The organism is Cupriavidus sp. UME77 (assembly GCF_014170355.1).
In the GTDB taxonomy this organism is placed as follows: Bacteria; Pseudomonadota; Gammaproteobacteria; order Burkholderiales; family Burkholderiaceae; genus Cupriavidus; species Cupriavidus basilensis.
In genome coordinates, this window is sequence record NZ_LZZU01000086.1 from 1 (window position 1) to 54807 (window position 54807).

The 54807-nt window shown below is 66.9% G+C and carries 57 protein-coding genes and 1 tRNA gene; 22 read left to right on the plus strand and 36 right to left on the minus strand.

Going from position 1 to position 54807, the window contains the following annotated elements; all coding sequences use genetic code 11:
* From tolA to A9975_RS31740, 7 genes are all read left to right on the plus strand, one after another.
* Positions 1-979, plus strand: a 979-nt coding sequence (tolA, locus tag A9975_RS31710) for a cell envelope integrity protein TolA (protein WP_183036206.1), incomplete at its 5' end; no start/stop codon positions are given.
* A 229-nt stretch (positions 980-1208) separates the two neighbouring features.
* Entirely contained in the window at positions 1209-2537 is a 1329-nt protein-coding gene (gene tolB, locus A9975_RS31715; RefSeq protein ID WP_183036207.1) for a Tol-Pal system beta propeller repeat protein TolB, read from the plus strand.
* A 17-nt stretch (positions 2538-2554) separates the two neighbouring features.
* The gene (pal, locus tag A9975_RS31720) at positions 2555-3070 is read left to right on the plus strand and encodes a peptidoglycan-associated lipoprotein Pal (protein ID WP_183036208.1); all 516 of its coding nucleotides are present in this window, start codon (positions 2555-2557) and stop codon (positions 3068-3070) included.
* A gap of 18 nt (positions 3071-3088) precedes the next feature.
* Positions 3089-3847, plus strand: coding sequence for a tol-pal system protein YbgF (gene ybgF, locus A9975_RS31725; RefSeq protein WP_183036209.1), 759 nt, complete (start codon positions 3089-3091; stop codon positions 3845-3847).
* Positions 3848-3997: 150 nt separating this feature from the next.
* Positions 3998-4681, plus strand: a complete 684-nt coding sequence (queC, locus tag A9975_RS31730; RefSeq protein ID WP_043348516.1) for a 7-cyano-7-deazaguanine synthase QueC — start codon at positions 3998-4000, stop codon at positions 4679-4681.
* 65 nt (positions 4682-4746) lie between these two features.
* Entirely contained in the window at positions 4747-5862 is a 1116-nt protein-coding gene (locus A9975_RS31735) for a YeeE/YedE family protein (RefSeq protein ID WP_183036210.1), read from the plus strand.
* 71 nt (positions 5863-5933) lie between these two features.
* Positions 5934-6009: transfer RNA gene (locus A9975_RS31740), tRNA-Lys, on the plus strand.
* 88 nt (positions 6010-6097) lie between these two features.
* On the opposite strand, the gene A9975_RS31745 is transcribed toward A9975_RS31740, so the two are convergent.
* The 5 genes from A9975_RS31745 to A9975_RS31765 form a co-directional block, all read right to left on the minus strand.
* Complete coding sequence (locus tag A9975_RS31745; protein WP_183036211.1) at positions 6098-7993, minus strand: S9 family peptidase; 1896 nt, start codon at positions 7991-7993, stop codon at positions 6098-6100.
* Between the two features lie 45 nt (positions 7994-8038).
* On the minus strand, positions 8039-9205 hold the full coding sequence (locus A9975_RS31750) for an AI-2E family transporter (RefSeq protein WP_255504140.1): 1167 nt from the start codon (positions 9203-9205) through the stop codon (positions 8039-8041).
* A 163-nt stretch (positions 9206-9368) separates the two neighbouring features.
* Positions 9369-9875 carry a DUF3318 domain-containing protein gene (locus tag A9975_RS31755; RefSeq protein ID WP_183036212.1) on the minus strand — a complete coding sequence of 169 codons (507 nt, stop codon included), beginning with the start codon at positions 9873-9875 and terminating at the stop codon, positions 9369-9371.
* Complete coding sequence (locus A9975_RS31760; RefSeq protein WP_150984121.1) at positions 9872-10252, minus strand: phage holin family protein; 381 nt, start codon at positions 10250-10252, stop codon at positions 9872-9874. Before A9975_RS31760 ends, A9975_RS31755 begins: the two co-directional genes overlap by 4 nt.
* A gap of 170 nt (positions 10253-10422) precedes the next feature.
* Positions 10423-10698: a YqjD family protein gene (locus tag A9975_RS31765; protein WP_006162945.1), complete on the minus strand. Its 276-nt coding sequence runs from the start codon at positions 10696-10698 to the stop codon at positions 10423-10425.
* Between the two features lie 281 nt (positions 10699-10979).
* On the opposite strand from A9975_RS31765, the gene A9975_RS31770 reads away from it, so the two are divergent.
* Positions 10980-11618, plus strand: coding sequence for a peroxiredoxin (locus A9975_RS31770; protein ID WP_183036213.1), 639 nt, complete (start codon positions 10980-10982; stop codon positions 11616-11618).
* Between the two features lie 165 nt (positions 11619-11783).
* Here A9975_RS31770 and A9975_RS31775 read toward each other — a convergent pair whose 3' ends face one another.
* Positions 11784-12977 carry an acyl-CoA dehydrogenase gene (locus A9975_RS31775; RefSeq protein ID WP_183036214.1) on the minus strand — a complete coding sequence of 398 codons (1194 nt, stop codon included), beginning with the start codon at positions 12975-12977 and terminating at the stop codon, positions 11784-11786.
* A gap of 215 nt (positions 12978-13192) precedes the next feature.
* Between A9975_RS31775 and A9975_RS31780 the strand changes: the two genes are divergently transcribed.
* Complete coding sequence (locus A9975_RS31780; protein ID WP_043348497.1) at positions 13193-14008, plus strand: IclR family transcriptional regulator; 816 nt, start codon at positions 13193-13195, stop codon at positions 14006-14008.
* A 63-nt stretch (positions 14009-14071) separates the two neighbouring features.
* Here the strand turns inward: A9975_RS31780 and kynA are convergent, their stop codons facing one another.
* Genes kynA through kynB form a run of 3 tightly spaced genes read right to left on the minus strand, consistent with a single transcriptional unit; the run spans position 14072 to position 16935 of the window.
* Positions 14072-14947 carry a tryptophan 2,3-dioxygenase gene (gene kynA, locus A9975_RS31785; protein WP_150984125.1) on the minus strand — a complete coding sequence of 292 codons (876 nt, stop codon included), beginning with the start codon at positions 14945-14947 and terminating at the stop codon, positions 14072-14074.
* 13 nt (positions 14948-14960) lie between these two features.
* On the minus strand, positions 14961-16217 hold the full coding sequence (gene kynU / locus A9975_RS31790) for a kynureninase (RefSeq protein WP_183036215.1): 1257 nt from the start codon (positions 16215-16217) through the stop codon (positions 14961-14963).
* Between the two features lie 52 nt (positions 16218-16269).
* Positions 16270-16935, minus strand: a complete 666-nt coding sequence (gene kynB, locus A9975_RS31795) for an arylformamidase (RefSeq protein ID WP_183036216.1) — start codon at positions 16933-16935, stop codon at positions 16270-16272.
* A gap of 162 nt (positions 16936-17097) precedes the next feature.
* On the opposite strand from kynB, the gene A9975_RS31800 reads away from it, so the two are divergent.
* Positions 17098-17580 (plus strand): Lrp/AsnC family transcriptional regulator, encoded by a 483-nt coding sequence (locus A9975_RS31800; protein WP_183036217.1) that lies wholly within the window; start codon positions 17098-17100, stop codon positions 17578-17580.
* A 13-nt stretch (positions 17581-17593) separates the two neighbouring features.
* On the opposite strand, the gene A9975_RS31805 is transcribed toward A9975_RS31800, so the two are convergent.
* Positions 17594-18058 (minus strand): MarR family winged helix-turn-helix transcriptional regulator, encoded by a 465-nt coding sequence (locus A9975_RS31805; protein WP_183036218.1) that lies wholly within the window; start codon positions 18056-18058, stop codon positions 17594-17596.
* Between the two features lie 18 nt (positions 18059-18076).
* The gene (locus A9975_RS31810) at positions 18077-18631 is read right to left on the minus strand and encodes a flavin reductase family protein (protein WP_006162962.1); all 555 of its coding nucleotides are present in this window, start codon (positions 18629-18631) and stop codon (positions 18077-18079) included.
* Between the two features lie 171 nt (positions 18632-18802).
* On the opposite strand from A9975_RS31810, the gene A9975_RS31815 reads away from it, so the two are divergent.
* From A9975_RS31815 to A9975_RS31830, 4 genes are read left to right on the plus strand one after another with little or no spacing between them, the layout of a single operon-like run.
* Entirely contained in the window at positions 18803-19909 is a 1107-nt protein-coding gene (locus A9975_RS31815; protein ID WP_183036219.1) for a peptidase M29, read from the plus strand.
* Positions 19906-20790, plus strand: coding sequence for an alpha/beta fold hydrolase (locus A9975_RS31820; RefSeq protein ID WP_255504141.1), 885 nt, complete (start codon positions 19906-19908; stop codon positions 20788-20790). Before A9975_RS31815 ends, A9975_RS31820 begins: the two co-directional genes overlap by 4 nt.
* 59 nt (positions 20791-20849) lie before the next feature.
* Entirely contained in the window at positions 20850-22094 is a 1245-nt protein-coding gene (locus A9975_RS31825) for an acyl-CoA dehydrogenase family protein (protein ID WP_183036220.1), read from the plus strand.
* Positions 22091-23644 (plus strand): class I adenylate-forming enzyme family protein, encoded by a 1554-nt coding sequence (locus tag A9975_RS31830; protein WP_183036221.1) that lies wholly within the window; start codon positions 22091-22093, stop codon positions 23642-23644. The genes A9975_RS31825 and A9975_RS31830 overlap by 4 nt, the downstream gene beginning before the upstream one ends.
* Here A9975_RS31830 and A9975_RS31835 read toward each other — a convergent pair.
* A complete protein-coding gene (locus A9975_RS31835) occupies positions 23601-24539 on the minus strand; it encodes a LysR family transcriptional regulator (RefSeq protein ID WP_183036222.1) in 939 nt (312 codons plus the stop codon). The two genes, A9975_RS31830 and A9975_RS31835, sit on opposite strands and share 44 nt — an antisense overlap.
* A 125-nt stretch (positions 24540-24664) precedes the next feature.
* On the opposite strand from A9975_RS31835, the gene A9975_RS31840 reads away from it, so the two are divergent.
* Positions 24665-25675 carry a cyclase family protein gene (locus A9975_RS31840; protein ID WP_183036223.1) on the plus strand — a complete coding sequence of 337 codons (1011 nt, stop codon included), beginning with the start codon at positions 24665-24667 and terminating at the stop codon, positions 25673-25675.
* A gap of 93 nt (positions 25676-25768) precedes the next feature.
* Positions 25769-26311, plus strand: a complete 543-nt coding sequence (gene msrA, locus A9975_RS31845) for a peptide-methionine (S)-S-oxide reductase MsrA (RefSeq protein WP_150984133.1) — start codon at positions 25769-25771, stop codon at positions 26309-26311.
* 16 nt (positions 26312-26327) lie between these two features.
* On the opposite strand, the gene A9975_RS31850 is transcribed toward msrA, so the two are convergent.
* The 5 genes from A9975_RS31850 to A9975_RS31870 all read right to left on the minus strand — a co-directional run bounded on the left by A9975_RS31850 (position 26328) and on the right by A9975_RS31870 (position 33364).
* The gene (locus A9975_RS31850; protein WP_183036224.1) at positions 26328-27413 is read right to left on the minus strand and encodes a DUF72 domain-containing protein; all 1086 of its coding nucleotides are present in this window, start codon (positions 27411-27413) and stop codon (positions 26328-26330) included.
* An 8-nt stretch (positions 27414-27421) separates the two neighbouring features.
* On the minus strand, positions 27422-28654 hold the full coding sequence (locus A9975_RS31855; protein WP_183036225.1) for a cyclopropane-fatty-acyl-phospholipid synthase family protein: 1233 nt from the start codon (positions 28652-28654) through the stop codon (positions 27422-27424).
* A gap of 179 nt (positions 28655-28833) precedes the next feature.
* Entirely contained in the window at positions 28834-29472 is a 639-nt protein-coding gene (pdxH, locus tag A9975_RS31860) for a pyridoxamine 5'-phosphate oxidase (protein WP_183036226.1), read from the minus strand.
* A gap of 139 nt (positions 29473-29611) precedes the next feature.
* Positions 29612-30805, minus strand: a complete 1194-nt coding sequence (locus tag A9975_RS31865; RefSeq protein ID WP_183036227.1) for an MFS transporter — start codon at positions 30803-30805, stop codon at positions 29612-29614.
* A 291-nt stretch (positions 30806-31096) separates the two neighbouring features.
* The gene (locus tag A9975_RS31870) at positions 31097-33364 is read right to left on the minus strand and encodes an AsmA family protein (protein WP_183036228.1); all 2268 of its coding nucleotides are present in this window, start codon (positions 33362-33364) and stop codon (positions 31097-31099) included.
* A 188-nt stretch (positions 33365-33552) separates the two neighbouring features.
* Here A9975_RS31870 and tcdA point away from each other — a divergent pair, with 188 nt between their 5' ends.
* A complete protein-coding gene (tcdA, locus tag A9975_RS31875) occupies positions 33553-34464 on the plus strand; it encodes a tRNA cyclic N6-threonylcarbamoyladenosine(37) synthase TcdA (RefSeq protein WP_183036229.1) in 912 nt (303 codons plus the stop codon).
* A gap of 16 nt (positions 34465-34480) precedes the next feature.
* Here the strand turns inward: tcdA and A9975_RS31880 are convergent, their stop codons facing one another.
* Positions 34481-35059 carry an ATP-binding protein gene (locus tag A9975_RS31880; protein WP_183036230.1) on the minus strand — a complete coding sequence of 193 codons (579 nt, stop codon included), beginning with the start codon at positions 35057-35059 and terminating at the stop codon, positions 34481-34483.
* A 157-nt stretch (positions 35060-35216) separates the two neighbouring features.
* Here A9975_RS31880 and A9975_RS31885 point away from each other — a divergent pair, with 157 nt between their 5' ends.
* Complete coding sequence (locus A9975_RS31885) at positions 35217-35657, plus strand: bacteriohemerythrin (protein ID WP_183036231.1); 441 nt, start codon at positions 35217-35219, stop codon at positions 35655-35657.
* A 34-nt stretch (positions 35658-35691) separates the two neighbouring features.
* Here A9975_RS31885 and A9975_RS31890 read toward each other — a convergent pair whose 3' ends face one another.
* Both A9975_RS31890 and trxA read right to left on the minus strand, forming a co-directional pair.
* The gene (locus A9975_RS31890) at positions 35692-36081 is read right to left on the minus strand and encodes a cupin domain-containing protein (RefSeq protein ID WP_183036232.1); all 390 of its coding nucleotides are present in this window, start codon (positions 36079-36081) and stop codon (positions 35692-35694) included.
* Between the two features lie 65 nt (positions 36082-36146).
* Entirely contained in the window at positions 36147-36992 is an 846-nt protein-coding gene (gene trxA / locus A9975_RS31895; RefSeq protein ID WP_183036233.1) for a thioredoxin, read from the minus strand.
* A gap of 259 nt (positions 36993-37251) precedes the next feature.
* Here trxA and A9975_RS31900 point away from each other — a divergent pair, with 259 nt between their 5' ends.
* Positions 37252-38967, plus strand: coding sequence for a long-chain fatty acid--CoA ligase (locus A9975_RS31900; protein WP_183036234.1), 1716 nt, complete (start codon positions 37252-37254; stop codon positions 38965-38967).
* Between the two features lie 75 nt (positions 38968-39042).
* Here the strand turns inward: A9975_RS31900 and A9975_RS31905 are convergent, their stop codons facing one another.
* Positions 39043-39846 (minus strand): ankyrin repeat domain-containing protein, encoded by an 804-nt coding sequence (locus A9975_RS31905; RefSeq protein WP_183036235.1) that lies wholly within the window; start codon positions 39844-39846, stop codon positions 39043-39045.
* Positions 39847-39862: 16 nt separating this feature from the next.
* Complete coding sequence (locus A9975_RS31910; protein ID WP_183036236.1) at positions 39863-40567, minus strand: gamma-glutamylcyclotransferase; 705 nt, start codon at positions 40565-40567, stop codon at positions 39863-39865.
* Positions 40568-40692: 125 nt separating this feature from the next.
* On the opposite strand from A9975_RS31910, the gene A9975_RS31915 reads away from it, so the two are divergent.
* Both A9975_RS31915 and A9975_RS31920 read left to right on the plus strand, forming a co-directional pair.
* Positions 40693-41583, plus strand: a complete 891-nt coding sequence (locus A9975_RS31915) for a DUF1223 domain-containing protein (RefSeq protein WP_183036237.1) — start codon at positions 40693-40695, stop codon at positions 41581-41583.
* A gap of 99 nt (positions 41584-41682) precedes the next feature.
* Entirely contained in the window at positions 41683-42003 is a 321-nt protein-coding gene (locus A9975_RS31920) for a hypothetical protein (protein WP_043348426.1), read from the plus strand.
* A gap of 129 nt (positions 42004-42132) precedes the next feature.
* On the opposite strand, the gene A9975_RS31925 is transcribed toward A9975_RS31920, so the two are convergent.
* The 8 genes from A9975_RS31925 to A9975_RS31960 form a co-directional block, all read right to left on the minus strand.
* Positions 42133-42480, minus strand: a complete 348-nt coding sequence (locus A9975_RS31925) for an FKBP-type peptidyl-prolyl cis-trans isomerase (RefSeq protein ID WP_006162999.1) — start codon at positions 42478-42480, stop codon at positions 42133-42135.
* Between the two features lie 96 nt (positions 42481-42576).
* Positions 42577-43125 (minus strand): YaeQ family protein, encoded by a 549-nt coding sequence (locus A9975_RS31930; RefSeq protein WP_183036238.1) that lies wholly within the window; start codon positions 43123-43125, stop codon positions 42577-42579.
* A gap of 96 nt (positions 43126-43221) precedes the next feature.
* Complete coding sequence (locus A9975_RS31935) at positions 43222-43926, minus strand: alpha/beta hydrolase (RefSeq protein WP_183036239.1); 705 nt, start codon at positions 43924-43926, stop codon at positions 43222-43224.
* Positions 43927-43944: 18 nt separating this feature from the next.
* Complete coding sequence (locus tag A9975_RS31940; RefSeq protein WP_183036240.1) at positions 43945-44256, minus strand: hypothetical protein; 312 nt, start codon at positions 44254-44256, stop codon at positions 43945-43947.
* A gap of 145 nt (positions 44257-44401) precedes the next feature.
* Positions 44402-44944: a YceI family protein gene (locus tag A9975_RS31945; protein ID WP_183036455.1), complete on the minus strand. Its 543-nt coding sequence runs from the start codon at positions 44942-44944 to the stop codon at positions 44402-44404.
* A 71-nt stretch (positions 44945-45015) separates the two neighbouring features.
* A complete protein-coding gene (locus A9975_RS31950; protein ID WP_150984151.1) occupies positions 45016-45399 on the minus strand; it encodes an MAPEG family protein in 384 nt (127 codons plus the stop codon).
* 79 nt (positions 45400-45478) lie between these two features.
* Positions 45479-45697 (minus strand): RNA-binding S4 domain-containing protein, encoded by a 219-nt coding sequence (locus tag A9975_RS31955; RefSeq protein WP_043348411.1) that lies wholly within the window; start codon positions 45695-45697, stop codon positions 45479-45481.
* Positions 45698-45701: 4 nt separating this feature from the next.
* The gene (locus A9975_RS31960; RefSeq protein ID WP_183036241.1) at positions 45702-47480 is read right to left on the minus strand and encodes a glutamine--tRNA ligase/YqeY domain fusion protein; all 1779 of its coding nucleotides are present in this window, start codon (positions 47478-47480) and stop codon (positions 45702-45704) included.
* 214 nt (positions 47481-47694) lie between these two features.
* Between A9975_RS31960 and A9975_RS31965 the strand changes: the two genes are divergently transcribed.
* Positions 47695-49134, plus strand: coding sequence for a CoA transferase (locus A9975_RS31965; protein WP_183036242.1), 1440 nt, complete (start codon positions 47695-47697; stop codon positions 49132-49134).
* A 77-nt stretch (positions 49135-49211) separates the two neighbouring features.
* Here the strand turns inward: A9975_RS31965 and A9975_RS31970 are convergent, their stop codons facing one another.
* From A9975_RS31970 to A9975_RS31995, 6 genes are all read right to left on the minus strand, one after another.
* Positions 49212-49829 carry an FMN-binding negative transcriptional regulator gene (locus A9975_RS31970; protein ID WP_183036243.1) on the minus strand — a complete coding sequence of 206 codons (618 nt, stop codon included), beginning with the start codon at positions 49827-49829 and terminating at the stop codon, positions 49212-49214.
* Positions 49830-49833: 4 nt separating this feature from the next.
* Complete coding sequence (locus tag A9975_RS31975) at positions 49834-50481, minus strand: pyridoxamine 5'-phosphate oxidase family protein (protein ID WP_255504145.1); 648 nt, start codon at positions 50479-50481, stop codon at positions 49834-49836.
* Between the two features lie 96 nt (positions 50482-50577).
* A complete protein-coding gene (locus tag A9975_RS31980) occupies positions 50578-51438 on the minus strand; it encodes a PhzF family phenazine biosynthesis protein (protein WP_183036244.1) in 861 nt (286 codons plus the stop codon).
* Between the two features lie 120 nt (positions 51439-51558).
* Positions 51559-51957, minus strand: a complete 399-nt coding sequence (locus A9975_RS31985; protein ID WP_183036245.1) for a thiol-disulfide oxidoreductase DCC family protein — start codon at positions 51955-51957, stop codon at positions 51559-51561.
* Between the two features lie 170 nt (positions 51958-52127).
* Entirely contained in the window at positions 52128-53753 is a 1626-nt protein-coding gene (gene ggt, locus A9975_RS31990; RefSeq protein WP_150984156.1) for a gamma-glutamyltransferase, read from the minus strand.
* 70 nt (positions 53754-53823) lie between these two features.
* On the minus strand, positions 53824-54801 hold the full coding sequence (locus A9975_RS31995) for a tripartite tricarboxylate transporter substrate binding protein (protein WP_183036246.1): 978 nt from the start codon (positions 54799-54801) through the stop codon (positions 53824-53826).
* Between the last annotated feature and the right edge of the window lie 6 nt (positions 54802-54807).

Sequence of the window (54807 nt, forward strand, 5' to 3'; positions counted from 1 at the left end):
GCCCCCGCCGCCTCCCGAACCCCAGCCTATCGTACAAGCCCGTCCCGCGCCTCCTGCGCCAGCGGTAAGGTCTCGTGCCGAAGAGGACGCAGAGATTGCCCTGCAGCAGCAAAAGCGCCGCCAGGCCGAGGCCGCCGCCCGTGAGGAGGCGCGCCAGCAAGCCGACCTGCGCGCGCGCCAGGAAGCCGATCGGCAGGAAGCGGCCCGCAAGGAGGCTGCCCGCAAGGATGCCCAGCACAAGGACGACCTGCGCCGCGAAGAGCAACGCCGTGAAGAGCAACGCCGCGAAGAACAGAAGAAGGACGAGCTGAAGAAGGAAGCCCAGCGCAAGGAAGACGCTCGCAGGCAGGCCGCGCTGCAGGAGCAGCGCAAGGAGCAGGTTGAGCGCGAGCGCAAGGAAGCCGACGCCAAGGCCCGCGCCGAGGCCAAGAGCCGTGCCGAGGCGGATGCCAAGGCGCGCGCGGAGGCTGACGCCAAGGCAAAGGCAGCCGCCGACGCCAAGGCCAAGGCTAACGCCGAAGCCAAGGCCGCCGCCAACGCGAAAGCCAAGGCTGATGCGGATGCCAAGGCCAAGCGCGACGCCGCCGCCAATGCCCAGCGCCACAGTGAACTGGCGCGGCTGCAGGCCATGGCCGGGGGCGGGGCGGCAGTCGGCGGCGCCGGCGGTGTCGGCAGCAGCGCCGGCAGCGGTGCTGGTTCTGGCGGCAAGGCCTCGCCTGGCTACCCGGATCGCGTGCGTCGCCGCGTCAAGCCGAATATCGTGTTTACCGAAGACGTGCCTGGCAATCCGGCCGCGGTGGTGTCGGTTCAACTGGCGCCGGACGGCTCCTTGATGTCCGCGCGGCTGTCCAAGTCCAGCGGCAATTCGGGCTGGGACAACGCCGTGCTGCGTGCCGTGGAGCGCTCGGATCCGCTGCCCCGCGACGAAAACGGCAAGGCGCCAGCCAGCTTCACGATCACCTTCAAGCCTAAGGATTAAGAGGTACGGCGATGGCGATGGCACGGGAACATTCGAATTGCAACATATTGCAACCTACGTCGATGCACCGCAGTCCCAACGCTAGGATGACAGGTTGCCTGACGCAGCCGGCAAATGTGCCCGGGGCACGCGATACGGGCATGCGACAAGCCTTCAGCATGCTTGCCCGTTCCACGGCTCCCGTTTGCCGGCCGCGCTCGATGAATATTGATCTCGATTGAGGAGCAGCATGCGAAAGCTTTGGGCCCCCCTTTGGCTGGCCGCGCAGCGGCGCGGCACCCGCGCGCAGGCCCTGTTTGCCGGGCTGGCGGTGGTGCTGGCGTGTTCGGCCGGCAGCGCACAGGCGCAATTGAACGTTGAAATCACCGGCGTTGGCGCCAGCCAGTTCCCCATCGCCACGGCCAACTTCCAGGGCGAAGCTCAGGCCCCGCAAAATCTCACCGCCATCATCCGCAGTGACCTGCAGCGCAGCGGCCGCTTCCGCAATGTCGACCCGGGTGGCGCCACGGTGGCAGAGTCCGCCAATGCCGACCTTGGCAGCTGGAAGGCGCGCGGCGCCGATGCCTTCGTGGCCGGCAGCGTCACACCTACCGGCAACGGCCAGTATGACGTGCGCTTTCGCCTCTACGACACCGTCAAGGGCACCAGCCTGGGTGGCTTGGCCTTCACTGTCAGCGCAAACCAGCTGCGCGTGACCGGCCACAAGATTGCCGACTACATCTACGAAAAGCTGCTGGGCGAGCGCGGCGTGTTTGCCACGCGGCTGTCCTATGTCTCGCGGGTGGGCGGGCGTTTCCAGCTACTGATCTCGGACTCCGACGGCCAGAACTCTCAGGTGGCGCTGACCAGCAACGAGCCGATCATCTCGCCGTCGTGGTCGCCGGATGGCAGCAAGGTCGCTTACGTGTCCTTTGAGGCCAAGAAGCCGGTGGTCTACGTGCACGACCTGGCGACCGGCAAGCGCACGCTGGTGTCGAACCAAAAGGGCAACAACAGCGCGCCTTCGTGGTCGCCTGACGGCCAGCGCCTGGCGGTGGCGCTGTCGCGCGACGGCAATACCCAGATTTACCAGGTTGGCGCCGATGGCTCCGGGCTCAAGCGCCTTTCCCGCAGCAGCGCCATCGATACCGAGCCGCAATACGCGCCGGATGGCCGCAGCATCTACTTCACCAGCGATCGCGGCGGTGCGCCGCAGATCTACCGCATGCCGGCCGGCGGCGAAGAGGGTGGCGCGGCCCAGCGCGTGACCTTCAAGGGTAGCTACAACGTGAGCCCGCGCATTTCCCCCGATGGCAAGCAGCTGGCCTATATCACCCGCAGCGGCGGCTTCAAGCTGCAGCTGATGGATCTCGGCAACGGCGACGTGACCTCGCTGACCGACACCGCCAACGACGAGGCTCCGAGCTTCGCCGCCAACGGTAAGTACATTCTTTATGCCACCCGGGCGGGAGGTCGCTCGGTGCTGGCGGCAGTGTCCACTGACGGGCGTACCCGGCAGGTTTTGTCGCTCCAGTCCGGCGAGGTTCGCGAGCCGTCCTGGGGACCATTCATGCAATAAACGAGGAGTTCCTAGCTATGACCAATATGTTGACCAAAACCCTTGCCGTCGCCGCTCTGCTGGCCCTCGGCGCTTGCAGCTCCGGCGTCAAGCTGGACGACACCGCCAACGCCGGTGCCGGCAACAAGGGTACGCCTTCGACCGACGCCCGCGCCGTGGCGCCGGTGGACGTGTCGCGTGATCCGCTGAACGATCCGAACAGCCCGCTGGCCAAGCGCAGCGTGTACTTCGACTTCGACAGCTACAGCGTCAAGTCCGACTACCAGGGCATGCTGTCGGAGCACGCCAAGTACCTGGCCGCCAACAAGGGTCGCCGCATCCTGATTCAGGGCAACACCGACGAGCGCGGCACCAGCGAATACAACCTGGCACTGGGCCAGAAGCGCGCCGAAGCCGTGCGCCGCTCGCTGTCCTCGCTGGGCGTGCCGGAAACCCAGATGGAAGCCGTCAGCCTGGGCAAGGAAAAGCCCAAGGCAACCGGTCACGACGAAGCCGCCTGGGCAGAAAACCGCCGCGCGGACATCACGTACTAATCTGCGGACAGCCATCTCATGAAAGCACGCGTCTCCAAGTTGGTATTGCTTACTGCGATGTCCTGCGCCAGCCTGCTGCCGTTGGCGCAGGCGCGGGCCGGCGTGTTCGACGATGACGAGGCGCGCAAAGCCATCGTCAACATGCGGGACCAGTTCAACGGTTTCCAGGCGACGGCTTCGCAGCGCATCGACCAGAACAGCCGCGCCCAGCTCGACATGCAGAACCAGCTCGAAGGTCTGCGCCAGGAAGTAGCGCGGCTGCGCGGCCAGAACGAGATGCTGCAGAACGAGGTGACGACGCTGCAAAAGCAGCAGAAGGACTACTACGCGGACCTGGATGCACGCCTGAAGAAATTCGAGCCGCAACAGGTCACCGTGGATGGCCGCGAAGGGCTGTCGCAACCTGGCGAGAAGACCGAATACGATGCCGCGCTCAAGCAGTTCCAGACCGGGGACTTCAAGGGTGCCGGCAACGTGTTCGCGGGCTTCATCAAGAAGTACCCGCAGAGCCCGTACGTGCCGCTGGCGCAATTCTGGCTCGGCAACTCGCTGTACGCGCAGCGCGACTACCGCGGCTCGACCTCGGTGCTGCAGAACATGGTGCAGGCCTATCCGGATCACCCCAAGGTGCCGGATGCGCTGATCGCCATCGCCAACAACCAGATCGAATCGGGCCAGAAGCCCGCGGCCCGCAAGACCTTGGAGCAGGTGGTAGCCAAATACCCTGGCACCGAGGGCGCGCAGGCGGCGAGCAATCGCCTCAAGACGCTGAAGTGAGTGCCTGAGAGGGCGGGGGCTGCCAAGCGGCCCAGGTAGCAGTCAATACACTAAAGGCCCGCATCCGCGGGCCTTTAGTCTTGGGCGCGCTAAAATACCCGATTCGCCTCGAATTTTGCGTGGCGCCTCCAGGCGCCGCGCCGTGCCATCATGAAAAAACGCGCTATCGTCCTGCTTTCCGGCGGCCTGGACTCCGCCACCGTCCTTGCCATGGCCAATGCGCAGGGCTTCGAGACCTATGCGTTGTCGATGCGCTACGGTCAGCGCCACTCCTCGGAACTGGAGGCCGCAAAGCGCGTGGCCGCCGCCCTGGGCGCGGTGCGCCACGAGATCATCGACCTGGACCTGCGCCGCTTCGGCGGCTCCGCGCTGACCGACGATAGCCTTGAGGTGCCTACGGACGGCGCCGTCGGCGGCATTCCGGTCACCTACGTGCCGGCCCGTAATACCATCATGCTGTCGCTGGCCCTGGGCTGGGCCGAGGCCGTTGGCGGCCGTGACCTGTTCTTCGGTGCCAACGCGGTCGACTACTCTGGCTATCCGGATTGCCGGCCCGAGTACGTGTCCGCCTACGAGGCGCTTGCCAACCTGGCCACCAAGGCCGGCGTCGAAGGCGAGCGCATCCGTGTGCACGCGCCCATCATCGACATGACCAAGGGCGAGATCATCCGCGCCGGCGTCAAGCTCGGGGTGGATTACGGCATGACGGTATCGTGCTACAAGGCCGACGACGACGGCCGGGCCTGTGGCGTGTGCGACTCTTGCCGCATCCGCCGCGCGGGCTTCGAGGCCGCTGGCGTGCCGGATCCCACCCGCTACCAGGGCGCAGCCTGACGGTTGCCATTGCCACCAGCGCGCCTGCGCGCACCCACCCGTTCCGCTTTCCCCGCCGGACACCCATGCCCGAAATCGATATTGCCGCGCTCAGCCGTACCATACTGGCGAGCACCTTCATCCTGACCTTCCTGTTTGGGGCGGTGCTCCAGCGCACGCACTTCTGCACCATGGGTGCGGTCTCCGACGTCGTCAATATGGGCGACTGGACCCGCATGCGCATGTGGGGGCTGGCCATCGGCGTGGCCATGATCGGCACCGCCGCGCTGGCTGCGGGCGGCTACATTGATCCCACCAAGACCATCTATGCCGCCAGCAAGCTCAACTGGCTCTCCGCCCTGGTGGGCGGGCTGATGTTCGGTTTCGGCATGGTGCTGGCCTCGGGCTGCGGCAGCAAGACGCTGGTGCGTATCGGCGCCGGGAACCTTAAGTCGCTGGTGGTGTTCGTCTTCCTGGGGCTGTCGGCGTATATGACGCTGCGCGGCCTGTTTGGCGTGATTCGCGTAAACACCGTCGATGCCGTGGCGCTCACGTTGCCCACCACGCAAGACCTGCCCTCCGTGCTGGCGCACGCCAGCGGCTTGGCGCGCGCCACGCTGCAAGTCGGCATCGCGCTGGTGGTGGGCGGGGCGCTGGTGATCTGGGCGATGGCGGGACGCGGCTTCCGCACCTTCGATAACCTGCTTGGTGGCCTCGCGGTGGGCCTGATCATCGTGGCCATGTGGTACGTGTCCGGGCACCTCGGCTATGTCGCTGAGGATCCCAATACGCTCGAGGAACTGTTCGTTGCCAGCAACAGCGGCCGCATGGAGAGCCTGAGCTTTGTCGCTCCCTATGCCTACACGCTCGACTGGCTGATGATGTTCAGCGACAAGAGCAAGGCGCTGACCATCGGCATCGTCAGCGTGTTCGGCGTGGTGGCCGGCGCCGCTGCGTACGCACTGGTGACCCGCACCTTTCGCTGGGAGGGCTTTGGCAACGCCGAGGACGTCGGCAATCATCTGGTGGGCGGCGTCCTGATGGGCGTGGGTGGCGTGACCGCGCTGGGCTGCACCATCGGCCAGGGGCTGTCAGGCGTATCCACGCTGGCGATTGGCTCGTTTATTGCGCTGGCCGGCATCCTGCTTGGCTCGGTGCTCGGCTTCCGCTACCAGATATGGCGCCTTGAGCGCATGATCTAGCACGAGTAGTTCGTGTTCAAAGGTTGACTTTAGGGCCAAGATATTCCTATAATCGCGGCTTCAGTTTTTCCGGGTCGTTAGCTCAGTCGGTAGAGCAGCGGACTTTTAATCCGTTGGTCGCGTGTTCGAGTCACGCACGACCCACCAGCATTGCGAAAAGGCGTAGCGGGCAACCGCTACGCCTTTTTTGTTTCATGTGCCCGCGCCTGATGTTCGGGCGCGGAGCAGCCGCAAGTCAGCCTTCCCTGGCCAGATGCCTGGCGAGAAACGCTTCCATGGCTTCGTAGAAGTCGAAGGTGTTTTCCTCGTTGTGGAAGCCGTGGCCCTCGTTTTCCTTTAACAGGTATTCCACATCCACGCCGCGCGAGCGCAGCGCCTGGACGATCTGGTCGCTCTCCGCCTGCTTGACGCGCGGATCGTTGGCGCCTTGCGCCACCAGCAGCGGCGTGCGGATCTTGTCCGCGAAGAACACCGGCGAGGCATCGTGCAGGGCTTGGCGCTCGGCTTCCACGTTGGGGTTGCCGACCATCTCGTACAGCATGTCTAGCATCGGTTTCCAGTACGCGGGAATGGTCTCCAGCAGCGTGAACAGGTTCGATACGCCGACATAGTCGATGGCCGCGGCGTAGCGCTCCGGCGTGAAGGCTACGCCCGCCAGCGTTGCATAGCCGCCATAGCTGGCGCCGTAGATCGCAATGCGCTTAGGGTCCACGATGCCTTGCGCGACCAGCCAGTCGACGCCGTCGTCGATATCGTGCTGCATGGTTTTGCCCCACTGCTTGAAGCTCGCCTCCCAGAATGCGCGACCGTAGCCGGTAGAGCCGCGGAAGTTGATCTGCAGCACGGCATAGCCGCGATTGGCCAGCAACTGCACCTCGGGGTTGAAGCCCCATACGTCGCGCGTCCACGGGCCGCCGTGCGGGTTGACCACCAGCGGCAGGCCCTGCGGCGCAGGCTCTCCCGCGCTGGCCACCGGCAGCGTCAGGTAGCCGTGGATCTGCAGGCCGTCACGCGAGGTGAAGCGGATTGGCTGCATGCCGGCCATGTCGGCTTCATCCAGCCAGGGCTGCACCTTGCCTAGCGCGACCAGCTTTTGCGTGCCGCTGTCGTACAGGAAACGCGTGCCGGTGGTCTTGTCGCTCGACGCGGAGACGATCATGCGGGTCTCAATGCGCGTGATGCTGGTAACGTGGTGCTCGTAGCCCGGCAGTTGCCGTTCCAGGTCGGCATGGATCTGCTCGGCATGGGCGTCGAAGAAATGGCGGTGCGTCTTCCAGTCGGTGTACCAGGCGGCGGTCAGCACGCGACGATGCCGCGAGTAGGACAGGCCGCCGACATCGACCTCATCGTGCTCGAAGACCAGGCGGCCTTCCCTGGCGGTCTGCGGATCGAACTCGAATATCGCCGTCTTGTCGCGGCCGCGATTCGACTGCACATACAGCTGCTTGTCGTCGAAGGTGAAGAACAGCGGCGAGACCGTCTCGCGGAAGTCGGTGGTCAGGATCGGGCGGAAAGGCTCGTCCTCGGTATCGCGGTAGAGCAGCGTGGTGTTCACGCCGTCGCTGGCGGTGGCTACCCGCAGGCGGCCTGCGTGGTCGGTGCCCCAGCTCATCACGTTGCCCGGGTTTTCCGCGATCTGCACGGACTCGCCCGTGACGACATCGACGCGCAGCACGTCGAATACCTCCGGGTCGCGCCTGTTGTGCGACAGCAGGATATGGCGGTCATCGTCCTCGAGATCGTCGATGATCTCCGCGCGCACGCCGGGGTACGGGGTCAGGTCGACTGGTTCGCCGCCGTCGATCGGCACCGACAGCACGTGGAAGTTCTCGTCGCCGCCAAAGTCCTTCGCATACAGGATGTGCGCGTTGCCTTTCCAGGTGTGGAAGGGCAGGTCGCGCTCGCTCTCGTGGGTCAGCGGCCGGGCTTCGCCCAACACGTTGCCTTCGGTGTCGATGGCCTGCACGAAGACGTTCTGGCGGCCCTGGTGCCGGGCGAGGAAGGACAGGTGGCGGCCATCCGGCGAGATCGAGAACTGGGAACGGTCCGGTTTGCGGAACAGTTCACGCACGCCGTAGTGCTTTACCTTTGCCGGCGCCTGCGCACCGGATGATGGTTTGTCTTGACGCAATGCTCACTCCTTGATGTGTTTGGGGCCGGCAAACGGCGGCGCGGCTCAGTCCGTGCGCGCCGCCTCGGGGCCCGGTGCCTTGGCGCTGGCTTGCCCGGTTGCGCCTGTGGACGGTGCGGGCGGCGTCGGGTCCTTGTCGTGCGTGGCGTCCCGGCGCTCGATTTCTTCCCGCGTGGACGTGGACAGGTCCCAGCTGGCGATAAACAGCGCGGCGATCAGCGGGCCGATGACAAAGCCGCTCAACCCGAACAGCGCCATGCCGCCCAGCGTGGAGATCAACACCACCCAGTCGGGCATGCGAGTGTCCTTGCCGACCAGGATAGGGCGCAGCACGTTGTCCACCGCGCCGATCACCACCGCGCAGAAGCCGATCAGGATGGAGCCCTTGCCCACGTCGCCGGTCAGCAGGAAGTAGATCCCCACCGGTCCCCAGATCAGTGCGGCGCCTACCGCGGGCAGCAGCGACAGGAAGCCCATCAGCACACCCCACAGCAGCGAGCCCTGGATGCCGAGGAACCAGAAGGCCAGGCCGCCCAGCGCGCCTTGCACCGCGGCCACGGCGATGTTGCCCTTGACGGTGGCGCGGGCCACGGTGGTGAACTTGCGCAGCAGGTGCTGCTTGTGCGGCTCGCTCAGCGGAATCGCCCGCATGATGATCTTGGAAAGCTGCGGGCCATCGCGCAGCAGGAAGAACAGCAGGTACAGCATCACGCCAAAGCTGACCACGAACTGGAATGTGTTCTGCCCGATGCTGAGCGCCTGCGCGGCGATGATCTGGCTGGCCTGGGCGGCCCCCGCGGTGAGCTTTTGCTGCAGGTCGCTGATATCGGTCAGGCCGAAGCGGTCCAGCACCCTTGTCACCGACGGCGGCAGGGCGTGCAAGGCTTGCTGGAAGTAGGCGCCGAAATTGAGCTGGCCGGACTTGATCTGCTGGTAGACGGTGCTGCCTTCCTGGATCAGGGCGCCGGTGACAAAGATCAGCGGCAGCACGACGATCAGCAGGCATAGCGTCAGCGTGGTCAGCGATGCCAGGTTGCGTCGGCCGCCCATGCGCCGGGTCAGCCAGTTGTTGGGCGGCGTGAAGATGATGGCCAGGATGGCGCCCCAGAACACAGCGCCGAAGAAAGGTCGCAGGACGAAGCAGAAGGCTATCGACACGACTGCCAGCAGCAGGTAGAACGCCTTTTGCTGCATTTCCGCTCGTTGGGTCATTGGGCTGTCACCTTGCGTCGAATAAGCGTTGGAGCGCGCGCCGCGATGGTGGTGTACGGCGGCTCGCCGCGGCGAGTGGCGCTGATTGCCTTCATTGCCGTATGGCAGGCCCTCGGTAGGCAAGGCCGGCGCAGGTGGCGGCCTTGCATGGCGTATCGCGGTGCTAACGCACCAGCGGGTCGCGGAACCCTGTGTCGACGGTGTCGGACGGGGTCTTGCGGGCATCCTGGGCGGAGCTTTTCTGAAAAGTCTCGTAGGCCCAGTAGCCGGCTGCGGCCAGCGCGCCGAACTTGGACAGCTTCCAGCCCCAGCGCAGCACCGGGGTCTTGCGCAGCAGCGGCAACGCCAGGGACACGGCTGAGCTGAGCAGTGGGTAGTCCTTGGCGAGTCCAAGCAGCTTGAGCCAGGAGGCGGGCCGGGTCATGCGCGGCAGCCAGGTGCTGAAGCGGCCGAGGCGGGTCGCGCTGCCACGGACGTGATGGAGCGCCTGGGCGCAGTCGTAGCGCTCAAGCGCGGCGCGCGTGATCAGCAGCTCCTTGCGAATGGCAAGGGGCAGGCGCACCTCCCGCGCGAAACGTACGGGGCGCTGGTGCGAGCGAGGCGCTTTGGCGGTGGATGCGGTGCCGGCCGCGTTGTCGGCCGGCTCGCCTGGGGTGTGTGGTGTGCTCATCGGCGCAGGATCTCCCGGTCTTTGTCGATCTCGGCCAGCGTCGCTTCGAACAGGGGCGGGGCATTGCGCACCAGATGGCGGGCAACCGCGAGGCAGATTGCGCAGGCGGCCAGGTATAGCGCAACCAGCACGCCCAGGGCCTGCCAGCGGTAGGTGTCCCAGAACACGATGGCGATCAATACGGTCAGCGTCACCATGGCCAGGCCAAAGAACACCAGGCCGAAACAGGCCAGCAAGGCCATCTTCATCAGCCGGGAGCGTTCTTCCGCGAGTTCGACGCTGGCAAGTTCAAGGCGAGTCTGCACCATTGCCACCAGTGATCCTGCCAGGCTGCGCAGGGCATCCATAAACTTGGGGGAAGAGGTGGGGTCGCTCATTCAATTCCGGCGAAGGCGTGCAGCGGCGAAGCGCTGCACCTGCTGCAGACGGGGAGCCCCGCCAGCGGTGCGGGACCGCTGGCGGGGCGTTGCCCGGCACTGCGCCGCGACATGTGGCGACCCAGGTGCAAGGCGTTCGGGTTCATGCGCGAGGCCTGCGGCCTGGCGAATTACTTGCGGTTCAGCAATAGGCCGATCAGCAGGCCGACGCCGGCGGCAACGCCGACTGCGCGCCACGGATGGTCATGGACGTAATCGTCGGTGGCACGTGCAGCCGCCTTGCTCTTGGTGACCACGGCGTCCTGGAGGTCTTGGGCCTTTTCTTTGGCTTGTTTCAGCAGGCCCATGCCGCGCTCACGCAGTTCGGCAGCTTTCTCGCCTGTGGTCGAGGCCGCTTGCTTAAGCAGTTCTTCGGCATCGGACAAAACGGTCTTGACATCGCTCATCAGTTTCTCCTGTTGCGGGCGGTGGTTTCGGATTGTGACATTTTGCCTTCCCCGCACGTTGTCGGGCAGCTTCTCGCCCTCTTTACTAGCATATGCGGGGAACCGCCGTGGTTTCAACACCACGAGTCCGACACAGCGTGCAGGACTGTGACGCAGGACAAAGGTCTTAACAAAGGTCTTACTACAAAAAGGTGATTTTGTAGTGACTTTATATTCGTTTGGGTTGGATCGCAATCGGACTAGAGTGGTTCCACCCTATTTTGCCTCTTGAGGAGACCCGCATGGCTCTACGTCTGGGTGACATCGCACCGGATTTCGAACAGGATTCCAGTGAAGGCCCGATTCGCTTTCATGAATGGCTGGGCGGCAGTTGGGGCGTGCTTTTCTCGCACCCGGCCGATTTCACACCGGTCTGCACGACCGAACTCGGCCTGACGGCGAAGCTGAAGGGTGATTTTGCCAAGCGCCATGTCAAAGTCATCGCACTGTCGGTCGACCCTGTCGAGTCCCATCGGGAGTGGATCAAGGATATCAACGAGACCCAGGGTACCACGGTCAATTTCCCGATCATCGCCGATGGCGACCGCAAGGTTTCCGAGCTGTACGACATGATTCACCCCAATGCGAACGCGACCTTGACGGTGCGCTCGCTGTTTGTGATCGACCCGGAAAAGAAGGTGCGGCTGACCATCACCTACCCGGCCAGCACCGGGCGCAACTTTAATGAGATCCTGCGGGTGATCGATTCGCTGCAGCTCACCGACAGCCATAGTGTTGCCACGCCGGGCAACTGGCAGGACGGCGAGGATGTAGTGATTGTGCCCTCGCTGAAGGACGAGGACGTGATAAAGCAGAAATTTCCGAAGGGATACAAGGCCGTGCGGCCTTACCTGCGGCTGACGCCGCAACCCAACAAGTAAGCAAGCGGCCGGCCGGGGCGCGTAGCGCCGGGCCGGCGGACGGCGTTGTACAACGATGGGCTCGCCCGTCGTCTCTCCTTGGTAGTGTGCTTGGCCCGGCGTCGCAGCCGGGCCTTTTTATTTCTTGGGAGAGAGCAGAGAGCGGGCGGGCCCGGGCGGCGTGCTTTAGAAGAACGCCTGGATGCCGGTCTGGGCGCGGCCCAGGATCAGCGCGTGGATGTCATGGGTGCCTTCGTAAGTGTTGACCACTTCGAGGTTGACCACGTGACGGATCACGCCGAATTCGTCCGAGATGCCGTTGCCGCCGAGCATGTCGCGCGCCACGCGGGCGATGTCCAGCGACTTGCCGCAGGAATTGCGCTTCATGATCGAGGTGATTTCCACCGCGGCGGTGCCTTCGTCCTTCATGCGGCCCAGGCGCAGGCAGCCTTGCAGGCCCAGCGTGATCTCGGTCTGCATGTCGGCCAGCTTCTTTTGCACCAGCTGGTTGGCGGCCAGCGGGCGGCCGAACTGCTTGCGGTCCAGCGTGTACTGGCGCGCGGTGTGCCAGCAGAACTCGGCGGCGCCCAGGGCGCCCCAGGCGATGCCGTAGCGGGCGGAGTTCAGGCAGGTGAAGGGCCCCTTCAGGCCGGACACGCCCGGCATCAGGTTTTCTTCCGGCACGAACACCTGGTCCATGACGATTTCGCCGGTGATCGAGGTGCGCAGGCCAACCTTGCCGTGGATGGCCGGTGCCGACAGGCCCTTCCAGCCCTTTTCGAGGATAAAGCCGCGGATCGCTTCCTTGCCGTCGTCGCCGAGCAGCTTGCCCCACACCACGAAGACGTCGGCGATGGGCGAGTTGGTGATCCACATCTTGGCGCCGGACAGCTCGTAGCCGCCTGCCACCTTCTTGGCGCGCGTGATCATGGAGCCCGGGTCGGAGCCGTGGTTCGGCTCGGTCAGGCCGAAGCAGCCAATCCACTCGCCGGTCGCCAGCTTAGGCAGGTATTTCTGCTTTTGCGCTTCGCTGCCGAATTCGTGGATGGGCACCATCACCAGCGACGACTGCACGCTCATCATCGAGCGATAGCCCGAATCCACCCGCTCCACTTCGCGCGCGATCAGGCCGTAGGCCACGTAGTTCAGGCCGGGGCCGCCGTATTCCTCGGGAATGGTGGGGCCGAGCAGGCCCAGCTCGCCCATCTCGCGGAAGATCTCGATGTCGGTCTTCTCATTGCGGAACGATTGCAGTACGCGCGGGGCGAGCTTGTCCTGGCAATAGGCCAGGGCGGCGTCGCGCACCATGCGCTCGTCGGCGCTCAGCTGGTCGTCCAGCAACAGCGGGTCAGCCCAGTGGAATTCGGCGTTGGCAGCCATGTAGGTCTCCTTCGGTAGTGCAGGTCTAGTGCAGATCGGGATGGGCGGCCTCGGGAGCCAACCCTGAATTCAGGAAGTATCGGCGCATTCCGCGGTCCGCCGTGGTGCCTTTGCGGTTCCGCATTGCGGAACTTTGTTCCGATGATGTAGTATATCGCAATGCGCGATCCATGCAATAGGCCGCGCTGCCTCCATTCAAACCGCGGAGATCACTTTTGGCCACTGAATCGCAAGCCACGCCTGCGGCGGATGCCGCCAGCGCCACACCGCGCGAGAGCGATCCCAATTTTGTTGCCGCGCTGGCGCGCGGCCTTGAGCTGCTGCGTTGCTTTCGCACTGGCGAGTCGATGCTGGGCAACCAGGATTTCGTGCGCCGCACGGGCTTTCCCAAAGCCACCGTGAGCCGGCTGGCCGGCACGCTGGTGCAACTGGGCTACCTGCGCTACGACGATAGCCTGGGCAAGTACGCACTCGATGCCGGCGTGCTGGCACTAGGCTATTCCTACCTGTCCGCGTCCAATGTGGTGACGCTGGCACGTCCGCACATGCTGGCGTTCGCCCAGGCTTATGGGGTGTCGGTCTCGCTGGGCAAGCGCGAGCGCATGGAGGTGATCTATCTTGAATCGATCCGCAACGATGCCGGCGTGATGCTGGGGCTGGGCGTGGGGTCGCGGCTTTCGCTGGTATCGAGCTCCATGGGCCGCGCTTACCTGGCGGCCTTGCCGGCAGCCAAGCGCGAACGGGTGCTGGCAGAGTTTGCCCTGGCCTATCCCGAACAGTGGAAAACCCAGGAGGCGGCCATGCGTGCCACGGTGGAGCAAGCGTCTACCCTGGGCTATGCGGCGTCGTTCCGTGACTGGCACCCGGCCATCCATGCATGCGCGGTGGCATTCCGTCCGGTGGGGGAGAAGGAGCTGCACATGCTGAGTTGCAGTGCGTCCTATGGCTCGGTCGAGGAAGCGGTGTTCCACGACAAGCTGGCGCCGGCCTTGCGCGCGCTGGCGGCGCGGCTGTCCGACCCGGCGCTCTGAAGCGACGCGACACCGGCCTTGGCCGGTGTCGCGTCCGCTTTTGCGTGCTTACCTTTTGCCTGCTTACAGATCCGTGCGCAGCTTCCACAATTCCGGGAACAGCACTACGTCGAGCATCTTGCGCAGGTAGCTGACGCCTTCGGTGCCGCCGGTGCCGCGCTTGAAGCCGATCACGCGTTCCACGGTGGTGACATGGCGGAAGCGCCACTGCCGGAAAGCATCTTCCAGGTCGACGAACTTCTCGCCTAGTTCATACAGTTCCCAGTGCGCCTCGGGCTTGCGATAGACCTCCAGCCATGCCGCTTCCACCGAGGCGTTTTCGCCGGCCGGCTTGGTCCAGTCCCGCTCGATGCAGGCCGCATCGATGGCAAAGCCGCGCCGCGCCATCAGGCGGATCGCTTCGTCATACAGCGACGGCGTGCGCAGGGCTTCTTCCACCAGCGCCAGGTGTTGCGGCTGGTGCGCATGCGGGCGCAGCATGGCCGCGTTCTTGTTGCCGAGGATGAACTCGATCTCGCGGTACTGGAACGATTGGAAACCAGACGACATCCCGAGGTAGGGGCGCATCGCCGAGTACTCCGGCGGCGTCATCGTCGCCAGCACGCTCCACGCCTGCACCAGTTGCTCCATGATGCGCGAGACTCGCGTGAGCATCTTGAAGGCAGGCGGCAACTGGTCCTGGCGCACGCATTCGCGCGCGGCGCGCAATTCGTGCAGCGCCAGCTTCATCCACAGCTCGCTGGTCTGGTGCTGCACGATGAACAGCATCTCGTTGTGCTCGGGCGAGAGCGGATGCTGGGCGTTGAGAATCTGGTCCAGCGCCAGGTAATCGCCGTAGCTCATGTCCTTGGCGAAATCCATCTGGGCGTCGTGCCAGCTGGCATCGCTGGTCTCGGTGGCGCCTGCGCCCGACATCGGGCATCCCTTGTGGTTGCTCATGGCGTGCTCCTGCTCAGGTCACCAGGCCGCGCGTCTGGTGACGCTCGGCCTTGTAGGTGCCGCTATCGAGCACGTCGCGCAGGATTTCCACCGCATCCCAGACTTCGGTGAAGCTGGTGTACAGCGGCGTGAAGCCAAAGCGCGCGATGCGCGGCTCGCGGTAGTCGCCGATCACGCCGCGCTCGATCAGGGCTTGCACCAGGGCAAAGCCGTCCGGATGGGCAAAGCTCACATGGCTGCCGCGGCGCGCATGGGCGCGCGGGGTCACCAGTTCGAGCGGGTGCGCGGCGCAGCGTGTTTCCACCAGCGCGATAAAGAGGTCGGTCAGCATCAGCGACTTGGCGCGTAGCGCTGCCATGTCGGTCTGGGCGTAGATTTCGAGCCCGCATTCGATCATGGCCAGCGAGGCAATGGGCTGGGTGCCGCACAGGAAGCGCGCTACGCCTTCGCGCGGGCGGTAGCCGGGTTCCATCGCGAACGGCGCGGCGTGGCCCCACCAGCCGGACAGCGGTTGCCAGAAGGCATCGCGCAGCGAGGGCGCGACCCACAGGAAGGCGGGCGAGCCGGGGCCGCCGTTGAGGTACTTGTAAGTGCAGCCGACCGCGTAGTCCGCACCCGATGCCTTGAGCGCCACGGGCACGGCGCCGGCCGAGTGGGCCAGGTCCCACACCGTGAGCGCGCCGCGGGCATGCGCCATCTCGGTCACGCTGGCCATGTCGAGCATTTCGCCGGTCTTGTAGTTGACATGGGTCAGCATCAGCACGGCGGTGTCGGCGTCCACCGCCGCATCGATCTCCTCGGGCGCATTCACCAGGCGCAGCGAATAGCCTTGCTGCAGCAGGTCGGCCAGCCCCTGTGCGATGTAGAGGTCGGTGGGGAAGTTGCTGGCTTCCGATACGATCACCTTGCGTTTCGGGTCGCGGGTTTGCTGCACGCGCAGCGCGGCCGCCAGCACCTTGAACAGGTTGGAGGAGGTGGTGTCGGTCACCACGACTTCGTCCTCGCCGGCACCGACCAGCGGTGCCAGCATATTGCCCAGGCGCTGGGGCAGTTCAAACCAGCCGGCCGTGTTCCAGCTGCGGATCAGGCCAGTGCCCCATTCCTCGCTCACCACTTCGGCGGCGCGTGCCGCGGCGCTGCGCGGGCGCGCGCCCAGCGAGTTGCCATCGAGGTAGATCACGCCTTGCGGGAGCGCGAACTGGTCGCGCAGGTGGCGCAGCGGATCTTCTTGGTCGAGGGCGAGGCATTGCTCGCGAGTCAGTGCGGTCATGTGTGAGAGGTTTCCGGGGGAAGGTTGGGTTCGGGTCGTTCAGTGCGATCGTTCAGGCCAGGCTGCGCAGCACGGCACGCACCGGGCTTGCATCGAGTCCGGCAAAGCGCAGGGGCAGGGCAATCAGTTCGTAGTCGGCCTCGGCCACGGCGTCGAGCACCAGGCCTTCGAGGATGGCCAGGCGATGCCGGCGCACCATGTTGTGCGCGGCCATGGTCTTGGATTCCTGCGGGTCCAGCGAGGGCGTGTCGATGCCGACCAGCATGACGCCGTGCTCTGCGAGCAACGCGATGGTTTCCGGTGCGACCGCGCAGAAGTCCGGGTCCCACGTTGCCAGTGGCGCCTGCTGGTATGTGCGCAGCAGCACACGCGGCGGTACGCCTGCCAGCGCATGTTCGATGTGATGGGGCTCGACCAGCGGGGCCGCACCGATGCAATGGATCACCCGGCACGGGCCGAGGTAGGGCGCCAGGTCCACCGCGCCGATGGGCGCGCCGTCGGCGGCGTAGTGCAGCGGCGCATCGGCATGGGCGCCGGTGTGGGGCGACAAGGTGATGCGCCCGACATTGACGGGGCAGTGGGCGTCGATCTGCCAGTTGCGCTCGAGCTGGAACGGCGTGTCGCCCGGCCACACCGGCGTGTCGGGCGAGAGCGCGGGGCTGATGTCCCAGAGCTGGCGCGGCCTATCGTTGGTATCGGGGGTGGGGCGGTTCGTCATCGGGGGCTGACGCCTGGGAGCGGCGTTCCAAGGCTCTTCATCGAGCGGATGACGGCATGATAGTCAATATTACGGACAAGAGGCTTGCGAAATGACCAGTGGATTGCGGTGGTTTTCGCATAGAATTTCATCTATTAAGAGAATCATGGAAGAATCTGCGAAATGAACCTGGATCCCATCGATTTGCGCATCCTGACCTGCCTCCAGGAGAACGGGCGCATCAGCAACCAGGACCTGGCCGACCGCGTGGCGCTGTCGCCTTCGGCCTGCCTGCGGCGGGTGCGTTTGCTGGAGGAGGACGGCGTGATCGGCGGCTACCGGGCGTGGTTCGACGCCGAGCGGCTCGGCCTGGAACTGGAGGCGATCGTGCAGGTGTCGATGCGCCCCGAAACCGAGGGCTGGCACGATACCTTCAACGCGGCGGTGCAATCCTGGCCCGAAGTGGTGTCGGCCTACATCATCACCGGCGACAGCAATTACATCCTGACCGTGCAGGCGCGCAACCTCAAGCACTACTCGGATTTCATCGTGAACCGGCTCTACCGCACGCCGGGCGTGATGGATATCCGCTCGAACATCGTGCTGCAAAGGATCAAGACGGATGGCTCGCCGCTGGCGGTCGTCAAGGGCGAGCCGCGGTCCTGAACGCTGCCGGCACTCAGCGCGGCGCGTGCAGCGCGATCAGGCGGCGCAAGGTGTCCTTGAGCTGGTTGCCCTGCGCGACGCCAAAGTCATCCAGCACTTGTTGCTCATGGGCGGCGGCCTGGTCGAGCAGGGCGCGGGCGCGGCTGCGGCCGCGCGCGGTGATCGATACCAGCGCATGGCGGCGGTCCAGGGCGCCGTTGCGCCGCGTGACGAGACCGTCGGCGGCCATGCGGTCGATCAGCTTGGTCAGGGTGGGTTGCTTGGTGAGCGTGATATCGGCCAGTGCGCCGATGGTGCAGTCTGGCCGGTCGGCCAGCGTGGCCAGCACGCGCCATTCGGGCACGGAGAGCCCGGCTGCCTCGACCCGCCGGTGGAACTCGCCCGACACAAGGTGGCTGGCCCGCGCCAGCAGATAGGGCAGGTAGCCGTCTACAAAAGCGTCTGGGGCCGCCGGGGCCGGCTTGGGCGAATCCTTCATGGCTGCTGCGCCCGGACTTCAGTCCGTCAGCGGATCGGTGGTGGCAAAGCGGCCGTCGTGGAACACCAGCGGGTTGCCCGCGTTGTCGTGCACGCCGCAGCGCTCCACCTCGCCCACGAAGATGACGTGGTCGCCTTCGTCGTAGCGGCTGCGGTTGTGGCATTCGAACCATGCCAGCGCGTTGGCAAGGATCGGCAGGCCGTTCTCGGACAGGCGGTAGTCGACGCCCGCGAAGCGGTCGCCCTTGAGCGTGGCGAAACGCTGGCACAGGTCCAGTTGCGAGGCCGACAGCACATTGATGATGTAGTGCGAGCCGTCGCGGAACATCGGCAGGCTGTTGGCGCGCGTGGCCATGCTCCATAGCACCAGCGGCGGATCGAGCGAGACCGAGTTGAACGAGCTCGCGGTAATGCCCACGAACGGCGCGCCCGGCGGCGAGCCGGGGCCCGCGCGGGTGGTGATCACCGTCACGCCGGTGGCGAACTGGGACAGCGTGCGCCGGAAGTGCAGCGTATCGAAATCGGGAGAAGCGGCCTTGCCGATGATGCTTGGCGTGGCCTCAGGCATGCCCATAGCGCGGGCTCCACTGGGATCCATGAAATTTCATATATTATTTGCGCCAGCGACAAGAATCACAAGCACAAAGCTAATGCGTCCGGCGGGAGGCATCGGTGGGCTGGCGCACCAAGGCCATTCCCCCGGGACCCTGCCAGGATCGCAGCAGATCGCACCAGGAGGAGACCTATGCTCATCGAGCAAATCGAGCACCGCTGGCTGGCGGCTTTTCGGCGCACCCTTGAACTGTGCGCCCTGTCCGCCCAGGAAGTGGTTGGGATTGTAACGGAGTCCCAATCCCGACGCGTCAATGTGGAGTTGGCGGAACTGGCGGTGCAAGCGCTGGGCGCCACGCCCGTACGCATCCGGGTGCCGTCCCCGGCGCTTGCCGCGCCCGCGCCCGTGCGTTCCACCGGCGCCAGCGATGCCTTGCAGCAACTCGCCCCGGTGGTGGCCGCCTTGCAGCGCTGCCACCTGGTGATCGATTGCACCGTGGAGGGCCTGCTGCATGCGCCCGAACTCCCGCTGATCCTCAAAGGCGCCGATGGCATCGTGCCGCGCCTGCTGATGGTCAGCAACGAACATCCCGAGATCCTGGAGCGCTGCCTGCCCGATCCAACGCTGGAGAGCGGCGTGCGAGCGGCCATGAAACGGTTGCGCGGCGCAGGCGAGATGCGCGTGCATTCGGCTGCCGGCACCGAGCTGTGCGTCGGGCTTGCAAGCGCGCGCGTAGGCGGCGTCTGGGGCTACTGCAACAAGCCGGGCCAGGTCGCGCATTGGCCTGGCGGCCTGTGCCTGGCCTTCCCCGCCGGCGGGCAGGTCAACGGCACGCTGGTGCTCGCACCGGGCGACGTCAACCTGACCTTCAAGACCTACCTGCGCGACACCATCGTCTGCCATATCGAGGATGACTACATGGTCGGCATCGAAGGGCAGGGCATGGACGCCGACATGATGCGCGGCTACTACGCGGCGTGGGCCGACCGCGAAGGCACGCGCGACGCCTACGCGGTTTCGCACGTGGGCTGGGGTTTGAACCCGCAGGCCCGCTGGGATGCGATGACGTTCTACGACAAGCGCGACTGCAACGGCACGGAGCTGCGCGCCTTTGCCGGCAACTTTCTCTACTCCACCGGTGCCAACGAGGTCGCCGGCCGCCACACGCTGGGCCACTTCGACCTGCCGCTGCGCAACTGCACGATCACGCTCGATGGCGTGGGCGAGGTGGACGAAGGCCGGCTCGCCGGTCCGGCTACGCCCGAAGCGGCCCATGCAAACAACAAGGCAAGCGCATGAACGAGAACGTGAATCCTGGCACGACCCAGCCCCAGACCCAGACCCAGACCCAGACCCAGACCCAGACCCAGACCCAGACCCAGACCCATGCCAATGGCATCTCCACCCTCGCGCAGGGCACCGGCCCCGTGGCTGTCGTGATGCTGCATGGCATCGGCGGCGGCAAGGCCGCGTGGCCGGCGCAGATCGCTGCGCTGGTGCAAGCAGGCTATCGCGCGGTGGCCTGGGACATGCCTGGCTACGGCGACAGCGCCATGATCGATCCTTGTGATTTCGCCGGGCTGGCGCAAGCCTTGCAGCCGGTGCTGCAGGCCGAGCGCGATGCGGGCCGGCGTGTGGTGCTGCTAGGCCACAGCATGGGCGGCATGGTTGCGCAGGAAGCTTATGCAGCCATGCCAGGACTGATCGACGCAATGGTGCTGTCCGGCACGTCGCCCGCATTCGGCAAGGCCGATGGCCAGTGGCAACGCGACTTCGTGGCCGCGCGCACGGCGCCGCTCGATGCCGGCAAGACCATGGCGGAGATGGCCAGCGGGCTGGTGCGCGCCATGGTCGCACCGCAGGCCGAGCCTCGCGCGGTGGCGTTCGCCGCCAGCGTGATGGCGGCCGTGCCGCCCGACACCTATCGCGCCGCCCTGCAGGCGCTGGTGCGCTTTGACCGGCGCGAAGTGCTGGCGCGCATCACCGTGCCGGTGCTGGTGCTGGCCGGCGAGCACGACGCCAACGCCGCGCCTGCCGTGATGGAGCGCATGGCGCAGAAGATCGCTGGCGCCGATTACCTGTGCCTGCCCGCGGTGGGCCACCTGGCTTGCATGGAGCGCCCGGCGGATTTCAATGCCGCCGTGCTCGGCTTCCTGGGGCGGCATTTCCCGCTGCACTGAATTCACAAGAACATCGAGGCATCGGCCACGCGCGTGGCCGATGCCCGGGAGACACGATCATGCCACTGGACTTCATCCCCGCCGTCGGCAGTGCCGATTTCACCGAGGCGCAGGAGCGCCTGCTGACGCTCGCCAACCGGCTCGGCCGCGAGCGCTTTGCCCCGCGCGCGGCGCAGTGGGACCGCGAGGCCAGCTTCCCCTTTGCCAACTACGACGATTTGCGCGAGGCCGGCCTGCTGGCCTTGTGCGTGCCGCGCGAGTTTGGCGGAGAGGGCGCGGACTTCGCCACGTATTGCATGGTGGGCGCAGAGATCGGCCGCTTCTGTGGCGCCACCGCGCTGACCTACAACATGCACATCTGCTCCACCATGTGGACCGGCATGCTGGCCGACGGCATCGCCATGACGCCCGAGCAGCGTGCCGAGCATGAGTCCCGGCGCGAGCTGCACTTTGCGCGCGTGGTGAGGGGCGGCGCGATCTACGCTCAGCCCTTCTCGGAGGGCTCGGCCGCCGCAGCCGGGCGCGCGCCCTTCGGCACCAGCGCACGCAAGGTCGAAGGCGGCTGGGTGCTCAATGGCCGCAAGATCTTCGCATCGCTGTCGGGCGCCGCGGACTACTACGGCATCCTCTGCACGGAGGAGTGCGCGGACCATTCGCCCGATATGCGCGACACGCTCTATATCGCGGTGCCGGGCGAGGCCGAAGGCCTCACCGTGACCGGCGAGTGGGATCCGATGGGCATGCGCGGCACGGTGTCGCGCACGCTGCTGCTCAAGGATGTGTTCGTCGCCGACCAGGAGCAGCTGATGCCGCGCGGCGTTTATTACAAAGCGGCGCAGACCTGGCCAGCCATGTTCTTCACGCTCTCGCCGACCTATCTCGGCGTGGCGCAGGCCGCATACGACTTTACCGTGCAGTACCTGCGCGGCGAAGTGCCGGGCCAGCCGCCGGTGAAGCGCCGCATGTATCCCACCAAGCAGATCGCCGTGGCGCAGATGCGCATCCAGTTGGAGAACATGCGCTCGATCTTCTGGCGCGTGATTCATGAAGCCTGCGCCAGCCCGGGGAAGGATGCGCGCATGCGGCTGTACGCTGCGCACTACAGTGTGATGGAAGGCGCCAACGACATCGCCCGGCTGGCGATCCGCACCTGCGGCGGCCAGTCCATGCTCAAGGACCTGCCGCTGGAGCGGCTCTATCGCGATTCGCGCTGCGGCGCGCTGATGCTGCCCTGGACCGCCGAGCTGATCCTGGACCGCATGGGGCGCGAGACGCTGTACGAGTCGGGCGAGCGTGACGAATGAGCGAGCGCGCCAACCGGCTGTTCGCTGGCACGCCGGAGCCGGGCGCGCTGCTGCGCACGCTGCATGCGCACGTCAGCGCCGCACCCCTGCGCCCGGCGCTGCATAGCCTGGGCCATACCATCGACTACGGCAAGCTGTGGCGCCGCGTGGAACGCGTCTGCGCGCACCTGGCTGGCACCTGGGGCGTGCAGCCGGGCGATCGCGTGGGCACGCTGTGCCTGAACCACGATCTGCAGCTCGCCATCCTGTTCGCGTGCGCAAGGCTCGGGGCCATCTTCGTGCCGCTGAACTTCCGGCTGGCCGTGCCGGAGCTGGGCGCCATCGCCGCGCATGCGGGCATTCGCGTGCTGTTCCACGATGCGCCGCACGCGCAGGCCGCGGCGGCGGTGGCTGCCGCCCTGCCGGAGCCTGCCGCGCGGGCGCCGATCGATAGCCTGATCGACCGGCCGGCGCCGCTGGACACACCCCTGCCGGGGCCATCGCAGCCGCCCGGCGAGGCACCGCTGCTGCTGGTCTACACCTCCGGCTCCACTGGCCATCCCAAGGGCGCGCTGCACACGCAGGCTGGCCTGCTGGCCAACGCGCGCGCGAGCTGGTGGGCGCACGGCATGACGCGGCACGACCATGTTTTGTCCGTGCTGCCGCTGTTCCATGTGGGCGGCCTGTGCATCCAGACGCTGCCGGCATTGCTGGCCGGGGCGCAGGTGACATTGCACCAGCGTTTCGCGCCGGATGCCTGGCTCGATGCGTGCGCGCGGGCGCAGCCCACGCTGTCGCTGATGGTGCCAGCCACGCTGCGCGCGGTGCTGGAACATCCCGCCTGGCCAGGCGCGGATCTTTCATCGCTACGCGGCGTGATGGCTGGTTCCTCGCCGATTCCCCGTGCGTATATCGATGCCTTCCATGCGCGCGGCGTCGCGCTCGGGCAGGTCTACGGCGCTACCGAGACCGGTCCCGTATCGGTCGTGCTGCGCCTGGACCAGGCCAAGGCCAGGGCCGGCTATGCCGGCTGGCCCCAGCCGGAGGTGCAGGTGCGGCTAGCCGATGCGCAAGGCATTGCGGTCGCCGACGGCGAAGTGGGCGAGCTCTGGCTCGCGGGCGCCAACCTGATGCAGGGTTACTGGCGGCAGCCTGACCATCCGGATTTCCGCGATGGCTGGTTTCGCTCGGGTGACCTTGCGCATCGCAATGCCGATGGTTGCATCGAGGTAGTTGGCCGCAGCAAGGACATGATCATCTCGGGCGGGGAGAACATCTATCCGGCCGAGATCGAGAACGCGCTGCTGGGCCTGCCCGGCGTGCTGGATTGCGCGGTGGTGGGGCTGCCGCACGCGCGCTGGGGCGAGGTGCCGGTTGCCGTCGTGGTGGCTGCCGCCGGCGCGGATCGCGCCGCGCTGGCGCCAGAGGCGCTGCGTGAAGCGCTGGCGCTGTCGATTGCGCGGTTCAAGCTGCCGCAGCGGGTGGTGCTGGTGGACAGCCTGCCCAAGAGCGCGCTTGGCAAGGTGCTCAAGCCACAGTTGCGGGCGATGGTGGCGGCGTCGTTGCGCTAGCGTCCGGCTGGCCTTGCAGAGCCTCGGCCAGGAACGCCACGAACGCGCCCACCTTCCGTTGCAGGTGCCGGTGGCTGGCATAGAGCGCATAGATGCTCCGGCCGGCCAGCGCATGCTCCGGCAGCACCCTGACCAGCTCGCCGCGCGCCAGCAAGGGCAGCGCGATGAACGAGGGCAGCGCGCCGATGCCAAGCCCGGCCAGCAGCATATCGCTGAGCAACAGGCTGTTGTTGGCCGAGAAGCGCGCGGGCACTTCGATGCTGGTGCTGCCTTGCGGACCTTCCAGGTGCCAGCTGCCGGGATAGTCGGCCAACTGGTAGGCCAGGCAGTCGTGGCTGCGCAGGTCCTCGACGGTGCGCGGCGTGCCGCGCGCTGCCAGGTAGGCGGGGGCGGCGCAGATGGTTTGCTCTACCTCGCCGAGCCGCCGCGCGATGAGGGACGAGTCCGTCAATGCCGAGCGGATGCGCAGCGAGACGTCGAAGCCCTCCGACACCACGTCCAGCAAGCGGTCGTCCAGGGTCAGCTCGACCTGTACCTGCGGATAGCGCGCCATGAACGTCACCAGCAGGGGTGAGAGCACCTTGAGCCCGAACGATAGCGGCGCGTTCACGCGCAGGCGGCCGCTGATCTCATCCGTGCCAGCGGCCGTGGCCCGCTCCAGCGCATCGAGCTCGTCGAGCAGGCGGCAGCATTCGGCAAAGTAGGCGCGGCCGGTTTCCGACAGGCGCATGCGGCGCGTGGTGCGCTGGATCAGCAGCGCGCCCAGGCGCGCCTCCAACTGGCGCACCTGCTTGCTGACTGCGGCGGTCGACTGCCCGAGATCGGCGGCAGCCTGGCTGAAGCTATCGCGTTCCACCACGCGCCGGAAGGTGCGCATCGCCGCGAGCAGATCCATATATTTTCCCGCCAGTTGAATATGTTTGTCCGAATTCGCAGATTATCTACCATCGCGCGCCTAATAGGATGGCGGCATGCCTTCCACGTTGCTGTGGAAACCGCCAATCCAGTCAGGAGTCCCCTATGTCCTTTCGTCTCACCCCTGCCGCCAGCGCTACGCGCCGCCTGGCCGCTTTTTCCCTGCCGCTGTTGTTCGCGCTACTGAGCGGCGCCGCCGGCGCGGCGCCCCAGGTGGGCGTCAGCCCCTGGGGCCCCAAGGATGAGATCGGCCGCCTCAACCTGATTACCCCGGCCTCGCGCGCGGCCATCATGGCGCGGGTTTCCGGCACGCAGGCCTACGACCTGGCGGTGGACTACTTCATCGGCATGCCGAGCTGGCAGGCCGCCGGCGATCCGCCCTACCAGATGTGGATGACCCATACCCCGCACGGCAACCTGGTGGCCGATTCCATGCAGGTGGGCGAGGCGATGAACCGGCACGTCAGCTACAGCGGCTCGGCGGTTTCCATGTATGCCCACATGGGCACGCATATCGATGCGCTCAACCACTTCGGCCTGAACGGCAAAATCTGGAATGGCTATTCCGCTGCCGAGCACCTGGGCGATCGCGGCTGGAAAGTGACGGGCGCGGAGAAGCTGCCGCCGATCGTCGCCCGTGGCGTGCTGATCGACGTGGCCGCGGCCAAGGGGGTGGACATGCTGCCCGACAACTACCGCGTGACGCGCAAGGACCTGCGCGAAGCGCTGGACAAGCAAGGCGTGGCGCTGGAGCAGGGCGATGTGGTGCTGATCCGCACCGGGCGTATGCAGCACTATGAAAATGCCCAGGCCTATATGGCCAACCCGCCGGGCCTGGGACTGGATGCGGCCAGGTTCCTGGTCGAGGAAGGGGGCGCCATGGTGGTGGGGGCCGATAACCTGAGCTTCGAGACGTTCCCGGCGGAGGTGCCCGACAACTACATCCCGGTCCATACTTATTTGCTGGCGCAGCAGGGCGCACCGATCATCGAACTGGTGAACCTGGAGGCCTTGTCGCGCGAGCGCGTCTACCAGTTCGCTTTTATCGGCGCCTCATTGAAGTTCCGCGGGGCCGACGCCGCGCCAATCCGGCCGGTTGCTTTGCCGATCCGTTAGGCGCGGCGTCCATGGCAGTCTCCGGCGGCGCGGTGAGTGGCGAACGAGTATGCTACCTATAGTCATGAATAGTCATGAGCCGGAGAGATCAAGATGGACAACGAGCATGAGATTGCCACGCTGGGCGGTGGTTGCTTCTGGTGCCTGGAAGCGGTGTACCAGCAAGTCAAGGGCGTACGGGCCGTGGAGTCGGGCTATACCGGCGGCCACGTAAACCATCCGACTTACGAACAGGTGTGCGGCGGCGACACCGGGCACGCCGAAGTGGTGCGCGTGACCTTTGATCCCACGGTGATCAAGTACCGTGAGATCCTGGAGATATTCTTCGCCATCCACGATCCCACCACCCTCAACCGGCAGGGCAACGATGTCGGCACGCAGTACCGCTCGGTGATTTTCACCAACACGGAGCCGCAGCGCGCCATGGCCGAGTATGTGATGCGGGAGGTGGCGGAGCAAAAACTCTACGATGCGCCGCTGGTGACGCAGATCGAGCCCACGCAGCCGTACTGGCGCGCGGAGGAAGGCCACCAGAATTACTTTCAGAACCACCCGAACCAGGGCTATTGCTCGTTTGTGATTTCACCCAAGCTGGCCAAATTCCGGCAGAAGTTCGCGCATCACCTGAATCGCTGATGCGCCGGGCTTGCGCTCAGCTCGCTTCCAGCCGCTCGGCAATGGCCTCGGCCAGCCGCACGCAAGTCAACGGCGCCGAGCCTTCCGCCTTGTTGCTGACGATCACATAGGCGGGCTGGCCCGCGCGCAGCGTGCGCACCACCTGCTCGGCGATCACCGCGCGGGTATGCGGGTCTTCGTCGATCAGCCGGTCAAATGGCGCGTAGCGGGATTCGGCTTGCTCGTAGGCAAAGCCCGCATGCAACATCCACCGCAGCACCAGCGGTCCTGGTGCGCCCTCGTCCATGAGTGCTTGTGCCGGCAGTTGCCGTTCGGCCGGCGGCATGCGCTCGCGCGCGGACAGGCAGAAACGCACGCCGCGTGCGCGCAGCAGCTTGATGAAGCGCGGCGTGAGCAAGGCGGCATCGCGCAGCTCCACGCCGTAGCAGGCGTGCGGTGTCGTGGCGGCGTCGAGCGCGGGCAGGGCGCCCAGGAAGGCGTCGAGCCGCGCCAGGAAGCCGGCGCTGTCGGCGGCCATCGCGCCTAGCGGGGAAAGCTGGAACAGCAGTGGCCCACACTTGGCGCCAAGGCCCGCGGCGGCCGGCGCGACGAAATCGCGCGCGGCGATCTCGGCATCGAGGAAGCTGGCGTTGGCCAGCCGGCCGGCGCCCTCGGAGGTGCGCAGCCACGGATCGCAAACGCTGGCAGGTGCCTTGACCAGGAAGCGGAAGTGCGCGGGCACCTGGGCCGCGTAGGCAACGTAGTCGGCAAGCGGGATCGGCGCGTAGAACCCGCGATCGATGCCGGCGGCACGCAGCAAGGGATGCTGCGAGTAGGCGGCCAGGCCTTTGCGCGAGAGCAGGCTGTCCGTGTACTCGCCTTGATAGACCAATCCGTTCCAGCCGTTATAGGACCATGACGACGTGCCGAGATGCAGCCCGGCCGGCAGGCGTTGCGCCAATGCCAGCAGCGCGGGGTCCGGGGGCGGCGCCAGCACGCTCTTGCCACGGGATGGCTTGGTGCCGGCGGCATCGGTCAGTGTGGGTGAGGCAAGCGGTGCGGCATTGCCGGCAGCGGCCACCCCTGGCGGCTCCAGCAGGCCGCCGAACAGGTCTTCAGTCAAGCCGATTTTCAGTCAAGCGATTTGTCGTAGATGTAGCGGCGCGACCAGGGCAAGCTCTGCGATGAGAGGCCGGCCTTGTGGCAAACCACCTGGTAGATCGACATCTGGTCGGTATCGAAGGCATGGCCGCAGCCTGCCAGGTAGACGCGCCAGATGCGGTATTTCTTCTCGCCCACCATGGCGCGGATGGTATCACCCTGCGCTTCGAAGTTGTCCGCCCAATGTTGCAGCGTGCGCCGGTAGTGGCCGCGCATCAACTCCACATCGGTGGCCTCCAGGCCGCCGCGCTGCAGGGTGTTGAGCACCATGCCGATGTGCGGCAGCTCGCCCTGCGGGAACACGTAGCGGTCCATGAACTCGGAGCCGTCCATGGGCGTGGCGCCGCTGTCGGGGTCGGGCGACGTGATGCCGTGGTTCATGGCGAAGCCATCATCGGCGAGCAACTCGCGCATGTGGCCGAAATAGGCTTGCAGGTTGTCCTTGCCGACGTGCTCGAACATGCCGACGCTGGTGATGCGGTCGAAGGTGCCGGCCGTGTCGCGGTAATCCTGCAAACGGATCTCGATGCGGTCGGAAAGGCCCGCCTGCCTGACGCGTTCGGTTGCCAGGTCGAACTGGTTTTGCGACAGCGTGATGCCCACGCAGCGCGCGCCGAACTTCTCCGCCGCGCGGATGACCAGCGCGCCCCAGCCGCAGCCGATGTCGAGCAAGGTCTGTCCGGGCTGCAGCCGGATCTTGGTCAGGATGTGGTCGATCTTCTTGCGCTGGGCGGTGGCGAGGTCTTCATTGCCATGCTCGAAGTAGGCGCAGGAGTACACCATGCCCGGGTCCAGCCAGAGCCGGTAGAACGCGTTGGATACGTCGTAGTGATATTGGATCGAGGCCTTGTCCGCCGCCTTGGTGTGGGCGAAATGCTGGGCCACCCGTGCCAGTGCGCCACCGGCCTGCGCGCTGGCGGCAGCCGAGAAGCGGTAAGCCACGGCGATGATGTCGCTGAGCGTGCCGTCCAGATCGATCTTTTCCTGGACATAGGCTTCGCCGAGATTGTCGAGGCTGGGCGTGAGCAACAGGGGCAGGGCACCCGCCTCGCGTATGGTCAGGGTCACCGCGGGATGTTCGAAGCGGCCGAGTGGATACTCGTTGCCGTTCCATAGCCGCAGTCTCACAGGGAGATTGGCCCGGTCGCGCAGATCGGCGATCCAGTGGTCCAGTTGCTTGTCCAGTGCTTGCTTGAAAAACATGCGGCCTCCCTCCTGATGGTTGCGGCACACTCCTCGAACTACAGCACAGGGCAGGCGGGGCCTGCTCCTGATGGCCGCCTCCTCACAAAACCCGAAAGCGACCCTGACTTACTTTACGACAATTCCTAATTTTGTGCAGTGCGCGGCCTTGGCGGCCTGCGGCACCGCGCTCATGGCGCTCAGGGCGACAGACGCACGATCTGCCAGCTGCCATCCGGCGCCAGGCGGTAGGCGATCCGGTCGTGCAGGCGCGACGGGCGTCCCTGCCAGTACTCGATGCGGGTCGGCACCAGCCGGTACCCGCCCCAGTGCGCCGGCCGCGGCGGGTTATCGCCGAACTTGGCGCGGAAATCCGCTTCGCGCTGCTCCAGCACCGTGCGGTCCGCCACCTCGCGGCTCTGCTCCGAGGCCCACGCCCCGAGGCGCGAGCCGAGCGGACGCGTCGCGTAGTAAGCATCGCTCTCGCTATCGGTAACTTTTTCAACGCGTCCTTCCACGCGCACCTGGCGCTCCAGCTGCACCCAGTGAAACAGCAGCGCTGCGCGCGGGTTGGCGGCAAGGTCCAGGCCCTTGCGGCTTTCGTAGTTGGTGAAGAACGTAAAGCCCTTGGCGTCCATGGCCTTGAGCAGCACAATGCGTGCCGAGGGCTGGCCGTCGGCGTCGACGGTGGCCAGCGTCATGGCATTGGGTTCCGGGAGCTTGGCGTGGATGGCTTCATCGAACCAGCGCTGGAACTGGCTGATGGGATCGGACGCCACGTCGGATTCGGACAGCGATCCGAGTACGTAGGTGCGGCGGAGGTCGGCGAGTTGGGTCATGTCGGATGAGGTATCGAGTCAGCAGGCCGCGCGCGGGGCAAGCATGCACGGCGCCGGCGGCCTGTCTGATTTGAGTATAGCGAAAGCGCAGCGGACCGCATTTGCGCCTAAGCAACTCATGCGTGATGCCGTGGGCGCCTCAGGCCGGCGGCTGGGGCAGCTTGCGGGCCTGGCCGCGCGAGTAATAGCCGGCCACGCCCATCGCCCCTGCCATCGACAGGAAAATCGGCAGCATGCCAAGCGCCGTGCCGACCACGCCAAAGGTCAGCGGCCACACCACCTGGCTGGTATTGAGCACGGCCGAGCGCAATCCCAGTGCCTCGCCGGCGCGCCCGGTGGGCGAGGCCGTGTGCAGGATGTTCATGACGTTGGGCTGGGCGCTGCCGAGCGCCAGGCCCAGCAGGAAGGCCAGGCAGCACATCAGCCAGAACTCGGCCGCGAAGGGGTAGAGCAGGTAGGCCAGCGCCCCGACCAGCAGCGCGACCCGAATCACCTTCCACTCAGAGAGCCGGCGCGACACCAGCGGCATTGCCACGCGGATGGCGAAGGTGGCAATGGCGAAGGCGCCCAGCACCCAGCCGACCGACGACGGCGAAAGGCCAACCCGGGTGCCCTGGATGGGAATGAGGAAGGCGTGCAGGTCCCAGGCCGCCGACAGGACCGCGCTGGCGATAAAGACCGCGCGCAACTCCGGGTGGGCAAGCAAGCCCAATGTGGAGTTACGGGTGCCGTCCACGATGGCGCCGCGCGCGGCGCGCCCGCCTTGTGCCGGCAGCCGCCCGCGCATGAAGTACAGGCCGACCAGCCCTGCGGCCGCCACCGCCACCAGCACAAAGAAAGCCGGGCGGTAGCCAGCGTGCTCGATCACATAGCCCATCATCACCGGGCCCAGCGTGCCGGAGAACGAGAATCCAAGCGCCTGGAGCGTGTAGTTGCGCAGCCGCGTGCCATCGGTGGAAATCTGCCCGATCAGCAATTGCATGGCGACCTGCACCAGCATGAAGCCGACGCCGATCAGCGCGCAGGAAAGGTAGAGCGCCGCGATGCCCGGCCACACCGCCGGCAGCAGCGTGCCCGCGACTACCATCAAGGAACCTGCGGTCATCGGCTTGCGCGGCCCGATCTCGTCGATGCGCTTGCCGGCATGGATCGCCAGCAGCATCGGCAGCAACGCATAGAGCGACATCAGGATGCCGAGCGTGACGGTCGAGGCTTTGAGCGAGAGGGCAAACAGTGAAACCACGACGCGGCTGGCATTGAAGGCTACGTGGTTGCACACCGTTAGGGCGATCAGGCAGCTGATCGGCGGGACGGTGGCATGTAGCGGCGTCATGCAGGGGCGGGGGCTGGAGGGGAAATCGGGAAAAACAAGTGCGGCCGAAACCGCACCCTGAGAAGGACGCCAGCCTCGAAATGCATCGGAGCCAGACATCCGCTTCATGCCACGTATTGGAAACTTCGTTGTAAATGGCCGTTTAATTATGCGGCCGAATGTGGGCGATGCACAACGATGCCTTGCGTTGCAATGCACCAAAGTGTTGCGTAATTGCGTCGACGGCGGGAGGGGGCGCAAGGCGTCGCAAGCAAGCAACGACCGGCTTGCAACCGCGCGGCGCACCGCCGGTCAGCCGCCCTGATAGAGCGTATTGCCTGGCGCTGGCCGATCGGATGCGGCGGGGCGCGGCGGTGCAGTGGGCTTGACGGGTGCCGAAGCGCCGGGCGCGGCTTGCGCGTCCGGCGAAGGGGCAGGGCCGGCCGCCTGGCTGGTCATGCCGGTCTTCGGGTCGCGGTAGGCCTGGCCCGGCGCCGGCGCGGTCGGGCGCGTGCGAATCTCCGCCAGCAGCTTGCCGCACTGGCTGTCGGGTGCGGTCGATAGATCGATCAGGGGCAGGACTGCCGTGGCCACCGGCGCGACCAGCGCCAGTGCCACCACGCCGCCAGCGCGCAAGGCCAGCACGCCGATGTCCGGGCTGACCGAGGGCTTCTTCAGCGTGCCGCCCACATAGAGCGGCGAGCGCAGCGAGAAGATGCGCAGCCCCTTGGAATCCGGCCGCACGGTGAGCGCCAGCCGCTCGCTGCCAAGGTCGATGGCGCCGCTGGTGTCGATCACGGCGTCCTGGGTGTCGATGACGAAGACGCGCGAGCGCGCCACGCCGTTGGTGAAGCTGAAATCGCTGACGCCGCAATGGATCTGCACCGGCTTGTCGCCGAACAGCTTGGAGATCACCACGCTGCCCACGTTCAGGCCCATGGCCTCGAGCAGAAACTTGCTGACGGTGCCGTTTTCCACCAGCAGCTTGGCCTCGCCATTGGACGAGCCCAACAAGGCCGCCACCGAGTTGCCGGTGGCGCTCAGCTTGGCGCTGCCATTGACCTCACCCACGCTGGCGCGCATCGACTCGAACTTCGGGAACAGTTGCTTGAGCTGGAGGTGGCGCGCCTTCATGTCGATGGTGGCGGCGAGCGGCTCGCGCTTGCCGTTGAGTTGCAGCGACGACATCAGGTTGCCGCCGGCCACGCCAAAGTTCAGCGGATCCAGTGTCAGCACGCCATCGTCGAGCTTGAGGTGGGTGACGAGGTCGGTGATCGGCAGGTCGGCGGTGCGGATGATGCGCTTGCCGGTGAACTTCACGTCGGCGTCGATGCTGTCCCAGCGCTCGGTGCGGAACGGCGCCACCGGCAGCGCTTTGCCGGCGGGCTGGCGCACTGTGCTGTCGGATGCTGCCTGCCCGGGCTTGGCGTCCGCACCGATCAGCGGGGCCAGGTCCTCAAAGCGCAGTTGCTTCGATTCCAGTTCGCCTGACAGCAGGGCACGTGGCTGGCGCTGCGTGTAGGTGAGCGAGCCGCTCAGGTCGCTGCCGCCGACGCGCCCGGAAAACTTGTCGTACCGGTAAACGGAAGCCCCTTTGCGCAAGGTGGCAACCAGCCGGCCGCGGGTCTCGTAGGGCGGGGTGCTCGGCAGCACGATGCCGGTCAGCGCGTACAGCTGGGCCATATTGTCGCCGGACAGCTGCAGGTGCATGTCGAGCGCGCCCAGGTGGGCGGGGTTGGTCAGCGTGCCCTCCACCACCACGCGGGTGTTGCCCACCCGCATATCGGCCTGCAGCGGGAAGGGGTCCTGGGTGTCGCGCAGGCTCAGCACGGTGCCGGCCTTGCCGGTGGCGTTGATGGTGGCCTGGTTGTAGCGTCCCGTGGCCTTCCAGCGCAGGCCATAGCGCTGGCTGGCGTTGCCGGCGGCGCCAGCGCCGCCAGGCTGGCCGACCGCGCTGGCCGTGCTGGATGCCGGGGGCGCGATCAGGGTGCCGTCGCGGGTCTTGTCGTAGAGGGCAGCGTCGCCGATGGTGTCCAGGCGCGCCTGCAGCTCAATCTTCATGGCCTGGTCGTTCAGCGCCAGGTCGCCGCGCGCCAGCGAGATCTTGCCGATGTCGAGCCGCCATGGCGATGGCGCCTTGCCGGCGGGCGTGACGAAGGTCCAGTTGTTGCGCTGGTCGGCCAGCCGCTCCAGCCAGACCGCGGGGCTGTCGACGGTAATGCTGGGGATCGAGATCTGGTGGGAGAGCAGGGGCAGCGGGCGTAGCACGAAGATCAGCTCGCGCACGGTGGCAAAGTTGGCCTCCTGTGCCCATTCGGGGTTGCCGACGGTGATATCCCGGGCAGACAGGCGTGGCCAGGGGACCCAGGTGTGCCAGCCGGTCTCGCCCTCGGCGCTGCGCCAGGTCAGGGTGAGGTCGCCATTGACGGCAAAGGGCCGGCCGATGGCCTCGGTAACCTTCTGGTTCAGCCACGGCTTGAGGCGATTCCAGTCGAAGGTCAGAATGATCACGACAAGCGCCGCGATCAGCACCAGCGGTGTCAGTACACTCCAGAGAACGGCCTTGTGGCGCAGGGGCATGGGATCGGTTTCCTGGTTGGCGCCGGCAGCCGCGCGCGCTCTGCGAGACAATGCGGCGATCGAACCACTGCTGTGGGTATTGTATAGTTGCGCGCCCCGCTCCCCTGTCGGCGCTTGGCTGACAAGGTGCGGCAACGCGCGCTTTTCCCCCGCAGTGTCCTCCAATTCAGCCAGCTTCGAGCGTAGAAATGAGCAACCCCGTCCCCGCAACCTCCACCCAGCCGGAACCGGAGCTGGCGCAACTGCCGCCGGCCCTTACCCACGAGAGCCCGGAGGATGACGATTATCACCGGCGCTTCGGCGGCGTGGCGCGCCTGTACGGCGCGGCGGGCCTGGCGCGGCTGGAGGCGGCCAGCGTTTGCGTGGTCGGCATCGGCGGGGTGGGCAGCTGGGCGGCCGAGGCGCTGGCGCGCAACGCGGTCGGCCGTGTCACGCTGATCGACCTGGACCATATCGCGGTGTCCAACACCAACCGCCAGATCCACGCGCTGGGCGACGCCTATGGCCGCGCCAAGGTGCAGGCCATGGCGGAGCGCATGGTGCAGATCAACCCGCGCTGCCGGGTGACCGAGGTGGACGATTTCGTGACCCCGGAGAATCTGGTCGAACTGCTCGACGGGCACGACTACATCATTGATGCGATCGACTCGGTCAAGGTCAAGATCGCCATGCTGGGCTGGGCCCGCCGCGTGGGCCGGCGCATCATCACCTGCGGCGGCGCCGGCGGCCAGCTCGACCCGACCCGCATCCGCGTGGTCGACTTTTCCCGCACTGTGCAGGATCCGCTGCTGGCCAAGGTGCGCTCCACCCTGCGCAAGGACTGGGGCTGGCCGCGCAACCCCAAGCGCAAGTTCGGCATCGACGCGGTCTTCTCCGACGAGCCGCTGCGCTATCCCGAGCCCGAGCAGCAGTCCTGCGAGATCGACGAGGCCCCGCAAGCCGCGCCAGGCGCCTCGGCCGAGCCGCCGGCCGGCCCGCAGGGACTGGCCTGCGCCGGCTTCGGCTCCTCGGTGGCGGTCACCGCGGTGTTCGGGATGGTGGCGGCGTCCAGCGTGCTGGCCGCCCTCGCGGCGCCGGACGTTTCCACGGCGCCGGAATGAGCATGGCCGCGGATGGCTACGCCGCGAGCGTGGCGAGCAGCGCGTTCAGCGCGGCGTCGTCCGGCGCCGTATTGTCGAAGTAGGCCAACTCGGGGTACCGCGCCGGATCGGGCATGAAGCGCCGGGTGCGGTAGTCGTCCCAGTGCGCCAGCTTGTAGGCATCGTTGGGATTGGCGCGCTTGACGATGCGCGCATGCGCCTCGTCCTCCGGCAGGTGCACCCACAGGGTGCGCACGATGGTGCCGGCGGGCACGCGCAGCCATTCGGGATCGTGCAGCAGGTGGTCGCGCACCTCGCGCGATAGCGGGCCCACCACGATCACGCTGATGCCCAGGGCGAGGTTCTCCCGCGCGGTATCCAGCAGGCCATGATATTCCGCATTGCGCAGGTACTTGAGATAGGTCGGGCTGTCACGGTCGTTCGGGTCGCCGGTGAGCGCGCCCATTGCCGCGGCGCTGTAGCCGCCGTAGAGCGTGTCCTTGTCGAGCAGGCAGAACGGCTCACCGGTGGCCTGCATGAGTGGGCCGATCAGGCGGTGGGCCAGGGTGGTCTTGCCGGTGCCGGCATGGCCGCAGAAGAAGAGCAGTCGGGGCATGGGAAGCCAGGGATCAGCCTGGTGCGGTGATGGAGCCAGCCCTGAGCATACCCCTCGCGTGCCGCCGTCCTTGGCGGCGCTGCGGTTTGTCCTGGATCAGCCCGGGCCGCCGCGGATTCGGTATCCTTGCGGTTTTCGCGATGTTGTCCCTTCCGATATGACCGATTCCTCTTCGCCTGGCACCGCCACGCTGGCCCCCGACCTGCTGTTGGGCGAGCCGGTCACCGATGCCACCCACGCCGAATTCGTCCAGCTGCTGGATGCCGCCACGCGCGCCGACGATGCGGGCTTCCTGGCAGCCCTGGACGAGTGGATCGACCATACCCGCCATCATTTCGGCCAGGAGGAAGCGTGGATGGAGGCGATGGCCTTCGGCCCGCAGCACTGCCACCGCGGCGAGCACGAGCAGGTGCTGGCGGTGGCCAGCGCGGTGCGCGACAAGGTGGCCGAGGGCGACCTGGCGCTGGGCCGGCGGCTCTTGTCGGAGCTGCCCGGCTGGTTCGACCAGCACGTGAAGGCGATGGACGCAATGATGGTCAACCACATGCGCGAGAACGGCTTTAGCCTGATCGAGGCACCGTCGGAGCAGGCGGGCTAAATGGCCCGGATGGCCCGGATGCCCCCTGGATGCCTTAGATTGCGTCGGCGGCAGCCCGGTCCAGCACGACAAAGTGCTTGCGCACCGGTTCGAGCACCTCGAACAGGCCGGTGAAGCCGGCCGGAATCACGCAGGCGTCGCCGGGGCCGAATTCACGGGCGTTGCCCGCGTCGTCGCTGATGCGCAGGCGGCCGCTGATGACATGGAAGAACTCCTCCTTGCCAGCCGGAAACGCAATGCGCCACGCGCCCGGCTCGCAAGCCCAGATGCCGCAATCGAAATCGCCCTGGCTGGCGCTGTAGTGCGTCCAGGTGGTGCGGTCCGGGTTGCCGGCAACCAGCCGGTCCGGGCGTGGGCGATCGTGGCTGGGCAGCGGTTCGGGGTTGGTCTGGAAGTCGATCAGGCAGGGTGGGGAGGCAGTCACGGCGGAACAGGGCGGTTGCAGTGAAATAAAACGGCGGGCCCGGCCCGCCGCGTTCACCCGCCAGTTTAATTGAGCGCCGAGGCCAGCAGCCGGCGATAGCGCGACACCACGTCGGGCTGGTCGCTCATCAGCTTGAATACCGACAGCATGGCCGTGCGGCCGATATCGTCCTCGAAGGTGCGATCCGTGCGCGCGATGGCCAGCAGTTGCTCCAGCGCCGGCTCATATTGCCTGTGCGCAATCAGCGCGCGCGCCAGGTCCAGCCGCGCCTGCAGGTCGCCGGGGGCGTCGGCGACACGGGCCGCCAGGGTGGCCGCATCGGGCAGGTCCGAGGCACCGCGCATGGCCTCGATCCGGGTGGCGAGCGCCGCGTACCCGTCCTCCTCGGCCGCCTTGGGGGAGAGCATGCCGAACTCGGCCTGGGCCTGGTCCAGTGCGTCTTCATCCAGCAGCAAGCCGATGTATTCAAGGCGAGCCGCATCGAAGCCGGGGTCGAACGCCAGCGCCGCCTGGAACGCCGACCTGGCCGCCTCGCGGTCGCCCGCGCTGGCAGCGTCGCGGGCAGCACGCAGGGCCACCCTGCCCGGGTCTGGCATCACCCGGGCAATGAACTCGCGCAGTCCGGATTCCGGCAGCACGCCGGTGAACTGGTCCACCGCCTGGCCGTCGGCGAATGCCACCACGTGGGGAATGCTGCGCACGCCGAAATGCGAGGCCAGTTCCTGGTTCTCATCCACGTTTACCTTGGCCAGCCGCCATTTGCCGGCCGCCTCGCCCTCAAGCTTTTCCAGCATCGGCCCCAAGGTGCGGCAAGGGCCGCACCACGGTGCCCAGAAATCCACCAGCACGGGGATGTGGCGCGACGTCTCGATCACGTCGGCGTCAAAATTCTGCAGGGTTACGTCGCTCATGGCTTGGCCTCGGAGTGGGGAACGCCCGCGCGAAAGGCTCCACTCGCGCAAAGACGTCTTCTCTTGCATATTGGGACCGTGCGGCCGAATGCAACCTTTGCACGCCGCGCGGCATGATGCCGGCGCAGGCAAGGGTAAGCGATGGATTGAAAAAAGAACGGTCGTTCGGTTATATTGCTTGACTGATTGCTGGTTTCGACAAATTCATCTCTCGCCTCGCATCCAAGACCAGGTCGGATAGACCGCACAGGAGACCTTTATGCAGACCCCCCAGCCCGCGCGCCCGCATTTCCAGTTCTGGCCCAAGCGCGTGCCCACCGAGATCGTGCTGCCGGAGACCTCGCTCTGGTACAACCTGGTGGTCTCCGCCCATCGCTACGCCGACAAGGCGGCCATCCGGTATTTCGGCAACGCCATCACCTTCCGGGCGCTGGAAGCCCAGGCCAGCGCCATGGCGGGCTGGCTGCAGCAAAAGGCCGGCGTGAAGAAGGGCGACCGGGTGCTGCTGTATATGCAGAACTGCCCGCAGTTCATCATTGCCTATTACGCGATCCTGCGCGCGGATGCCGTGGTCGTGCCGGTCAATCCGATGAACCGGTCCGAGGAGTTCAAGCACTACATCACCGACGCGCAGGCCAGCGTGGCGATCTGCAGCGCGGATCTGGCCATGGGCGCCGAGCAGGCCAACAACGAGTTGCCGCCCGAGCAGCGCCTGCAGCACCTGCTGGTCACGCAATACAGCGATGCGCTGCCGGCCAGCTACGAGAACCCCGAAGACGCTCCGGGCGCCTGGCTGACCACGCAGCATCCGCTGCCGGCCGGCGCCACCCCCTGGGCCGATGCGCTTGCCGCGCAACTGGTGCCCGGCCCGCATACCGCGGGCCCGGACGATATGGCGGTGATGCCCTACACCTCGGGCACCACCGGCTTTCCCAAGGGCTGCATCCACACCCACCGCTCCGTCATGCATAACGTGATCGGCGGCGGCATCTGGAGCGGCAGCGGCGCGGAATCGACGATTCTGGCGGTGCTGCCGTTGTTTCACGTGACCGGCATGCAGTACGGCATGAACGGCCCGATCTACAGCGGCGCCACCGTGGTGATGCTGCCGCGCTGGGACCGCGAAGTCGCGGGCCGGCTGATCTCGCGCTTCCAGGTCACGCACTGGACCAATATCCCGACCATGGTGATCGACTTCCTGGGCAGCCCGAACCTGGACCAGTTCGACCTGTCGAGCCTGCGCTATATCGGCGGCGGCGGCGCGGCCATGCCGCAGGCGGTAGCGGAGCGCCTGAAGCAGCAGTTCGGCCTTAACTACATTGAAGGCTATGGCCTGTCCGAGACCATGGCGCCAACCCACAGCAATCCGGGCGACCGGCCGAAGCTGCAGTGCCTGGGCGTGCCCACCTTAAATACCGACGCGCGCGTGATCGACCCGGTCACGCTCAAGGAAGTGGCGGTCAACGAGACTGGCGAGATCATCGTGTGCGGCCCGCAGGTGTTCAAGGGCTACTGGGGCAAGCCGGATGCCACGCGCGATGCCTTCATCGAGTTCGATGGCAAGACCTTCTTCCGCACCGGCGACCTGGGCCGCATGGACGAAGAGGGCTACTACTTCATCACCGACCGGCTCAAGCGCATGATCAACGCGTCGGGCTTCAAGGTATGGCCGGCCGAGGTGGAGAACCTGCTGTACAAGCATCCCGACGTGCAAGAGGCCTGCATCATCGGCACGCGCGATGCGTATCGGGGCGAAACCGTGAAGGCGGTGGTAGTGCTCAAGACGCATGCCAAGGGCAAGACCACGCCCGAGGACATCATCGAGTGGGCCAAGGAAAACATGGCGGCCTACAAGTACCCGCGCGTGGTGGAGTTTGTCGACGCGCTGCCTAAGTCGGGCACGGGCAAGGTGATGTGGCGCGCGCTGCAGGAGAGCGAGAACGCGCGCAGCGCGGAGTCGAAGCCAGCGGCCTGAGTGGCCTGAGTGGCCTGAGTGGCCTGAGCGGCTAGCGTCGCCTCAGCGGGATGCGCGGGCACATCCGTGCCCGCGTCAGTGCCCGCGCACGCGCACCAGCATCTTCACCATGGTCTTGTAGCTGCGCTCGCGGGCGTGCCGGGTCGGGGTGGTGCCATCCCGGTCGGCAAGGTTGGCGTCCGCGCCCGCGTCCAGCAGCAACTGCACCGTATCTTCATACCGCGCGCTGCCGTCGCCCATGACGATGGTCTCCAGCAAGGCGGTCCAGCCCTGGCGATTGACATGGTCGACCGCCACGCCGGCTTTCAACAACACCTTCACCACTTCGGTGTTGCCATGCTCGCACGCGGCGATCAGGGCGGTGTTGTCGTAGCTGTCCGTGCTGTTGAGGTCGGCCCCATGCGCCAGCGCCAGTTGCACCAGCTCGAGCTGCCCGGTGGCCGCGGCCAGCAGGAAGGGGCTGTTGGATTCCATGTCCTTGCGGTTGACATCGGCACCGGCCGCCACCAGTGCCTTGGCAACCTCGGTATGGCGGCTGTAGACCGCCACCAGCAAGGCACTGCGGCCGTGCTCGTCGGCGGCCTGGGCGGAAGCGCCCGAAGCCAGCAAGCGCTTGACCAGTTCGAGGTCTCCCAGCGTTGCCGCGGCAAGGAGATTGCGGTCGAGTCCGCCAACGCTATCGTGCGCGCCAGCGGTGGAGCCGGCAGCGCCGTGCCCATGCGAGCGCGGCGATGACTGGGCCGCGCCGCTGCTGGCAGGGCGCGCGGCCAGCGTCGATCCGCCGGGTCCGGCCAGTAGCGCGCCGCCCATCAGCAATCCGGTCAGCCCCAGCACTTCGGCAAGCACCAGTCGGCGGGGGCGGGCAGCAGGGCGTGGCATCCTGGTCGATCCTGGGTCAGGCGGGTTCGCTGACAGCTTGTGCGGCCGTGGCATCCGTATCTTGCAGCCGGCGCCAGAGCCGGCCCAGGTAGGGGTCGTCGACCCCGTTGGTGGCAAGGCCAAGCAGCGTCTGCTGCAGGTACTCGCGGGCCGGGCCGTACAGGCCACAGGCGTGGCGCAGGCAGGCCACCACGCGGTCGTCCGGCAAGCGTCCGGCATAGGCTTCGTGCTCGCGATTCATCACGAAGGCCAGGGCGCGCTGCCGCGGGCTGCCGTTCATCTTCACATTGAGCCAGCGGGGATGGTAGGCGCCGGTCAGCATCTCGCGGCGCCACAGCAGACGGAATTCCTGCTCGATCATGTGATGGGGGATGCGGAAGACGACGCCCTGGCACGAGCCGCCGCGGTCCAGCGCGAGCACCAGGCCCGGGTCGTCCCAGGTGCCGCGGTTGATGCGCGAGTACAGGTAGAAGCCGCGGTGGTAGCCATGCACGGTAGCCAGCTGGCGGTCCGTGTGAATCACCATCGGGTTCCAGATCAGCGAGCCATAGCCGAACAGCAGGACATCGCCGGCCAGCCCGGGCGAGTCCGGCCGCTGGTCCAGCGTAGCGCGCAGAGAACGCTCGAAAGCTTCTTCGGGAAGTAGCGAGGAAGCCACCGGCGTGCTGCAAAGAGAAGCACGCAGCCGATCTGTTTCGAGATCTTGTCGGGTGATGGCCATGATGCAAGCATAATCCAAAGCTGCGTGGCAGGCGGCATGGAAACCACATGGCACGCAGAAATGTCTGTAAGGTCCGGCAGGCTGTATGCGACTGACAACGGTCAGGCAGCCTTCGGAGGTCCAGCATGCACAAGCATCTCGAACAATCGGCCCAGGCCGATGCCATCGCGCACCGGGAAGCCGGGCCGCGCACCCCATCGCGCAAATCCTGCAAGCCCAGGTCTTGGCCAATGCGCTGGGCGCCGATGCTGTTGCTCGCTGCGCTGGCCGGCCCGGTGCGCGCGGCGGCCAGCGCCGTGCCGGCCGCATGCCTGCATGACAGCCCGCCCCAGCGGCTAGCGTTGATCGAGCTCTACACCTCGGAGGGCTGTAACAGCTGTCCGCCTGCCGATCACTGGCTCGGCACGCAGGCCGCTCGGCTGCCAGCCTCGCAGGCGCTGGCGTTGGCGCTGCACGTCGACTACTGGGACAGCCTGGGCTGGCGCGACCGCTTTGCCAGCCCGGTGTTTACTGCCCGCCAGCGCGCGCTGGCGGGCGCCGTCGGCAGTCATACGGTATATACGCCCGAGGTGTTTGTCGGCGCGCGCGAGCAGCGCCGCTGGCACGACGCAGGCGAGGTCGCGGCGCGCGTGGCCGAGATTAACGCGCAAGCGCCCGGCGCCTCGCTTCGGCTGGGCTGGCAGGCGCTCTCCGCCGGGCAAGTGCAGGTTGCGCTGAGCGTGACGCCGGCGGCCCGCTCAGGGCCACTGCAGGCCTATGCCGCGCTGGTCGAGGACGGGCTGGTGTCGTCGGTGAAGGCCGGCGAGAACCAAGGCGCCACGCTGCATCACGAGCGTGTCGTGCGGCTCTGGCTGGGCCCCTTCGCGGTGCCGGCCGAGGGGCTGGCCTGGTCGGGCAGCGTGCCGCTGCCAAGCGGGGCCGACCCGCGCAAGCTGGCCTGGGTCGCCTTCGCGCAGCAGCCAGGCGCCGAGGTGGCGCAGGCGGTGCTGGCGCCGCGCTGCGAATTGTCCGGGTGACGCAGGGATTCCTGTCGCGGACTGGCACTATCTGCTGGGCAAGGTGGCGGTTTCGCCTGCTATGTCTTTACAATGGGGCATCAACCAGGAGAACAGGCTATGGCGCGCACGCTCACGGTAGTTTTCGGTACCGGCAAGGAATTTGGCTTCACCATTGGCGACGCAGAGTTGGCTGCGGTCACCGAGGATGCTGGCTGGCGCTGGTTCGACCGCGAGTACGCCGAGCTTGATTGCCAGGCCTCCAGTCCGGTCGGCAAGGTGCTGGTGATCGACAAGATCCTCAGCGTGGCCAAGTTCTCCGGCGAGCAGCGCTTCAGCGGCGATGCCGCGTGGGCCCAGGACTACGCCCGCCATGCCGCCCGCCTGCTGGACCGCGACAAGGTCCGGGTCGACGTGGGCAACGCCGCGATCAGTTTCTGATCGCGGCCTGTCCGCGGCGCAATACACGCAATGCAATGAGGGGCGCCCGTGGGCGCCCCTCATTCTTGTGCGATCCGCGCAAGGCGCGGACGGATGCGATTGGCCGCCGCCGTAGCGGCGGCCAGGCGATCAGACTGCCAGCAGTTCCACTTCGAACAGCAGCGTGGCGTTCGGCGGGATCACGCCGCCCGCGCCGCGCGCGCCGTAGCCCAGCTCGGCCGGGATCACCAGGCGGCGAGTGCCGCCAACCTTCATGCCTTGCACGCCTTCATCCCAGCCGCGGATGACGTGGCCGGCGCCCAGCGGGAACACGAACGGGTCGTTGCGGTCCTTGCTCGAGTCGAACTTGCGGCCGGCTTGCTCGTTCTCGTAGAGCCAGCCGGTGTAGTGCACCGTGACATGCTTGCCTGCCGTGGCTTCGGCGCCTTCGCCGGTGACGGTGTCTTCAAATTGCAGGCCGGAGGGAGTGGTATTCATGGATGGCTTCCTTGTGCTGTATCAGCGAGGGTCACGGGTTCGATGAGGCTGGCGGCAAACCGGCCGCACCGGGCGGATTGGTTGAACGGGTTTGGCTCAGCCCGCGGGCTGTTGCAGGACTTCGAGCGTGATGCGGACGTTGTGGTCGTCGTCGCTGACCCAGATCTCGCTATCCTGGATCGTCACCGACAGCCGCATGGCGCGCTGGGCCAGGGCGGCAAGTGCTTCTACCGCCTCGGCCGGCACATTGTAAATGGTCACGTTGCGCAGCTTGCCAGCCTTGCCGGCCATGCCCTTCCACCATTCACGCGCGCTCGCACCATTGTAGGTGAACACGGTGACGCGATCGGCACGGGCCGCGGCGCGCTTCAGGCGCGATTCGTCGGGCTGGCCCAGCTCGATCCAGTGTGCGACGTCGCCGGTGAGGGTCTTCTCCCACAGGTCCGGCTCGTCGGGCTCGTCCAGGCCGCGGGTGAAGGTCAAGGTGTCGCTGGCTTCGCAGGCAAAGGCCAGCAGCCGCACCATCATGCGCGCGTCGTTTTCCGACGGGTGCTTGGCAATGGTCAGGGCGTGGCTGCCGTAATAGGGCCGATCCATGTCGGAGACGGACAGTTCGGCCTTGTAGATGGTGGATTTAAGAGCCATGAAGGAAGCGGGGGCGGCAAAGGCTGCGAGAAGCGAAAGGCCGCATCATACGTGAATCGGGCAGGGCGATCTCGCGCCGGACTTTCAAGTGCCCGCTCAGGCGCCCACGGCGCGTAGCGCGATCGCACTCAGCCTGTTGGCAAAGCCGGGCTGGTTTTGCCAGGCCTCGCCCAGCAAGTGGCCGGTCTCCGGCAGGTCGATCACCTCCACGCGCTCGGCCAGGCCGGCGCGCTCGGCGAGCGTATCGGCGATGCCGGGCGGAATGACCGCATCCTCGGCGCCGCGTACCAGCGTCAGGCGGCCGCGGAACCCGGCAATGAGGTCGAAGGCGAGCGAGGCGCGCCAACTGCCGGGGGTGCGCAGCACTGCAGTAAAGGCCGGGCCGAAGGGAAGCTCGAACGCGGCGGGGTCATAGGCGGCACCCACCAGCGTCAGCAGCCGACCGATATGGTTGCGCGGGTCCGCGGCCAGCCGCACGGCGATTTCCCCGCTCATGCTGATACCGATCACGGCCCGCGGGGCGGTGCCGTCAAGGTGCGCCAGCGCCGCCCGGGCTTCGCGCAGGCGCTTGGCCAGCGAGTTGGGCGTGCGCGCAGAGCTTTCGCCGTGGCCGGAGAAATCGATGGCAACGCTGCCCACGCCCCGCGCGGCAAGCGCCTGGCGCAAGGCCAGCCAGCGTGCGCGGTGGCTGTTGCCTGCGCCGTGCAGCAGCAGGCAGCTCGCGCCGTTGCCGGTGTCGATGCGGTCGGCAGCCAGCGTTTCGGCGCCGGCCTCGATGTCAAAGCGCAGGGGCGTGCTCATGGTGGGCCTGGCGGCGTTTCAGCGGGATTTCTTGTAATCGCTCAGGTAGTAGCGCAGCAGCGCCGACGCCAGCGTCAGGCAGAGAAACGCGATGGCGATCACCATGGCGTGCCCGGCGGGGCTGTCGATCTGTCCCGACAGGGCCAGGCTGGCCAGCCAGCTGCCTACCGGCAGGATCAGCAGGGGCACCAGCACCGCGCGGCGCCCATAGGTGCGCAGCGCCCACGCGGGGAAATTGCGCAGGAAGGCCATCGGGATACTGCAGATCAGGCAGGCGCCCGCGGCGGCTAGCGAGGCCGCCACCACATCCCCAACTTGAATCGTGATCATTGTTCTCGGGTTCCCCGTTCAGGCGGAGGCCGGGAAAGGGCCGGCCGGAAAAATGCAAACCGCTGATTCTACAGAAGAATTTCGGCTTTCAGGTGTCGCGGGGCCGACATGTCGCGGCGGCAGGAAGGCGAGCGTGGCGTGGCTGTCACTCCAGCGCCGGCAGGGCTGGCGTGGCTTCCACCGACAGGGTCAGAACCACGGTATCGCCGACATCTGGCAGGAAGCGGGTCATGCCAAACGCGCTGCGCGAGAGCACGGCGCGGAAGTCTCCGCCGCACACGTGGCGCTTGATGCCGAACAGGGAGATCTCGCCGCAGCTGAAGCGCTCGGCCTCCAGCCGCAGCGGCTGCGTAACGCCATGCAGGGTCAGCTCGCCTTCCACGGCCACCAGCCGGTCCCCGTCCCGCACGAAGCGATTCGCGCGCAGCCGGACCACGGGAAAATTCTGGGCATCGAGAAACTGGGCCGAGCGCAGGATGCCGTCCAGCGTGCGGTTGCCGGAATCGACCGAGTCGGCATCGACCGTGAAATCGATCGCGCCGCTGCCGCTGGCTTCGTCAAAGCTGATGCGGCCATCGATCTTGCCGAAGCGCCCGCGCACCGAGGTCCGCTCAAAGTGGGTGGCGGCGAAATACACCGTGGTGTGCGTCGGGTCCACCGTGAAGTTGACGGGCTCCGCCTGCGCCATGCCGGGCAGGCACGGCGCCAGCAGGCAGAGCACGCAAGCGACGGTTGTCGAAAGCCGCATGATGCGTGTCCTCAGTGGACGAACACCGGCAACAGGAAGATACCGATCACCGACAGGAAGCCGATGGTCCAGCACAGCGTGCGCAAGGTGGCGCGATCGGCCAGGTAGCACACGGTGTAAAGGATGCGCGCGGCAAGGAAGACCAGCGCCAGTTCATCGATGCGCGCCGCCGGTGCTTGCAGGTGCGTGGCGCACAGCACGGCCGCGGCGAAGAAGGGGAAGGCCTCGAAGTGATTGCGGTGCGCCATGTCGGCGCGCCGCGCGCGCCCGGCCTGCTTTTCCAGCCAGCCGCGCGGGTCGTGGTTGTCGTAGGCGCGTCCGCTCGCCTTGGCCACGCCCACCGTCACGACGGGCAGGATCCCCGCCAGCAGCACACACCAGAATGCGATCGGCATTGTCATTTCCTTTGCTTGGAGGAAAACGCCCGGCGACCGGACTGGCCGGGCGCCGGGCGTGCATGCGAAGGCGACGGCCTCAGGCTGCCACCACGCGGATTTTCACGCCAGCCACGCTGACCACCTGGCCGGCGCGGATCTTGGCGGTCTTGCGCGATTCCACCGCGCCGTCGACCGAGACTTCGCCGGCCGCCACCAGCGCCTTGCCGGCGCCGCCGCTGTCGCACACGCCGGCGACCTTGAGCAGGTCGTTCAGGGCGATATGCTCGCCCTCCAGCGGGAAGGTTACGGTTTGCATGGGCCTATTTCCCCCAGCTGTCGCGCAGCCCGACGATGCGGTTGAAGACTGGCTTGCCCGGCTTCGAATCCACGCGGTCGGCCACGAAGTAACCCTGGCGCTCGAACTGGAAGCGATCCTCCGGAGCGGCTTGCGCCAGGCCGGGTTCCAGGTAGGCCGTGACGATCTTCTTCGAGTCCGGGTTCAGCGCGTCGAGGAAGTTCTTGCCGCCGGCGTCCGGGTTCGGGTCGTTGAAGAGGCGGTCGTACAGCCGCACTTCGGCTTCATAGGCGTGCGCCACACTGACCCAATGGATGTTGCCCTTGACCTTGACGCTGTCCGCGCCAGGCGTGCCGCTGCGCGTCTCGGGCAGGTAGTTGGCGTGCACGGCGATGACCTTGCCGTCGGCGTCGCGGTCCACGCCCGTGCATTCAATCACGTAGCCGTGGCGCAGGCGCACCTTGCTGCCGGGGGTGCCGTCCTCCTTGGGCGCGAACAGGCGGAAGTAGCCCTTGGGCGGCGCTTCGCTGAAGTCGTCGCGCTCGATCCACAGCTCGCGCGTGAGCGGGAAGACGCGCATGCCCAGTTCCGGCTTTTTCGGATGCACCGGCGCCGTGCAGTCGTCGCTCTGGCCTTCCGGGTAGTTGTCCAGGATCAGCTTGAGCGGATCCAGCACGGCGGCGCCGCGCGCGGCGCGCGCGTCGAGGTCGTCGCGCACGGCGCCTTCCAGCGTGCTCATGTCGATCCAGCTATCGGACTTGGCCACGCCGATGCGCTCGCAGAACAACTGGATCGATTCGGGCGTAAAGCCGCGGCGGCGCACGCCCACGATGGTGGGCATGCGCGGATCGTCCCAGCCGTCCACGCGGTTTTCAGCGACCAGTTGCAGCAACTTGCGCTTGCTGGTGATGGCGTAGGTCAGGTTCAGGCGGGCGAACTCATACTGGTGCGGCAGCGGCTCGCTGAACACGCCGCATTCGCGCAGCTGCGCCAGCACCCAGTCGTACAGCGGGCGGTTGTTCTCGAACTCCAGCGTGCACAGCGAATGCGTGATGTTCTCCAGCGCGTCCGAGATGCAGTGGGTGAAGTCGTACATCGGGTAGATGCACCACTTGTCGCCCGTGCGGTGGTGATGCGCGTGGCGGATCCGGTAGATCACCGGGTCGCGCATCACGATGTTGGGCGCGTTCATGTCGATCTTGGCGCGCAGCACGTGCTCGCCGTCGGCGTACTTGTCGTCGCGCATGTCGCGGAACAGCTGCAGGTTTTCCTCGACGCTGCGGTCGCGGAACGGCGAGGGCGTGCCCGGGCGGGAGAAGTCGCCGCGGTTGGTGGCGATCTGCTCGGCGCTCTGGCTGTCCACGTAGGCGACGCCGCGCTCGATCAGCTTTTCGGCGAAGGCGTAGAGCTGGTCGAAGTAGTCGCTGGCGTAATACAGGTGCGGCTGCTTGCTGCCGTCCTTGGCCGTGGTGTCCCAGCTGAAGCCGAGCCAGTGCACCGCGTCGATGATGGAATCGACGTATTCGGTGTCTTCCTTGACCGGGTTGGTGTCGTCGAAGCGCAGGTGGCAGCGGCCGCCGAAATCGCGCGCCATGCCGAAGTTCACGCAGATGCTCTTGGCGTGGCCGATATGCAGGTAGCCATTGGGCTCCGGCGGGAAGCGGGTGATGACGGGGGGCAACGGCTCGCCCTGGGCATCCTGGCGGCCGGCGTAGGTGCCGGCGGTGAGGTCCTGGTCGATGATGCTGCGCAGGAAATTGGATGCGGCGGTCGTGCTGTCGTTGGCTTTGGGGTCGTTGCTCATGGTGGCGCCGGTGGGCGGTTAAGTCAGGAGGCGGGGCGGCGGCCGGAGTCTGGCGCGCAGCCTGCCGCGCTGCTCGATTGCATGGCGGAATGCCGGATCGGGTGATTTTACCGTGCCGGGGACCAGAGTCGTGCAAACTCCGCGCACGGGCGCAAAAACACCCGGCACGGCCTAGGATGGAGAGAGCGCACCCGCCCTGTGGAGCCTTGCCGCCATGCCGACGCCAACGATTTCCCAAGCCACCCGCCCAACCCCGCTTGAGGCCGTAGCCGGGCTCTGGCTGGCCGCCGGGCTGCCAGCCGCCGCCCTGGGCCGGCTGCAGCTCAGCGGTGCCGATCCGGTGCTGCCGTCGTCGTTCGCGGTGGGCACGGCCGCCCAGGCCAGCCTGGGCGCCTCGGCGCTGGCCGCCGCCATGCTGTGGCAGCAGCGCAGCGGGCGCTGGCAGGACGTGGCCGTCGACATGCGCCACGCCGTGGCGGAGTTCCGCAGCGAGCGCTACCTGCGCGTGGGCGGCGAGCCCGCGCCGGAGTTCAGCGACAAGGTGTCTGGCCTCTACCGCTGCGGCGACGGCCGCTGGGTACGCGTGCATGCCAATTTCCCCCATCATCGGGACGGCGTGCTGCGCATCCTGGGCTGCCCGCACGATCTTGCCGCGGTGCGCTCGGCCTTGCAGAAATGGGATGCCGAGGCCTTCGAGGCCACCGCCTCCGACGCCGGCCTGGTCGTGGCCGCCCTGCGCAGCTTCGACGAGTGGGACCGCCATCCGCAGGGGCAGGCGTTGCACGGCATGCCGCCACTGACCATCGAGCGCATCGGCGAAGCGCCGCCGCAGCCGCTTGCCGCGCTGCCCACGGACGGCGCGCGCCCGCTGTGCGGCGTGCGCGTGCTGGATTTCACCCGCGTCATCGCCGGGCCGGTAGCCGCACGCACGCTGGCCGCGCACGGCGCCGATGTGCTGCAGGTGAGCGCGGCCCACCTGCCCAGCATTGCCCCGCTGGTGATCGACACCGGGCGCGGCAAGCGCGCCTGCCAGCTGGACCTGCGCGATCCCGACGACAAGCGCGCCCTGCACAAGCTGCTGCACGGCGCCGACGTGCTGATCCAGGGCTATCGCCCGCAGGGGCTGGCGGAGTTGGGCGTGGGGCCGGAGGCGGTGGCCCGCGCCCGCCCGGGCATCGTCTATGTGACGCTAAGTGCCTATGGACATGTGGGTCCTTGGGCTGGCAAGCGCGGCTTCGATTCGCTGGTGCAGACTGCCAGCGGTTTCAATCAGGCCGAAGCGTTCGCAGCGCGCAGCGAGGAGCCGCTGCCTCTGCCGGCGCAAGTGCTGGATCATGCCGCCGGCTACCTGCTGGCGCTTGGCGCCATGGCCGGGCTGCATCGCCGTGCGGCCGAGGGCGGCAGCTGGCATGTGCGGGTGTCGCTGGCGCAGGTTGGCCAGTGGTTGCGCGGCCTGGGCCGGGTCGAGGGCGGGTTGCAGGCGCCGGACCAGTGCTTTGAGGACGTGGAAGACCTGCTGGTGACGTTGCCGTCGGGCTTTGGCGAACTGCGCGCGGTGTCGCACGCGGGACGCTTGTCCGAGACGCCCGCGTACTGGGCGCTGCCATCGGTGCCCCTGGGCACGCACGCGCCTGAGTGGCTGCCGCGCGCCTAGCCAGAACCGCTTCGCTTCATGTTGAAGCAGCCTCTAAGTGGCGCGCGGCTGGGGATTGCTGCGGGTTCAGGTGCCCATCATGCGCCGGTCATGCGCGCCATCCACGCTGCCATGTCGCGCTCGATGGGGCTGCCCTCCTGCTGGGCCGCGAGAATGCGGGCACGGTCGCCTGCCGGGCGGTTCTGGCTGAGCTTGAACTTGGCTTCGATGCGCGTGGGCACGATGCGCAGGCCCACGATCGCGCCCAGCATTTTCTGCTGGAAATCCTCCGGCAGCGCGCGCCACTGCGCAGCGTAGCCAGGCTCGTTCTGCGCGATCAAGCGCTTGAGCAGCGCATCCTTGGCGTCGGCGTCATGGATGGTGGCGATCTCTGCGTACACATGCACGGCCACGTAGTTCCAGGTCGGTACCGACAGCTTTTGCTCGTACAACGCTGGCGACACATAGCCATGTGGCCCCTGGAACACCAGCAGGGCGCTGGGCGTCTGCTCCAGCCAGCGCCAGTGCGGGTTGGCACGCGCCATATGGCCGTCGATCTGCCAGGCGTCGCCGCTGCGCTGGGCCACCACCGGCAGGTGGGTGGCGAACGGCAGCCTGTCGGCGTCGTTGCCGATCAGCGTGGCAAAGGGGTAGCGGCGCATGACCTCGTCGATGGCGTCGCTTTCGGTGCTGGCGAAGTGGCTTGGCGTGTACATGGGATCAATACAGGGTTTGCTTCATCCGCGCGGGCTGTGACTCGTCGTAGGCGACGCCGTCGAAGGGATCCCGGCTCACGGCGGCAAGGATGGTGCCATTGCTCGGCAGGCTGGTGCGCGCCACTTGTGTTTCCGGGGCCCACAGCTTGGAACGTACCAGCGCGCGGGCGCACTGGAAGAACACCGACTGGATCGAAATCACCAGCACGGTGGCCGGCGCCTTGCCATCCACGATGCAGCGCGCGATCAGCGCCGGGTCCACCGAGACATGGGCGGTGCCCGCCACGCGGATGGTCTCGTTGACGCCCGGGATCACGAACAGCAGGCCCACGCGCGGGTCGGCGATGATGTTGCGCAGGCTGTCCAGGCGGTTGTTGCCACGCCGGTCCGGCAGCAGCAGCGTGCGCTCGTCCAGCACCTGCACAAAGCCCGGCGCGTCGCCGCGCGGGGAGACTTCCGCGTACTCTGCGCCCACCGTGGACAGCAGGCAGAGCGGGGCGGCTTCGACAAAGGCACGGTAGTGCGGGTGCAGGTAGTCGACTTCCTTGGCGAGCGAGGCTTCGCCGGCTTCGGCGTAGTGGGCCTCCAGCTCGGCCAGCGTGGTCAGGGCGTGCGGCGTGGTCATGTCGGGTGGCGGATGTGGGAGGCGCATGTGGGGGCGCTCGTCAGGGCGCTGGGAAGGCCGGGCAGACGTTCACTGTAACGCAGTAGCGCACCCTTTGTCGCGTTGGCGCCGCAGTCCTGCGCGTTAAAGGTTGATGGTGCCGCGTCCCAGCTCGATCACGCGCCCGCCCACCCGGATGGCCTGCCCGCCGGTGACTTCCAGGCGCAGCGTGCACGGCCGGTCGACCGCCTCGCCCTGCGAGACCTGGTAGGCGGCCGGCAGCGCGTGGTCGTTGGCGATCAGCCAGCCGCCCAGGTTGGCGCAGGCCGAGCCGGTGCCCGGGTCCTCGGCCACGCCGCCACCTTGCTTGGTGAAGAAATAGCGCGACACCACCTGGCCCGGCCGGGTCGGGTCGAACGCGAAGACGTAAGCCGTCTTGCGGCCCAGGCTGCTCTGCGGCCAGGACGCCAGGCGTGCGCTGTCAGGCTGCGCGCGGCGCACCGCATCCACGCTCTTCACGGCCACCATCAGCTGGTCGGCGCCGGTGTCGACCCAGATCGGCGCCGCCAGCAGGTCGGTCTCGGCGAGCCCGAGCAGCGATGCCATCTGCGCGTCCGGCAGGCCCGCCGGCGCCGTCCTGGGCGCACCCGCATGCGGCGCGGTGAAGGTCCACACGTCGCCCTGCGCGGTTACCGGCACCACGCCCGCCTTGAACTCCAGCGTGAGCGCATCGCCGGTAGCGGCCAGGTCGCGCACCACATGGGCGGTGCCCAGCGTGGGATGGCCGGCAAAGGGCATCTCGTAGCCCGTGGTGAAAATCCGGACGTACGCGCTGGCCTGCCCGGAGGGGAGGATGAAGGTGGTTTCGGACAGGTTGAACTGCAGCGCCAGGGCCTGCATGGTGGCCGTGTCGAGCCCGCGCGCATCCTCGAACACGCACAGGGGATTGCCGCCGAAGGTGGATTCGGCGAAGACGTTGAGCAGGCGGAAAGCGTAGGTGGTCATGGCGGTCGGGGCGAAAGCAAAGGCGAAGGCCTCAGTGTAGTGCCCTACGCGGCGCACGCCATGCACAGTCGTCGCCTTGGCAAGCAGGCCAGTTGCAGACAGTTAGGTGAAGCGCCTGGCTCAGCGCCGGCCCGGCGTGCAGGCGCCGTCCGCGCAGCCATAGCCCAGCAGCCGGCTGGCGCGATAGCGGTTGCGCGCAAACCAGCGATAGAGGTGCTGCCACGCCGGGCGGGTAGCCTGCAGCCTGAGCGGCCACACCAGCCAGCCCAGGCCGATCAGCGCATAGCTCTCGGCGACGCAGTCAATGCCAACCAGCAAACGCCCGTCGGCACGCACGCCATGCAGTTCCGCATCCATGGCGGTGAAGGTGGTGCCGTAGGCCGCGGGATCGAAGCCCTCGCCGCGCATGTCGAGGTATCCCAGCCGGCCGTGGCGGTCGAGCCTGGCCATGCGGCGCATTTCGGCAGAACAAAGCGGGCAGCTGCCGTCGAAGAACAGCGTCAATGCGGGCGTGCTCATGTCATGCTCTCCTCGCGTGGTGCGATCCGTCTTGCGTTTTATCAGTAGTTTCTGTCAATACAGAAATTTAAGGTGAGGTCGGTCGCCACGTCAAGGTGATCCGCACTGGCAGTGCACAGGCAAAAAACGCCCACCTTGCGGTGGGCGCTCCCAGTACTACCTATGGGTACTCAAAACCCTACGGCCTGTCCGTCGCGCCGGCTGTCGCTGGCGGCCACATAGCCATGCTCGGCATCTTCCGACAGGCGCCAGATAAACTGCCCCGAGCCGAAATCCATGTACGGGTCGTCGACCGACTTGAGCTGGTGGCCGCGAGCCTTCAGGCCAGCAACGACCGCCGGATCCATGGTGGATTCAACGTCCAGCGTGAAGTCGCGGTTGACCTTCCAGCGTGGCGCGCAGCAGGCCGCCTGCGGCTGCTGGTTGTAGTCCACCATGCGCACCACGGTCTGCAGATGCCCCTGCGGCTGCATGTCGCCGCCCATCACGCCGAAGCTCATCACCGGCTGGCCGTCCTTGGTCAGGAAGGCCGGGATGATGGTGTGGAAGGGGCGCTTGCCGCCGGCCACCACGTTGGGGGATTTCGGGTCCATCGAGAAGCCCACGCCGCGGTTCTGCAGGCTGATGCCGGTGCCCGGCACGACCACGCCGGAGCCGAAGCCCATGTAGTTCGACTGGATGAACGAGATCATCATGCCGTTCTCGTCGGCGGCGGTCAGGTAGATGGTGCCGCCGACCTTGGGCATGCCGAAATCGAAGTGCGTGGCGCGCTCCATGTCGATCAGCTTGGCGCGCGACTTCAGGTATGCGTCGTCCAGCATCTGCTCGGGCGTGACTTCCATGCTGCCCGGGTCGGCCACGTAGCGGTAGAGATCGGCAAAGGCCAGCTTCATTGCTTCGATCTGCAGATGCTGCGACTCGACCGAGTCCACCGGCAGCGCGGCCATGTCGAACTGGTCGAGGATGCCCAGCGCCACCAGCGCGGCGATGCCCTGGCCGTTCGGCGGGATCTCGTGCAGCTCGTAGCCGCGATAGGCCTTGCTGATCGGCTTGACCCAGTCCGGCTTGTAGTTGCGCAGGTCGTCGGCGGTCATGGCGCCGCCGCATTCCTTGCTGAAGGCGACGATCTTCTCGGCGATCTCGCCTTCGTAGTAGGCGCGGCCATTGCTGGCGCCGATCTTGCGCAGCGTGTCGGCGGCAGCCTTGAGCGTGAACTTCTCGCCCACGTTGGGTGCGCGCCCATTGGGCATGAAGGCCTCGGCGTAGCCAGGCTGGTCCTTGAGTTCCGGCACGGCGGCGGCCCATTTGTGCGCCACCACCGGCGGCACGGCGTAGCCGCGCTCGGCGATCTCGATGGCGGGCTCCATCAGCTCGGCAAAGGGCAGCTTGCCAAAGCGCTCATGCAGCGCGGCCCAGCCGGCAATCACGCCCGGCACGGTAACGGCGTCCCAGCCGCGCACGGGGCGCTTGGCGATGCCGTTGGCATCCGTGCCGTACTTGTTCTTGAAATACTCGGGGCTCCATGCCGCCGGCGCCACGCCCGAAGCGTTCAGGCCGTGCATTTCCTTGCCATCCCACAGGATCGCGAAAGCATCGCTGCCCAGGCCGCACGAGACCGGCTCGACGATGGTGATGGCCGCCGCCGCCGCGATGGCTGCATCGACCGCGTTGCCGCCCTTGAGCAGCATGCGCAGGCCGGCCTGCGCCGCCAGCGGGTGCGAGGTGGACACCACGTTGCGCGCGAACAGCGGGATGCGCACGGAAGGGTAGGGATTGGTCCAGTTGAAGTTCTGCATGCTTGTCTCGGTTCGATGCGCTGGCAGCGCCTGGCCGCAATGCCGCGGCGGGCTTGCCAGCGTTCGTACGTTATTCCACGGTGATCTTGCGATCCTTGATCAGCTTACCCCAGCGCGCGCTGTCCTTTTTGACCATCGCGGCGAACTGGGCCGGCGTGCCGCCAACGGGTTCCGCGCCCAGCTTGCCCAGGCGCTCCTTCACGTCGGGCGCCTGGATCGCCTTGTTGAACTCGGCATTGAGGCGGTTCACGAGATCGGCCGGCATCTGCTTGGGGCCATAGATGCCGAACCAGGTATCGGACTCGAAGCCGGGCAGGCCGGACTCGCTGGCGGTCGGGATCTCGGGCGCCAGCGGCGAGCGCTTCAGGCTGGTCACGGCCAGCGCCTTGAGCTTGCCGTCCTTCACGTGCGGCAGGCCCGAGACGATGCTGTCGAACAGGATCTGCACCTTGTTGGAGATCAGGTCGGGCACGGCCAGCGCGGTGCCGCGATACGGGATGTGCGTGATGAATACGCCGGCCTGCGCCTTGAAGGCTTCGGCGGTCAGGTGCACCACGGTGCCATTGCCGCTGGACGCATAGTTCAGCTCGCCCGGATGCTTCTTGGCGTAGTCGATCAGTTCCTTGACGTTCTTCACCGGCAGGCTGTTCGGCACCACCAGCACGTTGGTGGCGATGGCCACCTGGCCGATCGGCGTGAAGTCGGTCTCGGTGTTGTACGGCAGGCGCGTGTTGATGTACGGCCCGATCGAATGCGTGCTGGTAGTGGCGATCAGCAGCGTGTAGCCGTCGGCCGGGGCCTTGGCGGCCATGTCGGAGCCGATGGCGCCGCCAGCGCCGGGCCGGTTGTCGACCACGATCTGCTGGCCCATGTTGGTGCCCACTTTCTGCGCGATGGCGCGAGCCAGCAAATCGGTCGCGCCACTGGCCGGGAACGGCACGATCAGGCGGATCGGCTTGTTCGGGTAGGTGTCGGCGAGTGCCGGGACGGCGCTCAGCGCGAGTCCCGTGGCGAGGCTCGTGCCAAATAGGCGCAGCCAGTGTTTCATGGTGAT

Coding starts and splice junctions, on each gene's coding strand:
- tolB (WP_183036207.1), top strand. CDS start 1,209: ATGCGAAAGCTTTGGGCCCCCCTTTGGCTGGCCGCGCAGCGGCGCGGC.
- pal (WP_183036208.1), top strand. CDS start 2,555: ATGACCAATATGTTGACCAAAACCCTTGCCGTCGCCGCTCTGCTGGCC.
- ybgF (WP_183036209.1), top strand. CDS start 3,089: ATGAAAGCACGCGTCTCCAAGTTGGTATTGCTTACTGCGATGTCCTGC.
- queC (WP_043348516.1), top strand. CDS start 3,998: ATGAAAAAACGCGCTATCGTCCTGCTTTCCGGCGGCCTGGACTCCGCC.
- A9975_RS31735 (WP_183036210.1), top strand. CDS start 4,747: ATGCCCGAAATCGATATTGCCGCGCTCAGCCGTACCATACTGGCGAGC.
- A9975_RS31750 (WP_255504140.1), bottom strand. CDS start 9,205: ATGACCCAACGAGCGGAAATGCAGCAAAAGGCGTTCTACCTGCTGCTG.
- A9975_RS31755 (WP_183036212.1), bottom strand. CDS start 9,875: ATGAGCACACCACACACCCCAGGCGAGCCGGCCGACAACGCGGCCGGC.
- A9975_RS31760 (WP_150984121.1), bottom strand. CDS start 10,252: ATGAGCGACCCCACCTCTTCCCCCAAGTTTATGGATGCCCTGCGCAGC.
- A9975_RS31765 (WP_006162945.1), bottom strand. CDS start 10,698: ATGAGCGATGTCAAGACCGTTTTGTCCGATGCCGAAGAACTGCTTAAG.
- A9975_RS31770 (WP_183036213.1), top strand. CDS start 10,980: ATGGCTCTACGTCTGGGTGACATCGCACCGGATTTCGAACAGGATTCC.
- A9975_RS31775 (WP_183036214.1), bottom strand. CDS start 12,977: ATGGCTGCCAACGCCGAATTCCACTGGGCTGACCCGCTGTTGCTGGAC.
- kynA (WP_150984125.1), bottom strand. CDS start 14,947: ATGAGCAACCACAAGGGATGCCCGATGTCGGGCGCAGGCGCCACCGAG.
- kynU (WP_183036215.1), bottom strand. CDS start 16,217: ATGACCGCACTGACTCGCGAGCAATGCCTCGCCCTCGACCAAGAAGAT.
- kynB (WP_183036216.1), bottom strand. CDS start 16,935: ATGACGAACCGCCCCACCCCCGATACCAACGATAGGCCGCGCCAGCTC.
- A9975_RS31800 (WP_183036217.1), top strand. CDS start 17,098: ATGAACCTGGATCCCATCGATTTGCGCATCCTGACCTGCCTCCAGGAG.
- A9975_RS31805 (WP_183036218.1), bottom strand. CDS start 18,058: ATGAAGGATTCGCCCAAGCCGGCCCCGGCGGCCCCAGACGCTTTTGTA.
- A9975_RS31810 (WP_006162962.1), bottom strand. CDS start 18,631: ATGGGCATGCCTGAGGCCACGCCAAGCATCATCGGCAAGGCCGCTTCT.
- A9975_RS31815 (WP_183036219.1), top strand. CDS start 18,803: ATGCTCATCGAGCAAATCGAGCACCGCTGGCTGGCGGCTTTTCGGCGC.
- A9975_RS31820 (WP_255504141.1), top strand. CDS start 19,906: ATGAACGAGAACGTGAATCCTGGCACGACCCAGCCCCAGACCCAGACC.
- A9975_RS31825 (WP_183036220.1), top strand. CDS start 20,850: ATGCCACTGGACTTCATCCCCGCCGTCGGCAGTGCCGATTTCACCGAG.
- A9975_RS31830 (WP_183036221.1), top strand. CDS start 22,091: ATGAGCGAGCGCGCCAACCGGCTGTTCGCTGGCACGCCGGAGCCGGGC.
- A9975_RS31835 (WP_183036222.1), bottom strand. CDS start 24,539: ATGGATCTGCTCGCGGCGATGCGCACCTTCCGGCGCGTGGTGGAACGC.
- A9975_RS31840 (WP_183036223.1), top strand. CDS start 24,665: ATGTCCTTTCGTCTCACCCCTGCCGCCAGCGCTACGCGCCGCCTGGCC.
- msrA (WP_150984133.1), top strand. CDS start 25,769: ATGGACAACGAGCATGAGATTGCCACGCTGGGCGGTGGTTGCTTCTGG.
- A9975_RS31855 (WP_183036225.1), bottom strand. CDS start 28,654: ATGTTTTTCAAGCAAGCACTGGACAAGCAACTGGACCACTGGATCGCC.
- pdxH (WP_183036226.1), bottom strand. CDS start 29,472: ATGACCCAACTCGCCGACCTCCGCCGCACCTACGTACTCGGATCGCTG.
- A9975_RS31865 (WP_183036227.1), bottom strand. CDS start 30,805: ATGACGCCGCTACATGCCACCGTCCCGCCGATCAGCTGCCTGATCGCC.
- A9975_RS31870 (WP_183036228.1), bottom strand. CDS start 33,364: ATGCCCCTGCGCCACAAGGCCGTTCTCTGGAGTGTACTGACACCGCTG.
- tcdA (WP_183036229.1), top strand. CDS start 33,553: ATGAGCAACCCCGTCCCCGCAACCTCCACCCAGCCGGAACCGGAGCTG.
- A9975_RS31880 (WP_183036230.1), bottom strand. CDS start 35,059: ATGCCCCGACTGCTCTTCTTCTGCGGCCATGCCGGCACCGGCAAGACC.
- A9975_RS31885 (WP_183036231.1), top strand. CDS start 35,217: ATGACCGATTCCTCTTCGCCTGGCACCGCCACGCTGGCCCCCGACCTG.
- trxA (WP_183036233.1), bottom strand. CDS start 36,992: ATGAGCGACGTAACCCTGCAGAATTTTGACGCCGACGTGATCGAGACG.
- A9975_RS31900 (WP_183036234.1), top strand. CDS start 37,252: ATGCAGACCCCCCAGCCCGCGCGCCCGCATTTCCAGTTCTGGCCCAAG.
- A9975_RS31905 (WP_183036235.1), bottom strand. CDS start 39,846: ATGCCACGCCCTGCTGCCCGCCCCCGCCGACTGGTGCTTGCCGAAGTG.
- A9975_RS31910 (WP_183036236.1), bottom strand. CDS start 40,567: ATGGCCATCACCCGACAAGATCTCGAAACAGATCGGCTGCGTGCTTCT.
- A9975_RS31915 (WP_183036237.1), top strand. CDS start 40,693: ATGCACAAGCATCTCGAACAATCGGCCCAGGCCGATGCCATCGCGCAC.
- A9975_RS31920 (WP_043348426.1), top strand. CDS start 41,683: ATGGCGCGCACGCTCACGGTAGTTTTCGGTACCGGCAAGGAATTTGGC.
- A9975_RS31925 (WP_006162999.1), bottom strand. CDS start 42,480: ATGAATACCACTCCCTCCGGCCTGCAATTTGAAGACACCGTCACCGGC.
- A9975_RS31930 (WP_183036238.1), bottom strand. CDS start 43,125: ATGGCTCTTAAATCCACCATCTACAAGGCCGAACTGTCCGTCTCCGAC.
- A9975_RS31935 (WP_183036239.1), bottom strand. CDS start 43,926: ATGAGCACGCCCCTGCGCTTTGACATCGAGGCCGGCGCCGAAACGCTG.
- A9975_RS31940 (WP_183036240.1), bottom strand. CDS start 44,256: ATGATCACGATTCAAGTTGGGGATGTGGTGGCGGCCTCGCTAGCCGCC.
- A9975_RS31945 (WP_183036455.1), bottom strand. CDS start 44,944: ATGGCGCAGGCGGAGCCCGTCAACTTCACGGTGGACCCGACGCACACC.
- A9975_RS31950 (WP_150984151.1), bottom strand. CDS start 45,399: ATGCCGATCGCATTCTGGTGTGTGCTGCTGGCGGGGATCCTGCCCGTC.
- A9975_RS31955 (WP_043348411.1), bottom strand. CDS start 45,697: ATGCAAACCGTAACCTTCCCGCTGGAGGGCGAGCATATCGCCCTGAAC.
- A9975_RS31960 (WP_183036241.1), bottom strand. CDS start 47,480: ATGAGCAACGACCCCAAAGCCAACGACAGCACGACCGCCGCATCCAAT.
- A9975_RS31965 (WP_183036242.1), top strand. CDS start 47,695: ATGCCGACGCCAACGATTTCCCAAGCCACCCGCCCAACCCCGCTTGAG.
- A9975_RS31970 (WP_183036243.1), bottom strand. CDS start 49,829: ATGTACACGCCAAGCCACTTCGCCAGCACCGAAAGCGACGCCATCGAC.
- A9975_RS31975 (WP_255504145.1), bottom strand. CDS start 50,481: ATGCGCCTCCCACATCCGCCACCCGACATGACCACGCCGCACGCCCTG.
- A9975_RS31980 (WP_183036244.1), bottom strand. CDS start 51,438: ATGACCACCTACGCTTTCCGCCTGCTCAACGTCTTCGCCGAATCCACC.
- A9975_RS31985 (WP_183036245.1), bottom strand. CDS start 51,957: ATGAGCACGCCCGCATTGACGCTGTTCTTCGACGGCAGCTGCCCGCTT.
- ggt (WP_150984156.1), bottom strand. CDS start 53,753: ATGCAGAACTTCAACTGGACCAATCCCTACCCTTCCGTGCGCATCCCG.
- A9975_RS31995 (WP_183036246.1), bottom strand. CDS start 54,801: ATGAAACACTGGCTGCGCCTATTTGGCACGAGCCTCGCCACGGGACTC.